This window comes from Janthinobacterium sp. PSPC3-1 (assembly GCF_049896105.1).
Classification (GTDB): domain Bacteria; phylum Pseudomonadota; class Gammaproteobacteria; order Burkholderiales; family Burkholderiaceae_D; genus Janthinobacterium.
This window is the reverse complement of record NZ_JAFCTQ010000020.1, coordinates 1-56,244: the sequence shown is the minus strand read 5'-3', so window position 1 is coordinate 56,244 and position 56,244 is coordinate 1. Positions and strand designations below refer to the sequence as shown.

Sequence of the window (56,244 nt, the reverse complement as noted above, 5' to 3'; positions counted from 1 at the left end):
ACCAGGATGGCTTTCAGGCCTGGGTTTTTCAGCATGATCTTGAACGCTTCGGTCACTTTTTCCGCCGTGGCGCCGCCGCCGACGTCGAGGAAGTTGGCTGGCTCGCCGCCGAACAGTTTGATGGTGTCCATGGTGGCCATGGCCAGGCCGGCGCCGTTTACCAGGCAGCCGATGTTGCCGTCGAGCGAGATGTAGGCCAGGTCGAATTTCGACGCTTCGATTTCAGCTGGATCTTCTTCGTCCAGGTCGCGCAGGGCGATGATTTCCGGATGACGGAACAGGGCGTTCGGGTCGAAGTTGAACTTGGCGTCCAGGGCGATGACCTTGCCGCTGCCGGTGACGATCAGCGGGTTGATCTCGGCCAGCGAGCAGTCGGTTTCCCAGTAGGCTTTGTACAGGCCTTGCAGGTTGACGCGGGCGTCGGCGATCGAACCGGCAGGCACGCCGATTTTGGTCGCGATGTCGTCTGCCTGGGCATCGGTCAGGCCAACGCTCGGCTCGATGGTGACGTGATGGATCTTCTCAGGGTGGCTCTCGGCCACTTCTTCGATGTCCATGCCGCCTTCGGACGATGCCATCAGGACGATTTTCTGGGTCACGCGGTCGGTGACCAGCGAAACGTACAGTTCCTGTTTGATGTCGGCGCCTTCTTCCACCAGCAGGCGGTTGACTTTCTGGCCTTCGGCGCTGGTCTGGTGCGTGATCAGCTGCATGCCCATGATCTGGTCGGCGTATTCCTTGACCTGTTCGATCGATTTCGCCACTTTCACGCCGCCGCCCTTGCCGCGGCCACCTGCGTGGATCTGTGCCTTGACGACCCATACCGGGCCGCCCAGGGTTTCCGCAGCCTTGACTGCCTCGTCGACGGACATGCACGGAATACCGCGTGGTACCGTCACTCCGAATTGCCGGAGGATTTCTTTGGCTTGATACTCATGGATTTTCATGCTGGCTTCCCTTCTGATACTGATTTGTAAAAATACGGTTAGTGGTGCAAAAAAAACAGGAAAAACAGCGCCGGGATCACGCTTTGGCTACCCAGCGCGGGTAATACTGTGCAACCGCCCCGCCATCGGTGCGCAGGGCATGGCATTTGTCGAGTTGAAACGGCTTTTCATGCGGCAAATCAGCATTCGCACCGTCACGGGTCGACCAGACATCACCGGCAAATGCCTGAACCGCCGCAGTCGGCAAGACTTGCGCCAGTTCGGTCAAATGGGTACAGCCGGCGATTCCCGCCAGGCGCTCTTTCAAGTCGCGGCGGAAATTCTTCAATAGATTCAGACCGATCAGCGCCTGGTAAGCGGGGCCGATGGTATCGCAAAAGCCGGGATAGGGAACGGAATCGGAGGCAGCTTCGGCCTCGACGATGGTCAGTTCGCGATCGACGGTAATGCGCAAATGGAGGTCATGCAGGGGGGCGCCGGCGGGACGGGGGCCGGAGGCCAGGGTCGCGTCGAACGATTTGATGTCGGTGATGCGCGCGTCGATATCCCACAGGCCGTCGTCGCGCAGATACGCTTGGACGTCGATAACGCGGGAGTGCCGTAAGGCGCGCCGGGATACGGGAGTTGACAGGGGCATGGACCGATGCCGCTTGCGCGGCCTAATTTAGTAAGCAGCCATGTGCATAAAGCACGCCGTTCGCAGCTTCTACGAACAGCAACCGCACCTGCGGCGCCGCAAAAACCCTAAAAGTGTAGCACATTGCGCGCCGGTTGCGCCGCAACATAATTTTTCAGTGCTTAGTTAAAAACATTTCAAATTATAAATGGAAAACAGCGATTTTCATAAAGTCATTCAATTTGTGAATGATGGCTATCATAAAAATCACTGTCATCGCCGCGACGCGCCTGGCTGGCGCGATAGTGTCAGTCAGCCACGCCCAGTGCCTGCAGGATCGGCAGCACGTTGACGAGGAAGCTTTCCGCATGCACGGCCAGTTCGGCCAGGTTTTCCTCGTCGGTCGTCAGCACCGTGCCATTGCGCACCACGGTTTGCTGCAGTGCGCGGAAAGCCTGCCAGGCAAATGCCGCCCAGGCGTCGCTGCCCTGATGACCTTCCAGCCTGGCCAGCAGGAACAACTGTTGCAAATGCAACACACCGATCCCCCCGCCGGTCACCGGACTGGCCAGCGCGGCCAGGTCGGTACGCCCCAGCGCCTTTTCCAGCAAGTGCCGGTTCAGCCTGGCCGTGGCCGGCCGCGCCAGCGCGATCGCGGCGTCATCCTGCACCGTTGAAATGCAGGCTTTATGCGCCAGCACCAGCACCATCTGCAGCAAATTGCCCAGTTCGGCCACGCTGGCAGGCAAACGCTGTTGCAGTTCACCGATGGTATGGATCTGGTAATCGGCCAGCAGTTCCAGCAGCGGACCATAGATGGCCTGCTCCATGTCGGCCTCGCCCAGGGCGCCCACCACCCTCATGGTGATGTGCTCGATCGGCGCCACCAGCAGGATGCGCACGGCGCGCAGTGCGGTGCTCTGTTCATGGGCGGTCAGCCTGCGGCTGCCCTTGATCCAGTAATCCTGGCGGAACTGGCGGTTGACCAGGAAATCGGCGGTGTTCTCGCGGAAAGTGGCATCCGGAATCTGCGCCAGGAAGGCCAGGTGTTCGGGCGACAGATTGAGGGGCGCAACATGATCGGGATAGGCGGCCGAGCCGGCAAACTCGAGCTTGACGGCAGCGAGCACCGGCTTGATGGCCGAAAACGACACCGGCTGCCAGTAGTGATTGAAATATTCGTGCGACAGGTAATTGCGATCCTGCTCGCCGATCTGCTGCAGGCGCACGGCGATGGTGGGGTTGGCCTGCAGGTAGCGCGGCTTGGTCTCCATCATGCGGTTGACGAAGGACAGGGCGCTGCCCACGCGCGTCAGGGAATCCTGCCCCGGCGCGCTCATGACGCGGCTGTGCTGCTCCATCAGGTCGCGGATCGGTGCCATTGCCGCCCAGCCCGCCTGCGTGTTGTAGCTGATGTACAGCACGCCGCCCGGCTTGAGCTTGCGCGCCAGGAAATCGGCGATATGCGCCTGGTTTTCCGGCGAGATCCAGCTCCAGATGCCGTGCAGGGCGATGAAATCGAAGTCGGGCAGGTCGCTGCGGGTGCAAAAGTCCTGAAACGATTGTTCCGACAGCACGGCGCCATTGCCCGAGACCTCGGCCAGTTCCTGCGCAAAAGCGGTCTGGGCCGGATTGAAATCGGTGCCATACCAGCGCACGCCAGACGCCGCGGCATGGATATTGACGGTCATGCCCTGGCCAAACCCCAGTTCACATGCGGTGCTGACCTTGGGCGGCTGTACGCCCCAGCTCAGCAGCAGCAACTGCGTGCGCAGCGGGTTCAATTCCGTGTAATAGCCGTAGGTGTATGCGGTTTCGGCCGTGTAGCCGGCATGCCAGTTGCTCATCAGGTGTCCTGTATCCCATGGTAGAAAGTGCCGGCGCGCACCATGCGCCACCGTCTGTGGGCAGAATAACTGATCCTTGCCTGCAAGTTAACAATTATTGATCATCATCGGGATCGAGTCCCTTGATTGCCACCTGCACGGCGCGCTGCGAAAAGCCGCGCTGCATCAGGAAACGCATCTGCTTGTTGCGCTGTTCGGCGTCCTGCGCCACTTCGCCGAACTTGCGGCGCCACACCTCGCAGGCGCGTTCGGTTTCGCCTTCGGCCAGGCCGGCCTTGAGCTCCTGCAGCGCTTCGCCCTGTATGCCATGGCTTTGCAGTTCGGCCATGATGCGGCTGTTACCGAAGCGGGCGGAGCGGCGGTGGATCAGCGATTCGGAAAAACGCTCCTGCGACAGCCAGTTGGCCTGCTCCAGGCTGTCGAGCAAGGCTTCCACATCATCGCCTTCCTCGGCATGGCGCTGCAGCTTGCGGCGCAATTCCATGCGGCTGTGTTCGCGCATCGACAGAAAGCGCAAGGCCCTGCCCTTCAGGCTTAATTGCACTCTGGCCATATCCCCACCTTGTTTCTGATGACTGTGATCCAAACACAATCGCCGCCCGGCGCAACAGCGCGGGACGGCGATCATGATCCTACCTTGCGGCAAGCCGCTTTGCTATTTACCAGGGCGCTTTATTCGGCAGCCTTGGCTTCCGCGGCGGCCTTGGCGGCCTTGTCGGCGGCTTTATCGGCTTTTTCAGGCTTTTCAGCGGCCAGCGGCGGCAGTTCGCGCACGCCCAGCGAGGCGCGTACCTTGTTTTCGATTTCACGCGCCAGCGCCGGGCGCTCTTGCAGGAAGGCGCGGGCGTTGTCCTTGCCCTGGCCGATGCGTTCGCCGTTGTAGCTGTACCAGGAACCGGATTTCTCGACGATCTTCGCGTCCGAACCGAGATCGAGGATCTCGCCTTCGCGCGAGGTGCCTGCGCCGTACAGGATGTCGAAGTGCGCTTCCTTGAACGGTGGCGCGATCTTGTTCTTGACAACCTTGACCTTGGTTTCGTTGCCGATCACTTCGTCGCCCGACTTGATCGAGCCGGTGCGGCGGATGTCCAGGCGCACGGAAGCGTAGAATTTCAGCGCATTGCCGCCGGTGGTGGTTTCCGGGCTGCCGAACATCACGCCGATCTTCATGCGGATCTGGTTGATGAAGATGACCAGGGTATTGGTGCGGTTGATCGAGCCGGTCAGCTTGCGCAGCGCCTGCGACATCAGACGCGCCTGCAGGCCTGGCAACGAGTCGCCCATGTCGCCTTCGATCTCGGCGCGTGGCGTCAGCGCCGCCACCGAGTCGATCACCACCAGGTCGACGCTGCCCGAACGCACGAGGGCGTCGCAAATTTCCAGCGCCTGCTCGCCCGTGTCCGGTTGCGAGATCAGCAGTTCGTGCAGGTTCACGCCCAGCTTTTGGGCGTAGCCGACGTCCAGTGCGTGCTCGGCGTCGATAAAGGCGCAGGTGCCGCCCAGTTTTTGCATTTCGGCGATGGTTTGCAAGGTCAGCGTGGTTTTACCCGACGACTCGGGACCGTAGATTTCCACCACGCGGCCGCGCGGCAAGCCGCCCACGCCCAGCGCGATATCGAGGCCGAGCGAACCGGTCGACACGACTTGCACTTCTTCGATCGGTGCGCTGGCATCCATGCGCATGACCGAACCTTTGCCAAACTGCTTCTCGATCTGTGCCAGCGCGGCGGCCAGCGCCTTGGCTTTTTCCGATGCGGGTACTACAGCTCTTTTATCGTCCATTTTGTTCTTTCAGCCCGAACTGGCGCGTGGGGTAGGTTAAATTCATCACAGACACTACTGTATAAAAAAACAGTGCTTAATGCAAGCGGAACGTGCATTTGATTTGAAACAGATCATTACAAGGCGGGTTTTTCATAAATATTCGCCACCTTGCGCAAAATGAAACACAATACACACTTCTGATGTCGCAAGCTTAGGAATCTGCCATGCGTATTTTACTTGCCGAAGATGACAGCGTGCTGGCCGACGGGCTGACCCGTTCGCTGCGCCAGTCCGGCTATGCCATCGACTGCGTCAAGAATGGCCAGGAAGCCGATACGGCCCTGTCCACCCAGGAATTCGATCTGCTGATCCTCGACCTGGGCTTGCCGAAATTGAGCGGCCTGGAAGTGCTGCGCCGCCTGCGCGCGCGCGCCTCGCTGCTGCCGGTGCTGATCCTGACGGCCGCCGATTCCATCGAGCAAAGAGTCAACGGCCTCGATCTCGGTGCCGATGATTATATGGCCAAGCCCTTCGCCTTGTCCGAACTGGAGGCAAGAGTGCGCGCCCTGACCCGCCGCGGCGCCGGCGGCGGCGCCACCGTGATCAGGCACGGCCCGCTCAGCTATGACCAGGTCGGGCGCAGCGCCTATATCAACGAGCAGATGATCGACCTGTCGGCGCGCGAACTGGGCTTGCTGGAAATCCTGCTGGGCCGCACTGGCCGCCTGGTGTCGAAGGAACAGCTGGTCGACCACCTGTGCGAATGGGGTGAGGAAGTGTCGAACAACGCCATCGAAGTGTATGTGCACCGGCTGCGCAAGAAGATCGAGGTGGGCGGCGTGCGCATCGCCACCGTGCGCGGCCTGGGTTACTGCCTGGAAAAATACACGGAAGCGCGCGTGCCGCTGGACGGCGGCGACGCCAGCAAGTGAAGCCAGGTGGAGCGCCAGCCGACGAGCTGGACGAAGACGACTGGTACGAGCCGCCCACCAGCGAGCAGGATGAAACCATCCAGCATTCGCTGTTCGGCGAGATCCTCGACTGGATGCTGGCGCCGCTGCTGCTGCTGTGGCCGATGAGCATCGCCATCACCTACCTGGTGGCCAAGGGCATCGCCAACCAGCCCTTCGACCATGCGCTGGAAGACAATGTCACCATGCTGGTGCAGCAGTTCAAGCTGGCCGACGGCACCCAAGCGGCAGGCCAGCTGCCCGGCCGCGCCGGCGGCAATGCGCGCGAGGCGCTGCGCGGCGACGATGTCGACGCCGTGTATTACCTGATGCTCGACCAGCAGGGCCGCTACCTGGCCGGCGACCGCGACCTGCCGCCGCCGCAGGATGCCGAGCGCTACCGTAGCGGCACGGTGCTGTTCCGCAATGACGCCGTGCACGGCACGCCCGTGCGCGTGGCCTTCTCGTATATCGACACGCCCGACGGCGGTGGCGACGATGGCGAGCGCGCGCTGGTGCAGGTGGCCGAAACGCTGGAAAAACGGGCCCAGCTGGCCAATGAAATCATCAAGGGCGTGATTTTGCCGCAGTTCATCATCTTGCCCGTCATCCTGGCGCTGGTCTGGTTTGCGCTGTCGCGCGGCCTATCGCCGCTGGCGCAGTTGCAGGAACGCATACGGGCCCGCCCGCCCGACGACCTGTCGCCGATCGACTCGGGCCAGGTGCCCGAGGAAATCACGCCGCTGGTCGGCTCGCTCAACGACATGCTGTCGCGCCTGTCGCTGTCGATCGAGATGCAGAAACGCTTTATCGCCGACGCCGCCCACCAGATGAAGACGCCGCTGGCCGGCATGCGCATGCAGTCCGAACTGGCTCTGCGCCAGACCGACCAGGACGAGATCCACCGCTCGCTGCAGCAGCTGGCGAAAAGCTCGGAAGCGGCCACGCGCCTGGTGAACCAGCTGCTGGCCCTGGCCCGCGCGGAAAACCAGCCGCAGGCGGGCACGGCCTTCGAACCGCTGGAACTGAGCGAGCTGGCGCGCACCGTGGTGCAGGACTGGGTGCAAGCCTCGTTTGCCCAGCAGATCGACCTGGGCTTCGAACAGGCGGCAGAACCGGTGATGATTTCCGGCAATCCCATGATGTTGCGGGAACTGCTGGGCAACCTGATCGACAACGCGCTGCGCTATACGCCGCTTGGGGGCAGCGTGACGGTGCGCGTGCGCAGTACGCCGGAGCTGGCCATCCTGGAAGTGGAGGATACCGGCCCCGGCATTCCCCAGGCCGAACGCAGCCATGTGTTCGAACGCTTTTATCGCATTCTCGGCAGCAATGTCGATGGCAGCGGCCTGGGCCTGGCCATCGTGCGCGAAATTGCCCAGCAACATGGCGCCGAGGTCGACATCTTCCACAATCCGCGCGCGCAGACGCCAAAGTTGCCGGGCACCCTGCTGCGCCTGTCGATCGCCCTGCTGCCGCCGGCAACCCCGCCCGAGGACGACATCACGTATGGATAAGCTCAAGCCAGCGCCCAGCCCCACTCTGCTGGCGCGCCGCGCCGCGCACTGGCAAGCCACGCAGCGCCTGACGGCGGTGCTGCTGCTGGTCTGGCTGCTGACGGGATTTTTGACCGTGTTTTACGCGCGCGAACTGCTGCATTTGCAGCTGTTCGGCTGGCCGCTGCCGTTTTACATGGCGGCCCAGGGCGCCTCGCTGGTGTATCTGGCCATCATCGGCTGCTATGCCTGGCGCATGCGCCGGCTCGACCAGCGGTGCCAGGCGGAAGAGTCGCCATGAGCGCGCCACGCAGTTTCTTCAGGCGCCTGTCGCGCTATTACCTGCTGTTTTCGGCCGGCTTTGCCGCTTTCCTGCTGGCCCTGACGGTGCTGGAACAGGAAGGCATGTCGCGCGTGTGGATCGGCTATCTGTTCATGTTCGCCACCATCACCCTGTACGCCACCATCGGCGTCATCAGCCGCACCTCGAACGTCACCGAATACTATGTGGCGGGGCGGCGCGTGCCGGCCCTGTTCAACGGCATGGCCACCGCCGCCGACTGGATCTCGGCGGCCAGCTTCATCAGCCTGGCCGGCGGGCTGTACCTGAACGGTTTCGACGGCCTGGCTTTCATCATGGGCTGGACCGGCGGCTATTGCCTGGTGTCGCTGCTGATCGCCCCGTATCTGCGCAAATTCGGCCAGTACACGATTCCCGATTTCCTGGCGGCGCGCTATGCGGGCGGGCCGGGCGGGCGTGGCGCGCCGGTGCGCGTGCTGGCCGTGGCCGCCACCATCGTGGTCTCGTTCACCTATGTGGTGGCGCAGATTTACGCGGTCGGCCTGATCGCCTCGCGCTTTACGGGCGTCGATTTTTCGGTCGGCATTTTCCTCGGCCTGGCCAGCATCCTGGTCTGTTCTTTTCTTGGCGGCATGCGCGCCATTACCTGGACCCAGGTGGCGCAGTACATCATCATCGTCGTGGCCTTCCTGATTCCCGCCATGTGGCTGTCCGTAAAACATGCCGACAATCCGGTGCCGCAGATCGCCTACGGCAAGGTGCTGACGCAGCTGAGCGCGCGCGAGCACGTGCTGGACCAGGACCCGAAAGAGCGGGAGGTGCGCGACATCTACGCCCAGCGCGCGCGCAACTACCAGGCTGACCTCGACGGCTTGCCGGCCTCGTGGGAGGCGGGCCGGCTGGCGGCCCAGCGCCAGCTCGATATCCTGCGCAAGCGCAATGCCTCGCTGTTCGACATCCGCAGCGCCGAGCGCGCCCTGATCGCCTATCCGAAAAGCCCGGAAGAGGCGCGCGGCGTGTGGCAGTCGGCGCTGGCCCTGAATTTGAAGCGGGCCGAGCCGATCACGCCGCATGCCCAGCCGTTTCCCGCGCCCGACCGCGCGCAATCCGATATCAAACGCAACAATTTCCTGGCCCTGGTGTTCTGCATGATGCTGGGCACGGCCGCGCTGCCGCATATCCTGATGCGCTCGTACACCACGCCGTCCGTGCATGAAACCCGGGTCTCGGTGTTCTGGACCCTGTTCTTCATCCTGCTGATTTATCTCACCATTCCGGCGCTGGCGGTGCTGGTCAAATACGATATCTATTCGGCCCTGGTCGGCACCCAATATGCGCACTTGCCGACGTGGGTCTCGTACTGGGCCAATGTCGACAAGCTCAGCCCCTTGATCAGCATCGTCGACGTCAACCGCGACGGTGTGGTGCAACTGGCGGAAATTGCCATCGATGCCGACGTGCTGGTGCTGGCCACGCCCGAGATCGCCGGCCTGCCGTATGTGATCTCGGGCCTGGTGGCGGCCGGCGGCCTGGCCGCCGCCCTGTCGACGGCGGACGGCTTGCTGCTGGCCATTTCCAACGGCCTGTCGCACGACATCTATTACAAGGTGGTCGACCCGACCGCCTCGACCCAGAAGCGCGTGACGATCTCGAAACTGCTGCTGCTGGCCGTCGCCTTTATCGCCGCCTATGCGGCCTCGCAAAAGCCGGCCGATATTTTATCGCTGGTCGGCATCGCCTTTTCGCTGGCCGCCTCGACCCTGTTCCCGGCGCTGGTATTGGGCGTGTTCTGGAAACGCGCCAACCACCACGGCGCCGTGGCCGGCATGCTGGCCGGCTTTGGCGTCTGCCTGTACTACATGCTGCAGACCAGCCCGATGCTGGGCGGCGGGCCGGCCGGCCAGTGGTTCCATATCGCGCCGATCGCCGCCGGCATTTTCGGCATGCCGGCCGGCATGCTGACCGCCGTGCTGGTCAGCCTGCTGACGCCGGCGCCGGGCCGGCGCAGCACCGGGCTGGTCGACCATATCCGCGCGCCGGAATAACCCCCTTGGCCGGGCTGGTCAAATGCACACCGAAATGTTATCCTGAGAGAAATAATATCAAAATAAATACCATATTTGGCATTCTCGACAGGAGTATTCATGCAGTCCAGCCTGGCCCGTTTCACCGCAGCACTCAGCACCCTGGCACTCGGTCCCCTTTTCATGCTCTCCTGCGCCAGCCTGCCGGCCCATGCCGGCACCGCCGCCAGGACCGCCAGCAACGCCCCCATTCCGATCGGCGATTTTTTCAACAACAGCACCTTCAGCGGCGCCGTGATGTCGCCCGACGGGCGCCACCTGGCCGTGCTGGTCAGCGCCAAGGGCGGACGGGTGCAGCTGTACACGGTGGAACTGGCCGGCATGAAAGTGAGCGGCCTGACCTCGTTCGAGGACGCCGATATCGCCCAGATCGCCTGGGTCAACGACCAGCGCATCGTCTACAGCGTGGCCGACCACAATATCGCCGAGGGAGACGTGCGCCACGGTCCCGGCCTGTATGCGATCAATCTCGATGGCAGCAACTACCGCCAGCTGGCCAGCAATACGTCCACCAACCGGACCGCCACCGGCTCGCATATCGGCCGCGCCTTGCGCGACGCCGTCAGCAAGACCAACCGCGATGTCGAGTGGGTGGTCTACCAGGAAGAGGGACATGGCTGGGCGTTGCCGAAAAACAATATCGACTTCTGGACGCGCGCCGAGAAGCTCTTGCAACGCTGCATAGGTAGACAAGCCGCGCAATGACGCATGCGATGTCAAGGTCCATCATGCGCGCGGCCCTGCTGGCGGCGCTGGCCCTGTGCGCCATCCGTCCTGCCGCCGCACAGGCGCCAGCCCCGCCCACGGTGCACGTCACTGCCCTGATGACGGTCGAACAGTTTTTCGAACCAGCCTCGCTGAGTGGCGCCACGCTGTCTCCCGACGGGCGCCAGCTGGCCATGCGCGTCACGCCGGCCGAAGGCCATGAACGCCTGGCGGTGCTGGACCTGGCCAGCATGCGCAGCACCACAGTGGCGGCCTTCCGTGACGCCGATATTGGCGACTTCCTGTGGGTCAATGACACGCGCCTGGCGTTTCGGCTGACCGACCGCGCGCTGGGAGGCGCACCGACGCGGTATGGCTCCGGCCTGTACGCGGTCGACAGCGATGGCGGCGCCCTGCGCCAGCTGGCCACCCGCATGCAGGCGCCGCAACGACTGGCGGCAGGCAGGGGCGGCGAATCGCAGATCCTCGACCTCAAGCCCATGCAAGGTGAAACGCACGCAAAAGCAGGCCGTGCACTGCTACCCTACAACACCGTGCTGATGGACAGCATCGGCGACCAGCGCGGCAACGGCATGTTTGCGCTGCAGGTCGGGCGCGGCGAATTCGGCGCCGTGCACACGGCCTCGCTGTGGCGGGTCGACAGCGTCAGTGGCAGCTACGCGCTGGTCGACGCGCCCGCGCATGTGCGCTACTGGCTGTACGACCACGGCGGCCAGGCGCGCATCGCCACCGCGCAGCAAGGCGGCCAGAACCTGGTGTACTGGCGCATGCCCGGCACGGAACAGTGGCAATTGCTGGCGCAATTCGATCCGCGCAGCGACGATCCCGATGTCTTCGAGCCGGCCTTTCTGGCGCCGGACGGCAGCCTGTATGTCACCGCCAGGAACGGCGGCGACAAGGCGGCGCTGTACCGCTATGACCTGCACACCCGGCAGCGCGACGCGCAGCCGCTCGTCTCCTCGCCCGACCATGATATCGACGCCAGCATGCTGCGCAGCGATACCGCCCTGCTGGGAATACGCTACACCACCGACACCGAGGTGACTCTGTGGCTGGACGCGGACATGCAAGCCGTGCAGCGCCACGTGGACGCCCTGCTGCCGGCCACCACCAATACCGTGAGCGTGGGCACGCGCAGCAGCACCCCGTTCGTGCTGGTGGCCAGCTGGTCCGATACGCAACCGGCCATCTACCGCATCTTTCACCGCGACACCGGCCAGCTGACGCCATTGGCCAGGTCGCGCCCGGCCGTCAATGCCGAGCGCATGGCCGGCAGGCAGTTGCGCCATTACCGCGCCCGCGACGCCCTGCGCATTCCCGCCTGGCTGACCCTGCCCCGCACCGGGCCGCGCAGTGCGCTGCCATTGATCCTGTTCGTGCATGACGGCCCGTGGCAGCGCAGCACGCCAGGCTGGCAGGGCGCCAGCCAGTTCCTCGCCTCGCGCGGCTACGCCGTGCTGGAACCCGATTACCGCGGCAGCACGGGCCTGGGCGCCGCGCACTTCCGGGCCGGCTGGCAACAATGGGGCCTGGCCATGCAGGACGACCTGGCCGACGGCGTGCGCTGGGCTGTCGCCGAGGGCATAGCCGACCCGCAACGGGTGTGCATCATCGGCGCCGGCTACGGCGGCTATGCGGCGCTGATGGGACTGGCGAAAGATGGCGACCTGTACCGCTGTGGCGTGGCCTGGTCCGCCGCCACCGACCTGGCCGCCATCGCCGATGGCCGCTGGCGCGTCGGCGCCACGCTCTACGAAGGCTACGACCGCTATCCGGCCGCCAGCCAGATTGGCGACGCGCGCCGTGACGCCGCCCGCCTGCGCGCCACCTCGCCACGCTACCTGGCGCAGCACATCACCCAGCCGCTGCTGCTGGCGCATGGCTATCGCGACCATGTGGTGCCCTTGTCCGACGCCTATGCGCTGTACCAGGCTATCCGCCAGGGCAACCCGGACGCGCAATGGCTGCGCCATGACGACGAAGGCCAGGACTGGCGCCTGACGAAAAACCGCATCGACTTCTGGCAGCGCGTGGAACAGTTCCTGGCGCGCCACAATGCCCCCGCCCACCCCTGACCTTGTCCCCGATGAATCTATCCCGTTTTTTATTCTCCGCCATGGCGGCCGTTTTTTTCGCCGCCACGCACGCCGGCGCGCACTCCGCGCCGCCGATTGCCGATTTCTTTGCCAACCCCGAATTCAGCGACGTGCAGTTGTCGCCCGACGCGCGCCACCTGGCCGTGCTGGTGCTGGGGCCGAACGGGCGCGAGCGCCTGGCCGTGGTCAACCTGGCCAATAACAGCATCAAGGTGGTGGCGCAGTTTGACGACGTCGACGTGGGCGATGTGGAATGGGTCAATCCCGAGCGCCTGGTATTGTCCACGCGCGACTACCAGACGGCGCCCGGCGAGCGGCGCTACGCCCCCGGCCTGTACGCCGTCAACCGCGACGGCAGCGATTTTCGCCAGCTGGCCGAGCGCAGCTTCGCGCCCAACCTCTCGACCTCGGTCTACAAGCCGCTGCCCTGGCATACCTGGCTGACGGGCCAGCGCGGCGCGCAAGATTCCAGCGTCATCTATGTGACCAGCACCGTCTACACGGCCACGCGCGAAGTCGACTACACGGCCCTGCTGCGGCTCGATACCGTCACCGGCCGCAGCACGGCCGTGGCGCCGCCCGGCAAGGTACGCCGCTGGCTGCTGGACCAGGACGGCGAACCGCGCATCGCCGTCACCAAAGTGCGCAATATCGAGACCATCCTGTACCGCGAGCCAGCCAGCGGCGCCTGGCGCCAGCTGGCGCAATTCGATGCCTACCTGAAGGGTAAAGAGGCGTTTACGCCGCTCGCCTTCGGTCCCGACGGCACCCTGTATGTGAGCGCCCGCGTCGGTGGCGACACGCTGAATCTGTACCCCTGGGATTTGGCCGCCAACCGCATCGACGCCACGCCCGTGATGGCGCTCGATGGCTACGATTTCAGCGGCAGCCTGCTGGTCGGCAAGGGCAAACTGCTGGGCCTGCGCTACCTGGCCGAGCGGCGCGGCACGCGCTGGTTCGACCAAGCCATGGCCGCCACCCAGGCCGGCATCGACGCCGCGCTGCCGCAGACCGTCAACCTGATCTCGGTCGCGCCCAGGGCGGCGACGCCCTTCATGGTGGTGGCCTCGTATGCCGACGTGCAGCCGGTCAGCTTTTCCCTGCTCAACAGCGAAACCGGGCAGCTGACCGCCATCGGCGCCTCCCTGCCACGCATCAAGGCGGCGCAGATGAGCCAGCAAAAGCTGGTGCATTACCCGGCGCGCGACGGCTTGACGATCCCGGCCTGGCTGACGCTGCCCGTCAACAGCGACGGCAAGAACTTGCCGCTGGTGGTGCTGGTGCATGGCGGACCGTATGTGCGCGGCACGTCCTGGCAGTGGGACAGCGAAGTGCAGTTCCTGGCCTCGCGTGGCTACGCCGTGCTGGAACCCGAATACCGCGGCAGCACCGGCTTTGGCAGCAAGCATTTCCATGCCGGCTGGAAGCAATGGGGCCTGAAAATGCAGGATGATATCGCCGACGGCGCGCGCTGGGCCATCAAACGGGGCGTGGCCGATGGCCAGCGCATCTGCATCGCCGGCGGCAGCTATGGCGGCTATGCCACCCTGATGGGCCTGGTCAACGATCCTGATTTGTACCGCTGCGGCATCGACCTGGTGGGCGTGACCGATATCGGCCTGCTGTATACCGGCCACTGGAGTTTCGCCTCCGACATGAGCGACGACTGGAAACAGTACGGCATGCCCGAACTGATCGGCGACCCGGTCAAGGACGCGGCCCAGTTCAAGGCCACCTCGCCGATCGCCCAGGCCGCGCGCATCACCCAGCCGCTGCTGCTGGCCTATGGCGCGCTTGACAAGCGCGTGCCGCTGTACCACGGCAAGCAGTTCCACGCAGCCGTGAAGCAACATAACCCGCAGGTGGAATGGGTGGTGTACGAGGAAGAAGGGCACGGCTGGTCGCTGCCGAAGAACCGCATCGATTTCTGGACCAGGGCCGAACGATTCCTCGACCGGCATATCGGAAAACAGGGCGCGGCGGCCAAAAAGGAGTAGGCTGGAGGACCGTGTGACTTGCCAGGAGATCCTATGCCGTCCGGAAAAATTCTTGTTGCGCAAGGTGGCGGCCCCACCGCCGTCATCAACCAGTCGCTGGTGGGCGTGGTGCTCGAATCGCGGCGCTTCCAGCACGTCACGCGCGTGTATGGCGCGCTGCACGGCGTGCGCGGCATCATCAATGAAGACTTCGTCGACCTGACGCAGGAAACCAGCCACAACCTGGAACTGGTGGCCGCCACGCCGTCGTCGGCGCTCGGCTCCACGCGCGACAAGCCCGACATCGCCTACTGCCAGCAGATCTTCCAGGTGCTGCGCGCGCACGAGATCGAACACTTCTTTTATATCGGCGGCAATGACTCGTCCGACACGGTGCGCATCGTCAGCGAAGAGGCGCACAAGGCCGGCTATCCGCTGCGCTGCATCCATATCCCGAAGACCATCGACAACGACCTGGTTGGCAGCGACCATACGCCGGGCTTTCCGTCGGCCGCCCGTTTCGTGGCGCAGGCGTTTGCCGGCGCCAACCTCGACAACGCCGCCCTGCCCGGCGTGTATGTCGGCGTGGTGATGGGCCGCCATGCCGGCTTCCTGACGGCCGCCTCGGCCCTGGGCAAGAAGTTCCCGGACGACGGGCCGCACCTGATCTATGTTCCGGAGCGCACCTTCGTGCTGGAGCAGTTCCTGGCCGACGTCAAGGCGATGTACGAAAAGCATGGCCGCTGCGTGATCGCCGTCTCGGAAGGCATCCACGATGCCTCGGGCGAGCCGATCGCCAGCCTGCTGGCCAAAAAGACAGGCAGCGAAGTCGAACGCGACGCCCACGGCAATGTGCAACTGTCGGGCACCGGCGCGCTGGCCGACCTGTTGTGCGACGAGATCAAGGCCAGGCTGGGCATCAAGCGCGTGCGCGGCGATACCTTCGGTTATCTGCAGCGCTCGTTCATCGGCTGCGTGTCGGACGTCGACCAGCGCGAAGCGCGCGAGGTGGGAGAGAAGGCGGTGCAATACGCGATGTGGGGCGACCGCGACGGGTCGGTTGCCATCAAGCGCACCGGCTATTACTCGGTCGACTACGAACTGCTGCCCTTGACGGAGGTGGCGGGCAAGACGCGCACCATGGAAGACGAATTCATCAGTGAAAGCGGCACCGATGTGACGGACGCTTTTCGCCTGTACCTGCGCCCGCTGCTGGGCTCAAAGATGCCGGACGCGTTCCGGCTGCGCTGCGCCAGGGTGGCGAAGATCCTCCAGCCCTGAGCGGCGCGGTGTCACTGCTGCTGCAAGGCCGGCAGCAGGGGCGTGATCTCGCCATCGGACGGCAGCGGCGCCAACTCCAGCAAACGCATCAGCAATGGATAGACGTCGACGTTGTCAAATGCCGGCAGCACCACGCCCGGCTTGAACGCGGGGCCGCTGGCGATGAACATGGCGCGCATTTCCGGCGCCATATTGTCATAGCCATGGCCGCCGCCTTTCACGCGCGCCGCGCCGCGCTCGTTGAATACCAGCGCCCAGCCCGGCTCGCCCAGGCCCAGATACTGCGGCACGCGCGGGTTGCTGCCATACACGAAACGCGCCGGAATATCGGCCTTGTGCCAGCACTGCATATGCTCGTGCGCCCGCAGCAGGGCCGCATCGAGCGCCGCTTCCTGTCCCGGCACGGCATCGAACGATGCGTACGGACCGCTGGCCGTAACGCGATAACTGTTCTCCGGCGCCAGCGCATCCATGCGTATCACGCGCGCGCGGCTCAAGGGCGCCATGCCATGATCGGACACGATCACCAGGTTCGGGTTCAGGTGGCGGCTGGCCAGCCCTTGCATCAGGCGGGCCAGCGCCTGGTCCACGTGCGCCACCGCCTGCGTCGTGTGCTCGTCATCCGGGCCATGGGTATGCCCGGCATGGTCGACATCGTCCAGGTACAAGGTCATAAAGCCCGGCAAGGCGTCAGGCGGACCGTCGAGCCAGGACAGCAACCGGTCGACGCGGTCATTGGCCGGCAGCTTGCCATCGAAGCGCGGCGCGACGCTGGGACGCACGCCGTGGATGGCCGCTTCCGAGCCGGGCCAGAACATGGTGGCGCTGCGGAGGCCGTTGCGTTCGGCCGTTACCCAGACAGGCTCGGCCTGGTCCCACCAGCGGCGGTCAGCGACGGCTGCGTTATTGCTCAAGGTAAATCGCTCGCCCGGTATGGCCGGGTCCAGCATCGTGTTGTCCACCAGGCCGTGATGATCGGGACGCAAACCTGTCACCAGCGTGTAGTGGTTCGGAAAAGTGACCGAGGGGAAAGACGGGCGCATGGCCTCGGCGCGCACGCCACCGGCGGCCAGCTGGTTCAGCGTGGGCGAGACGCCGCGCTCGAGGTAATCGGCGCGAAAGCCATCGATCGACACCAGGATGACAGGGTTGCGGGCCACGGCATGGCCGGCGGCAGCGAGCAGGCACAATGGCAGCAGCGCGCTGGCGAGTTGTTTGATGAGCATGCGGATACCTGCAAAAATACGTGAGCCGATATTGTAGAAAATAAATATGACGCAGCCATGAAAAAAGCGGACCACGCCAGGGCGCGATCCGCTTTTTTTCATGCTGCCAGTCCAGGTATCAGGCTGGAACTCAAATAACGATGGTCTGGTGCTCGTCGCCCACTTGCGCGCGGATGGTGCCGATGGTGTAGACGGTCTCGCCGGCCGCTTGCAGCTGCGCGATGGCGGCGGCGGCGTTGTCGGCCGACACGATCACCGTCATGCCGATGCCGCAGTTGAACACGCGGTGCATTTCAGCGTCGGCCACGCCGCCGTGCTGTTGCAGCCAGGTGAACAGCGGTGGCATGGTCCACGCTTTCGAATCGAGCTCGGCAACCAGGCCAGGCTGCAGCACGCGTGGAATGTTTTCCACCAGGCCGCCACCGGTGATGTGCACCATGCCCTTCACTTCCATCGAGGCCATCAGCGCCAGCAGCGGCTTGACGTAGATGCGCGTCGGCTGCATCAGCACGTCGGCGAGTTTACGGCCGTGGAAGTCGCCTTCCAGGTCCGGCTTGGCCACTTCGATGATCTTGCGCACCAGCGAGTAACCGTTCGAGTGCACGCCCGACGAGGCCAGGCCCAGTACCACGTCGCCCGGGGCGATCTTGGTGCCGTCGATGATATTGGCTTTTTCCACCGCGCCGACGGCAAAACCGGCCAGATCGTATTCGCCGGCCGGGTACATGCTCGGCATTTCCGCCGTTTCGCCGCCGATCAGCGCGCAACCGGCTTGTTCGCAACCCTGGGCGATGCCCTTGATGACGTCGGTGGCGATGGCCACGTCGAGCTTGCCGCAAGCGAAGTAGTCGAGGAAGAACAGCGGCTCGGCGCCTTGCACCAGGATGTCGTTGACGCTCATGGCGACCAGGTCGATGCCGACCGTGTCATGGCGGTTCAGTTCGAACGCCAGACGCAACTTGGTGCCCACGCCGTCGGTGCCCGAGACCAGCACCGGCTCCTTGTACTTCTTGCTGATTTCAAACATGGCGCCAAAACCGCCCAGGCCGCCCATCACACCTTCGCGCATGGTGCGCTTGGCGTAAGGCTTGATTGCTTCGACTAGAGCGTCGCCTGCGTCGATATCGACGCCAGCGTCACGGTAGGAAAGGGAAACATTAGAAGTCTGGTTCATGGTGTGGTGGCAGCGGAGGCGGTAAAATGGAAGGCGGAATAGAACACGGATACCGGCTGGCGCGCACGCGCATCAAGGGCATCAACCCTTTGCGGGCGGCGCGCCAGCCGGTCAATTCGGTCGATCAAGCCGCTATTTTATCAAACTGACCCCTGAGTTTGTAATTAACTGCCTTTTTTTAACGCAAAACCAAAAAACTTCATGCCCTTTGCCATCACCGCCGAACAGAAGCAAACAGCATTTTGGATCGCGGTCTGGCTGGCATTGCTGCTGTTGCTGGCCACCCTGGGCCCCATCCTCACGCCTTTCCTGGCCGCCGCCGTGCTGGCCTATGTGCTCAATCCGGGCGTGGACCGTTTGCAACGCTTGCATTACCGGCGCTTCCACTTGCCGCGCCCGCTGGCCGTGCTGCTGGTGGTCATGCTGTTTTTCCTGGCGCTGACAGCCCTGGTGCTGATCGTGGTGCCGGTGCTGCAAAAAGAAATCCCGCTGCTGCAGGCGCAGATCCCGCAATTTCTCACCAAGGCAAACGAACTGATCGCGCCCAAGCTGCGCGACCTGGGCATCCGCGTGCGCCTCGACGGCACCGGCATCAAACGCATGCTGAGCCAGCAGATGGCCACCAGCGGCGACGAGATCTGGAGCACGGTGCTGGCCTCGGCGCGCATCGGCGGCACGGCCGTGCTGGGCTGGCTGGCCACGGTGGTGCTGATTCCGGTGGTGCTGTTCTACCTGCTGCTGGACTGGCACCCGATGCTGGCGCGCATCGCCGGCGCCGTGCCGCGCCGCTGGGTCGGCCGCACGGTGGCCATGGCGCAGGAAGTCGATACCCTGCTGGCGCAATACCTGCGCGGCCAGTTGCTGGTGATGCTGGTGCTGGCCGCCTATTACTCGATCGCCCTGATGATCGCCGACTTTGAAGTGGCGCTGCCGGTGGGCATCATCACCGGCTTGCTGGTGTTTATCCCCTACCTGGGTTTCGGCCTGGGCCTGGTGCTGGCGCTGATCGCCGCCCTGCTGCAGTTCGCCGACTGGAGCGGCGTGGTGGCGGTGGCTGTGATCTATGGCTGCGGCCAGGTCATCGAAGGCTTTTTCCTGACGCCGCGCCTGGTGGGCGAGCGCATTGGCTTGAATCCCCTGGCCGTGATCTTCGCCTTGCTGGCTTTCGGACAACTGTTCGGTTTCGTCGGCGTACTGCTCGCTTTGCCCGCTTCCGCCGTGTTAATGGTCGCTTTCAAGCATGTAAGACGCCATTACTTGGCCAGCAGCTTCTATAATACTTAAATATAAGCTTTTACAATATAAAATTAACAACAACGCATACGCAGTAATGAAAAACAGGACAAGGCGTACGCCATGAAACAACTGGTGCTCGATCTAGGCACAGACCAGGCGCACAGCCTCGATACCTTCGAGGTGGGACAGAATGCCGAAGTGGCGCAGCTGATGCGCCAGTTCGCCGCGCGCACGTCGCGCGAACATTTTGCCTACCTGTGGGGCGAGCTGGCCGCCGGCAAGAGCCATCTGCTCAAGGCCCTGGCCAGCACCGAGCGCGCGCGTTATATTTCGCCGTTTTCGATCGAGTCCGAATTCGTGTATTCGCCCGAGGTCGACCTGTATCTGCTCGACGACTGCGAGAAACTGTCGCCGCTGGCGCAGATCGACGCATTTGCCCTGTTCAATGAAATCCGCGCCAACAAGGCTTATATGGTGTGCAGCGGCGCCGTGCCGCCGGCCGTGCTGCCGGTGCGCGAAGACTTGCGCACGCGCATGGGCTGGGGCCTGATCTACCAGATCCACGGCCTGACCGACGATGAAAAAATCGCCGCCCTGACCCAGGCGGCCACCACCCGCGGCTTGACCTTGTCGCCGGGCGTGTTACCCTATCTGCTGTCCCATTTCCGGCGCGACATGCGTTCGCTGTCGACGATGCTGGACTCACTCGACCTCTACTCCCTTGAAACCCAACGCCCGATCACCTTGCCCTTGTTGCGCGAGTTGTTGCAGGCGGAAGCGAAAGAATGATGAATCTGGCCCTGTTTGACCTCGACCATACCCTGCTGCCCATCGACTCCGATCACGAGTGGGGCGAATTTCTGGTACGCAGCGGCGTAGTGGACGCCACCGAATTCACCCGCCGCAACAACGGCTTTTTTGCCCAGTACCAGGCCGGCACCCTGGACGCGGTGGAATACCTGGAGTTCGCGCTCGGTAACCTGGCGCAGTTCCCCCGCGCCCGCCTGGATGAATTGCACGCGCAATTCATGCTGGAGGTGGTGCTGCCGGCGATCCGTCCCGAAGTCGTGGCGCTGCTGAAACAGCACCAGGATGCGGGCGACCTGATCGCCATCGTCACGGCCACCAACCAGTTCGTCACCAAGCCGATCGCCGCCGCCCTCGGTGTCGAGCACCTGATCGCCGCCATGCCCGAATACGATGCCGAAGGCAATGTCACGGGCAAGCTCATCGGCACGCCGACCCTGGGCGCCGGCAAGCTGACCCATACCCATGCCTGGCTGGAAAAGCTGGGCAAGGAACTGGGCCAGTTCGAACGCAGCTATTTCTACAGCGATTCCCATAACGACATCCCCCTGTTGTCGGTCGTCACCCACCCGGTCGCGACCAACCCCAACGCCGCTTTGACCGCACACGCATCCCTCCACGGCTGGCCATCACTCCACTTATTCAATGATTAAAAAACTCATCCGCAAGATCCTCGGCGTTAAAAAAGAGGCAGCGCGCGACACCACGGTAGCCACCGTGCTCGGTCCCGCGCAACACGGAATCGATCCGAAACTGGTGACCTCGAACGCCATCCGCGTCACCAGCAGCCTGCAGGAAGCGGGCTACGAAGCGTTCGTGGTGGGCGGCGCCGTGCGCGACTTGCTGCTGGGCGTCAAACCGAAAGACTTCGACATCGCCACCAACGCGACGCCGGAACAGGTCAAGCGTTTGTTCCGCCGCGCCTTCATCATCGGCAAGCGCTTCCAGATCGTGCACGTGATGTTCGGCCAGGACTTGCTGGAAGTGACCACCTTCCGCGGCGCCGGCGCCGATTCGGCGCCGAAGGATGAACACGGCCGCGTGCTGCGCGACAACACCTTCGGCCTGCAGCACGAAGACGCGCTGCGCCGCGACTTCACCATCAACGCCATGTACTACAACCCGGCCACGCAGGAAGTGCTGGACTACCACGGCGGCGTGGAAGATATCCGCGCGCAGACCCTGCGCATGATCGGCAAGCCGGAAGAGCGCTACCGCGAAGACCCGGTGCGCATGCTGCGCGTGGTGCGTTTCGCCGCCAAGCTGAAATTCACCATCGAGCCGCACACGGCCGAACCGATCGCCATCATGGCGCCGCTGATCAACAATGTGCCGGCGCCGCGCGTGTTCGACGAAATGCTCAAATTGCTGATGAGCGGCCACGCGCTGGCCTGTCTGCAGCAGCTGCGCAAGGAAGGCCTGCATCACGGCCTGCTGCCGCTGCTCGACGTGGTGCTGGAACAGCCGCTGGGCGCGAAATTCGTCACCCTGGCGCTGGACGCCACCGACGCCCGCATCGCCGCCGGCAAGACGGTGTCGCCGGGCTTCTTGTTCGCCTCGCTGCTGTGGCACCAGGTGCTGGAAAAATGGACCGCCTACCGCGCCGCCGGCGAATCGACGATCCCCGCGCTGCACCTGGCGGCCGACGACGTGCTCGATTCGCAGACGGAAAAACTGGCCCTGCAGCGCAAGATCGGTTCGGACATGCGCGACATCTGGTCGATGCAGCCCAGGTTTGAGCGCCGGGTCGGCAAGGCGCCGCACAAGCTGCTCGAGCACCTGCGCTTCCGCGCCGGCTACGACTTCCTGCTGCTGCGCTGCGCCTCGGGCGAGATCGACACCGAGATCGGCGAGTGGTGGACCGCGTTCTACGAAGGCGACGAAGAGACGCGCGAAGCGCTGCTGGCCAGCGCCAACGCCGCCCCCGGCGCCGTCAAGAAAAAACGCCCGCCGCGCCGCAGCACCCGCAGCAAGAGCGGTGGCACGGTCACCGGCAGCACTGGCGAGCAGTAACACCATGGCGCAGGTCACCGCTTATATCGGCATCGGCGCCAACCTGGGCGACGCACGCGCCAACGTCGCCGATGCCATCGCGCGCCTGGCGCGCCTGCCCGGTGCACAGCTGGTCGACGCCTCGCCCAGCTACCGCACCGCGCCGATCGATTCCAGCGGCGACGACTATATCAACGCCGTGGCGCGCATTGCCACCACCTTGGCCGCCGGGGAACTGCTGCAGGCGCTGCATGGCATCGAAGCTGCCCACGGCCGCGAGCGGCCCTACCGCAACGCGCCGCGCACCCTGGACCTGGACCTGCTGCTGTACGGCGAGGAACAGATCGCCAGCGCCACCTTGACGGTGCCGCATCCGCGCATTACCGAACGCGCTTTCGTGCTGGTGCCGCTGCTGGCGCTGGCGCCCGCGCTCACCGTGCCGGGCAAGGGCGCGGCCAGCGATTACCTGGCCAGCGTTGCGGACCAGGCCATCAGCCAGCTCTGACACTATCGTCAACCTTCCACTACAATGCCGCTCCTGCGCACTGCCGCATAAAGGTCTACACTAGCGGCGCTGCATCCCTTTTACTCTAGAGAATACCTATGTCCGCTTATTTGCAAGGAACCGATCTGGCCGCCAAAGAGAAGGCCGGTGCACCCGCGCCCGCCCCTGCGCCATCCAAGCCCGTCGCCAACAAGGCCGTGACCATCCATGCGCTCGCTACCCTGCGCGCCGCCGGCGAAAAGATCGCCATGCTGACCTGCTACGACGCCAGCTTCGCGTCGCTGATGGACCGCTGCGGCGTGGAGATCTTGCTGATCGGCGATTCGCTGGGCATGGTCTGCAACGGCCACAACTCGACGCTCCCCGTGACGGTGGCCGAACTGGCCTACCACACGGCGTCGGTGGCGCGCGGCAGCAAGAGCGCGATGGTGATGGCCGACCTGCCGTTCGGCGCCTACGGCACGCCGGAGACCGCCTACGCCAACGCCGTGATCCTGATGCAGGCCGGCGCGCACATGATCAAGATCGAAGGCGGCGCCTGGCTGGCCGACACGGTAAGATTCCTGACCGAACGCGGCATTCCCGTCTGCGCCCATATCGGCCTGACGCCGCAATCGGTGCACCAGCTGGGCGGCTATAAAGTCCAGGGCAAGAGCACCGAAAGCGCCGACCAGCTGAAGAACGACGCGCTGGCGCTGCAAAACGCGGGCGCGGCCATCGTGCTGATGGAAGCGATGCCGGCCCAGCTGGGCAAGGAAGTGACCGAGATGCTGACGATCCCGACCATCGGCATCGGCGCCGGCCCCGACTGCTCGGGCCAGGTACTGGTCATGCACGACATGCTGGGCGTGTTCCCGGGCCGCAAGGCACGCTTCGTGCGCAACTTCATGGAAGGCGCGGCCAGCATCGACGACGCCGTCACCGGCTATGTGAAAGCCGTCAAGGATGGCAGTTTTCCGGCGATGGAACACTGTTTCTGATGTAGCCTATTGAGGCGATATCGCCCCGGCACTCTGCGGGGCGATTTTTTTTTCACGCAGCGTTTCTGTCCGTACAAAGGCCACCTCCAAGCCAAAGAACTGTCCGATACGGTTCAGCGTCTGGATGGTCGGATTGCCCTTGCCGCTCTCGATCTCCTTGATGACCTTCGTGCTCACGCCCCGGTGCGTCGCAAACTCTGCCTGCGTCATGCGCGAGATGGCGCGCATTTCCTTGACCGCGTGCTGTAGTGTGACGGCTCCTGCTTCAATGGCTTCGTAAAGCACTGCCCTGCGCTGCCGCAACTCTTCTTTGTCAACGGTCTTTTTCGTACGCGCCATGTCAGTGCTCTCCCAATGCCTTGAGCTGTTCGATCTGCCCGGCGATATGTGGACGGAGGAAAGCAATGATGTCATCATCCACGCCTGCCTCTTGCATATGCTGTTCCAGCGCAGCCAGTTGCCGGGCAAATCCGTATAACGCGAGGCGGATCTGCTGGCGCTCCACGTCCAGCATGCCGATCGTCGCCAGTATCGTCGTCCAGTCATGCAGCTCCTTTTTGGTGTCCGGGTGATACCAGCGCGCCGCACGTGGTATGCCATCCGGGTCCAGGTACATCGGCGCAAAATCGAACAGAGGTGTGAGGCGCACCTCGGCACCAACTTGCTGTACCGCCGTATTGCGTGCGTGATTATCGGTATTGCGCATAGCCAGGTTCAAGATATCGCGTTTGAGAAATTCGATGGTTTCCGCAGTCTTGTCGCTGACGACAGCGCGCAGTGCCTGCAATAGCACGAATTGGCTAGGCGTGGCTTCAAAGCCAACGATACCTGCCAGCGAAGCGGCGCTTTCCTGATGGAATCGCAGCACTTTTCCATCCTGGATACGGCGGTCAAAGCGGGGAATGAACAAAGTATCGTCCTGGTAGCGCAGTTGGCCTTCGGTGCGCAGGCCCACAGCGCGCGCCACAGTCATATATGCGGCTTCATTTTTCAATACCTTAGCGTCGCTGGCGGTCTTTCCGCGCGGACGCTTGACGATAAAGTGGGCAGCTGCGTACTGATCCGCCAGAGCCCCATCGGCATGCCAGAGACCAGCATGGTCGGTGGTCAACAGATATTTCGGCGCCGCCCCTTGCACCCCCAGACTGCCGGCGGCCAGCATGCTATGCATCAGCATGCGCTCATTGAAGGCATCGCCACGGCCTATGATCTCGTCCAGTGAAAAGCCGGACAGCGGCTTGCCCTTGTCGTGGCGATTCATATGTTGTGCGTAGTACTGCACGGCCTCGACGATGCGCACGCGCCCGATGGGATTGAATGCGCCGCAACACGCCAGCGGAAAATCGGCAGCCGGGCCATCTGCCAGTTGAAGCTGCCCAAGCAGATATGTCCGTCCACTTCCCTGGGGAATCAGGTCAAAGATAAAGGCTGGCCATTGCGCCAGCTTCTGCATCTCTGCCGTGACGGGAAAACGCAGCGACACAGGTCCATTCTCAAGCTTGAAGAAGGCATAATCGAGGTCATACTCGAACAGGGCAGCTGTACGTGGATTACCACCTGCTGGCTCAAGCAAAGTCAGCGATGCACAATCGTGCCACGCATCATCATGAAAAATTTGAAAATGGCACTGCATGGCGGCTCCAATTGGATCTTATAGTAGCTAATTGTGTTCAGTTTATCCTTGAATTAGCACTTATACGATCCAAAATTTTAACAAGTACACAGCCATGAAAAATATAATGGCCCCTAAAAGAACTATTTTAAGCTATCAACACCATTAATTAGCCCTTTTAAGTACCCTTATAAAAATTATCCCACCTGTATCCAGGTCGTCTTCAACTCCGTGTACTTGTCCAGCGCGTGCAATGACTTGTCGCGCCCGTTGCCCGACTGCTTGTAGCCGCCGAACGGCACGGTGATATCGTCGCCGTCGTACTGGTTCACATGCACGGTGCCGGCACGCAGGGCACGCGAGGTCTGGATGGCCTTGCTGATATCGGACGTCCACACCGCCGCCTGCAAGCCATAGGGCGTGGCGTTGGCCTGTTTGATGGCTTCCTGGATATCGGTAAAACCCAGCACCGACAGCACCGGCCCGAAGATCTCTTCGCGCGCGATCGTCATGCTGGCGTCCACGCCATCGAACAGGGTCGGCTGCACGTAGTAGCCACCCGTGTCCAGGCGCGCCGCCTCGCCGCCGCCCAGCAGGACCGCGCCCTCCTTCTTGCCGGCCGCGATATAGCCCATCACCGTCTGCATCTGCGTGGCGTCGACGATCGCCCCCATCACGGTGGCTTCGTCGAGCGGATCGCCGGGCTGGAACTGCGGCAGCATGGCCTGGGCCTTGGCCAGGAATTGCGCCTTGATCGACTCCTCCACGAACAGGCGCGACGGCGCATTGCAGCTTTCGCCCTGGTTGAAAAAGATGGAACCGATGGCGGCCGCCACCGCCTTGTCGAGGTCGGGACAGTCGGCGCAGACGATATTGGCGGATTTTCCGCCCAGCTCGGTCCAGGCCCGTTTCAAATTCGACTGGCCCGCCATCTGCACGATCAGCTTGCCGGTGCGGGTCGAGCCCGTAAAGCCGATGCAGTCGATATCCATATGCAGCGCCAGCGCGGCGCCCGCCTCCTGGCCATAGCCGGGCAGCACATTGAACACGCCGGGCGGCAAACCCGCTTCCAGGCCCAGTTCGGCCAGGCGCAAGGCCGTCAACGGCGATTTTTCGGACGGCTTCAGTATCACGCTGTTGCCGGCCGCCAGCGCCGGCGCGATCTTCCAGGCGGCCATGATCATCGGGTAATTCCACGGCACGATGGCGGCCACCACGCCCACCGGTTCGCGCGTGATCAGCGCCAGGCTGCTGGATGGCGTGGGGGCGATCTCATCGTAGACCTTGTCGATCGCCTCGCCATACCAGCGCAGGCAGTTGGCGGTGGCGCCCACATCCACGCTCTGGCTGTATTTGATCGGCTTGCCCATGTCCAGCGTTTCGAGCAGGGCCAGCTCGGGGCCGTTCTGCTGCACCAGGTCGGCGAACTTGATCAGCACGCGCTTGCGCTGTGCCGGAGATTTTCCGGCCCAGCGGCGGTCCTCGAAGGCCGCGCGCGCGGCGATCACCGCCGCATCGACATCCAGACTGTCGCAGCGCGCCACCTGCCCCAGCAATCGCCCGTCGATCGGCGACCGATTGTCGAACTGCCGGCCGGAGATGGCCCAGACCCGCTCGCCGTTGATAAAAGCCCGTCCATCGATCGTCAGTTCCGCCGCGCGCGTGTGCCAGTTCATGGTGATCTCCTGTGTGAGTATGGCAGCAGCTTACAACGCCTGACAAAACCGTAGCGAGCGGAAGGTTGTTGTGGCTAAGAAGCGCAACCGTACGAAGGTACGGTGAGCATCGCAGGCCGCAAATACCGACGCGCAGCAGGTTTTGACAGGCGTTCTACTCCTGGTCGAGCGTGTATGCGGCGGACAGTTGCTTGCGCCGGCGCCGGTCGCTGCGCGCCAGCATCACGGCATACGCGATCACGGCAATCGTCACCACCAGGATGGTCAATGCGGCAATCGCATTCACCCTAGGATCGAGCCCCAGCCGCGCGCGTGAAAAGATCACCAGCGGCATGGTGGTCGAACCGGGGCCGGACAGGAAGGCCGACAGCACCACGTCGTCCAACGACAGGGTAAATGTCAGCAGCCAGGCGGACGCCAGCGCTTGCGTGATATTCGGCAGGGTCACCAGGAAGAACACCTGATGCGCGCGGCAGCCCAGGTCCATCGCCGCCTCGGAGAGCGACTTGCTCATCTCCTGCAGGCGCGACTGCACCACCACGGCCGCATACGCCATGCCCAGCAGGGTGTGGCCCAGCCAGATGGTGGCCACGCCCCGTTCGGGAAAGCCGAACACCTTTTGCATGGACACCAGCATCAGCAGCAGGGACAGGCCGATAATCACCTCGGGCATCACCAGCGGCGCGCTGACCATGGACGAGAACAGCGTGCGGCCCCTGAAACGCTGGTAGTTGACCAAGGCAAAGGCGGCAAAGGTGCCGAGCACCACCGACGACGTGGCCGACATGAAAGCAATTTTCAGGGACAGGCCGAAGCCCGAGATGATCTCGGTGTCGCTCAGCAGCTCTTGGTACCAGCGCAGCGAAAAGCCGGTCCACACCATGTCCTGGCGCGAGCTGTTGAACGAGAAGACGATCAGCACGATGATGGGCAGGTAGAGGAACAGATAGCCGAGCGACAGCCAGCCACGGCCGAACCAGCGCTGCAGGAAAGTACGACCGTTCATGCGCGCTCTCCCGCGTGTTGATCCGTCTTGTATCTGTTAAAGATCGCCATCGGCACCAGGATCAGCAGGATCACCAGCACCGTCACCGACGAGGCCATGGCCCAGTCGTTATTGGTGAAATACTCGTCCCACAGCACGCGGCCGATCATCAGGGTTTCCGGGCCGCCCAGCAGCTCGGGGATCACGTATTCGCCCACCGACGGAATAAAGACCAGCATGGCGCCGGCGATAATGCCCGACTTCGACAGCGGCACGGTGATGCGCCAGAAGGCCTGCAAAGGAGTAGCGCCCAGGTCGGCCGCCGCTTCCAGGAAGCGCAGGTCCATTTTGACCAGATTCGCATACAGCGGCAGGATCATGAACGGCAAATACGCATAGACCATGCCGACCACCAGCGAGAACGAGGTGTTCATCATCTGGATGGGTTCCGTCACCACGCCGAGCGCGATCAAGAGGTCGTTCAGCAGGCCATGGTTGGCCAGGATGCCCTTCCACGCATACACGCGCAGCAGGAAAGAAGTCCAGAACGGCAGCATCACCAGCATCATCAGGATCGGCCGCGTGGACGGCCTGGCGCGCGCCATGAAGTAGGCGAACGGATAGCCGATAAACAGGCAAATCGCGGTGGTGATCGCCGCATACTTGATGGAGCTGAGATAGGTCAGCAGGTACAGCTCGTCGGCGGCGATAAACAGGTAGTTGGCAATTTTCACCTTCAGCACGACGATGCCGTCGACATACGACAGCAGGCCGCCGAACGGGCTGCCGGCCGTGTCCATGTCGGACAGGCTGATGCGCAGCACGATCAGGAAGGGGATCAGAAAGGCGGCGGTCAGGAACAGCGCCGGCACGGCGATCACGGCGTTGCGGCCGGTGAGCCAGCGCAAGGTGACCAGGCTGCGCAGCGATTGCAAGATAAGCTTCATGCAGGCCTCAGCTGGTCAGCACGACGATGTCGGCGCCATCCCACCAGACCCACACGCGCTGCTCGCGTTCGAGGCGCGACACGTCGTGGCGGGCCGCATTGGTGCGCGACACTTTCACGATGGCGCCGCTGTCGAGGCGCACATGGTAGCTGGTCTCGTTGCCGAAATACGCCAGCGCGACGATCACGCCCTGGGCGCAGTTGTAGCCGTGTTCCGCCGGCGAGGCGCGCTCCTCCAGGCTGGGTGCGTCCAGCTGAATACCGATCTTTTCCGGGCGCACGGCCACCGACACTTCCATGCCCAGGTTGCCCGTGATGCCGTGGGCGACGTAGTGGCGGCCCTCGGGCGTATCGACCACCACGTGATCGGGTTCGTCTTGCGTGATGCGGCCATCGAACAGGTTCACGCTGCCGATAAAGTCGGCCACGAAGCGGCAGTTCGGCGTTTCATAGATTTCGCCGGGCGCGCCCACCTGCAGGATGCGCCCTTCGCTCATCACGGCGATGCGCGTGGCCATGCTCATCGCCTCGTCCTGGTCGTGGGTGACCATCACGCAGGTGACGCCCACCTGTTCGATGATATTGACCAGCTCCATCTGCGTGCGTTCGCGCAGTTTCTTGTCGAGCGCGCCCAGCGGCTCGTCGAGCAGCAGCAACTGCGGCCGCTTGGCCAGGCTGCGCGCCAGCGCCACGCGCTGCTGCTGGCCACCGGACAATTGATGCGGCTTGCGTTTCGCATACTGCGCCAGCTGCACCAGCGCCAGCATCTGTTCGACCCGGGCCGCCACTTCGTCCTTCGGCAGGCCGTCGCGACGCAGGCCGAAGGCGATATTGTCCCAGACCGACAAATGCGGAAACAGCGCATACGACTGGAACATCATGTTGATCGGCCGCTGGTGCGGCGGCACCTCGACGATGCTGCTGCCGGCCAGCTCGATGCGGCCCGAGGTCGGCGTTTCGAAGCCGGCCAGCATGCGCAGCAGGGTCGACTTGCCGCAGCCCGAACTGCCCAGCAGCGCGAAGATCTCGCCCTGGTTGATGGTCACGGAAATATCGTTCACGGCGCGCACGCCGTCGAATTCCTTGACCAGCTGGTCTATCAGCAGGAATGGCGCTCGGGCGTCGCTGGCCGACGCGGCAGGGGTTGCTATCGTCATGGGTGGGTAGCTTGGAATGAAGTGATCAATGAAAAACTGGCCGCTACAAAGAGCGGCCAGGATGGAAGTTTAGCGGAACTGTCGCCAAAGCGGTCCAAAAATTGCAGGAGCCGCCCTGATTTTGGTGTAAATCCTACACCCAACCCTTGGCCTGTACATCGGCGTAGGTCTTGTCCAGGCAAACCCGTATCAGGTCCGTCATCTCGTCGATCTGCGCGCGCGTCATCACCAGCGGCGGGGCGACGATCATGCGCTCGCCCACGGCGCGCATGATCACGCCGTTGTCGAACATATGGCCACGGCAGATCATGCCCACGCCCTGGTCCTCGTCGAACAGCACATTGTCATGCACGGTGGCGCCCTTCCTGCGCACCAGGTTCAATCCCGCCACCAGGCCGCAGCTGTCGGCATAACCCACCAGCGGATGTTCGCCAAGCGCGGCGAAGCGTTCCTTGAGATACGGCCCCGTATCCTCGGCCACCTTCTGCACCAGCTGCTCTTCCTCGATAATGCGGATATTTTCCAGCGCCGCCGCGCACGCCACCGGGTGGCCCGAATACGTGTAGCCGTGCGTGAATTCGCCGCCCTTCTCGATCAGCACCTTGGCCACGCGTTCGCCCACCAGCACGCCACCGAGCGGCACGTAACCGGACGTGACGCCCTTGGCAAACGTCATCAGGTCGGGCCTGATGCCGAACAGCTCGGAGCCGAACCAGCGGCCCAGGCGGCCGAAGCCGCAGATCACTTCATCGGCGATCAGCAGGATGCCGTACTTGTCGCAGATGCGCTGGACTTCGGGCCAGTAGGTCGATGGCGGAATGATCACGCCGCCAGCACCCTGCACCGGTTCGCCGATAAAGGCCGCCACCTTGTCGGCGCCCACCTCCAGGATTTTTTCTTCCAGCCAGCCGGCCGCCTTCAGGCCGAATTCCTCGGGCGTGAGGCCCTGGCCCGCTTCCAGGTAGTTGGGCTGGCCGATATGCACGATGCCGGGGATCGGCAAGCCGCCCTGCGCGTGCATGCCGTCCATGCCGCCCAGCGAGGCGCCCGCCACCGTGCTGCCGTGGTAGGCGTTGTGGCGGCTGATGATCGTATGGCGCTCCTTGTAGCCCAGCAGGTCCCAGTAGCGGCGCACCATGCGCAGGTTGGTGTCGTTCGCTTCCGAGCCGGAACTGGTAAAGAACACATGCTGGAACTGCGGCGGAGATATTTGCGCCAGCTTGGCCGCCAGCTGCGCGGCCGGCAGGTTGGTGGTGCCAAAAAAACTGTTATAGAAGGGCAGCGTTTCCATCTGCTGGTAGACGGCTTGCGAGATCGACGTGCGGCCATAGCCGACGTTGACGCACCACAGGCCCGACATGCCGTCGACGATCTTCTTGCCCTGGCTGTCCCACAGATAGACGCCCTCGCCGCGCACCATCACGCGCGCGCCCTTGCTGGCCAGGTCCTGGAAGTCGGTAAACGGATGCAGGTAGTGGGCCGAGTCCATCTTCTGGATGGCGGCCGTGTCGTACACCTGCGGCGTGGCGTTTTTCTGCGCCACCGAGGCGACCAGCGCGGCGCTCGGCGCCAGCGGATTGTTGTTTGTACTCATGGTGATCCTTTCTTAAACGTGGAGCAGCAGATGCTCGCGCTCCCACGGACTGATGACGGTCATGAACTCCTGGTGTTCCAGGTCCTTGATGGCCGCATACACGTCGATGAAACGGTCGCCCAGCACCGTGCGCAGCTTGTCTTCGCCGCGCAGCAGTTGCAGCGCTTCGGGCAGGCCCTGCGGCAGCTCGAACTTCATGTCGTAGGCGCTGCCGACCATCATCGGCGTCGCTTCCAGCTGCTCCGTCATGCCCAGGTAGCCGCAGGCCAGGGTGACGGCCAATGCGAGATACGGGTTGGCGTCGGCGCCGATAATGCGGTTTTCCACGCGCCTGTCCTGCACGCCCGACTCGGGCACGCGAAAACCCACGGTGCGGTTATCGAGGCCCCATTGAATGTTGATGGGCGCCGCCGTATGGCGCACGATGCGGCGGTAGGAATTCACGTACGGCGCGACGATCGCCATCGCCGACGGCATATAGCGCTGCAGGCCGGCGATATAGTGCTTGAAGATGGGCGCGGCCGAGCCGTCCTCGTTGCTGAAGATGTTCAGGCCCGTTTTCGCATCGACCACGCTCTGGTGCACATGCATGGCGGACCCCGGCTCGCCGGCCATCGGCTTGGCCATGAAGGTGGCGTACATATCGTGCTTCAGCGCCGCCTCGCGCAGGGTGCGCTTGAAGAAGAACACCTTGTCGGCCAGGCCCAGCGGATCACCGTGCAGGAAGTTGATTTCCATCTGGCCGGCACCGATCTCGTGGATCAGGGTATCGACGTCGAGGTTCATCAGTTCGCAGTAATCGTAGATGTCCTCGAACAGCGGATCGAACTCGTTGACCGCGTCGATACTATAGACCTGCCGGCTGGTTTCGGCGCGGCCGCTGCGGCCGATCGGCGGCTTCAAGGGCAGGTCGGGATCGGTGTTTTTCGCCGTCAGGTAGAACTCCAGTTCGGGCGCCACCACCGGTTTCCAGCCCTTGTCGGCATACAGTTTCAGCACGCGCCGCAGCACCGAACGCGGCGCAAAATCGACCAGCGCGCCGTCGGCAAAATAGCAGTCGTGGATCACCTGGGCGGTCGGGTCGGTGGCCCACGGCACCATGGTGATGGTGGTCGGGTCGGCCTTTAAAATCATGTCGCGGTCGGTGCTGGAAATGGCGCGGTCATAGCCACCATCGTCAACCGGGTAATTGCCCGTCACCGTCATGCCCAGCACCGCTTCCGGGATACGCATGCCGCGCTCCTGGGTGAATTTACCGCGTGGCAGGATCTTGCCGCGCGCAACGCCCGTCAGATCGGGCACCAGGCATTCGATTTCCGTGACCCGCTTTTCATTGAGCCACAGGTCCATGTCGGTATAAGTGAAGTTCTCGCGTATCGCCATATCGTTCTCTCTTATCCTCTTGCCGGTCTTGATCAAACGCCGCCCATCACCGCTGCGGCGCGCTATTTATTGGTCGCTTTATTTGTCACCTGATACTCGCGGCAGGCCTGGCCGAAGGCCTCGAACATCCGCATCGATTGCGGGTTGTCTTCCACCTGCCACTCGGGATGCCACTGCACGCCCAGCGCAAAGCCGGGCACCGCCGCCACCGCATAGGCTTCCACCAGGCCGTCGTCGGCCAGCGCTTCGACCAGCAGGCCGTCGGCCAGGCGGGCTATCCCTTGGCCATGCAGGGAATTGACCATCATCTCGCTTTCGCCACCGAGGATGCGCGACAGCAGCGCGCCCGGCGTCAGCCGGATGCGGTGCGCGGGGCCGTACTGGCGCGCCAACGGGTCGCTGATGTTTTCACGGTGATCGAGCATGCCGGGCACCGCATGCACGGCCTGGTGCAAGCTGCCGCCCAGCGCCACATTGACTTCCTGGAAGCCGCGGCAGATCGCGAACAAAGGCAGCTGGCGCGCCAGCGCGGCGCGGATCAGGGGCAAGGTGGTGGCGTCGCGCGCCGTATCCTGCGGCAATTCGGGGAACGCAATCTCCTGGCCATACAGGCGCGCATCGACATTCGAGGCCGAGCCGGTCAGCAGCACGCCATCGGCGATGCGCAGCGCCGCCTCCAGGTCGGCGTCCTGGCCCAGCGCCGGCAACAGCAGCGGCATGCAGCCGGCCGCCACGACCACGGCGTGCAGGTATTTATCCTGCGCCGTATGGTAGGCGTGGCTGCCCAGCTGGCGGTGGCAGGCGGGAACGAGGACGATGGGACGGGGCATAGGTTTTGCTCTCGATAGCGTGACGATCCTGTTGCTTGGCTGCACGATGCAGCGCCTTCAGCCCTACTCTACAGGATAGAGTTGCCAAACAGCCACACCAATGGCCGGGAGCATGGGCATGATCAAGCGCGTGATCAAAGGCGCGGCAGCGGCTACACTACCGCCTTTATTATTGCTACAAGTGAATTAATCATATGCCCGTCTCGCGAGAAACGCCATGAAAAGCATGCCTTGGCGTGACTTCTTTGCCCTGGTGGTCAGCATCGGCGTAGTGGGCCTGGGCTTGGGCGCCACCATGCCGCTGACCGCCCTGACGCTGGACCGGCGCGGCGTGGGCACCGACGTGATCGGCATGATCACGGCCGTCAGCGCGCTGGGCATCCTGGCCGCCTCGCCGTTCGTGTCGCGGTGGGTGGGCCGCTTTGGCGCGCGCGCCACCATGGTGGGCGCCGTATGGGCGGCGTCCCTGGCCACCATCGCCATGCAGTGCACCGACAGCCTGCTGGCGTGGAGCGTGCTGCGCTTCGTGTTCGGCGGCGCCATGGGCGTGCTGTTTACCATCGGCGAAGCCTGGGTCAACCGCCTGGCGCCCGCCAATGCACGCGGCAAGGTGGTGGCCATGTACACCACCAGCTTTACCTTTTTTCAGCTGATCGGCCCGGCGCTGGTGGCCGCCTTCAACGATAAAATCAGCTGGAGCTTTGCCGCCTGCGGCCTGCTGTTTTTGCTGGCGCTGCCGGGACTGATGCTGATCTCGAACAGCGGCCCGGAACAAGACGCCGAGGAAGCGAACGAGCCGGGCGTGAAATGGACCTTGATCCTGCCGCGCATGCCGATGATCGTGCTGGGCGCCGCCTTTTTTGCGCTGTTCGACACCCTGGCCTTGAGCCTGCTGCCGCTGTATGCGATGCGGCACGGCATGAGTACCGAACTGGCGCTGCTCTCGGCCACGGTGGTGCTGGTGGGCGACACGGGTCTGCAGTTCGCGCTGGGCTGGATGGCCGACCGCTATGGGCGTGCAAAAGTTCACACCGGCTGCGGCGTGGCCGTCTGCCTGCTGCTGCCGCTGCTACCCTTCGCGGTCGGCACGCCATGGCTGTGGTGGACGGTATTGCTGCTGCTGGGCGCCGCCGCCGGCGGCATCTACATGCTGGCGCTGGTGGCCTGCGGCGAGCGCTTTACGGGCCTGCCGCTGACCAGCGCCAGCGCCATCGTCAACGCCACCTGGGGAGCGGCCAGCGGCGGCGGCCCGCTGCTGACGGGCGTGCTGATGCAGTCGGCGGGCGTCAATGCCCTGCCGGCCGTGATGTGGGTGTGCGCCGCCATTTTCGTGGGCAGCGCGGTGTGGGAAAAGAAAAAGGGGTTATAAGCCCTATTTTTGCTCAAGCCGCTGCTGCAACTGCTGTTCGACCGGATACGCGGGATACGCCTGCCGGAACGCGGCCCACTCCTGCTGCGCCGCCGGGCGCTGGCCCGCCTTGAGCAAGCCGTCGATCTTAACCAGCCAGACGGCCGCGTCGAGTTTCGGCGGCGCCGGCATCGGCTCGGCAGCTGACGGTGCGGGCGGTGGCGGCGCCATCGCGCGCCGTGCCGATGGCGCCGGACGCACCGTGCCGGAGGGCTCGGCCTGTGATTGCATCTGGTCGGCCGAGGGCGAAACGGAGGCGGCGACCGGCGGATCGAGCGGCTCGCCGACCACCGGGAACTGCGCCGTCTTGTGGCCAAAGAAATCGCCGCCAACCAAGTTGAAAGTCAGCAGCACGGCGGCGGCCAGTCCCAGCGGAATGCGCCAGCGCGCCAGGTAGTCGGTCGACTTCTTTGCCGGCAGGGTCCGTACCACGCCATTGGCGCTGTCGTTCGCGGCCAGCGGCTTGGCCAAAGGGGTCGCCAGCGCTTGTTCGGCGTCCGCCAGGATGGCCGCATCGAGTTCGGCCGACGGCGACGGCTGCGGCAAGGCTGCCAGCAGCGCGTTCAATTCTTCATCGTGATGCTCAATATTCATGCTCGTGCTCCTTTGCCGCTGGCCGCGTCGAGCTGCGCGCGCAATTTCTGCATCGCGTAGCGCAGCCGGCTTTTCACGGTCTCCGCTTCGGCGCCCGTCACCACGGCAATCTCGGCAATGCTCATGGCGCTGAACTGCTGCAGCACCAGCGCTTCCTTCTGTTCCGCCGGCAGCAGCGCGATGGCCGCGTGCAGCAGCGCATGCTGCTGTTTCTGTTCGAACGACTGCTGCGGCGAGGCGGCCTCGCTGGGCACCTCGGCGGCCACTTCGGCGCCCAGCCACAGCGCTTCTTTCTGGCGCAGGATGTCGATCAGGCGGTTGCGCGCCAGCTGGTACAGCCAGGTGCGAAACGCCGCCTGCGGCTGGTAGCCGGCACGCGCCGCGTGCAGGCTGGCCCAGGCATCCTGCACGATCTCGTCGACCCAGGCGCGGCGCGGCGAGCGCCAGGCCACGAAACGGTACAGGCCCTCGCGATGGCGCCGGTACAGTTCGCGAAATGCCGGCAGGTCGCCGCCGCCGTAGCGCAGCATCAGCTCTTCATCGGTGTCGTTGGGTAAGGTGTCGGCCATGCGGACCAGTGTAGCCGAAGCGGGCGGCCGCCACAATCGCCGCACGTCACCGTGCACGCGCCACGGCCGGCGCATAGCTGATGCGGCGCGTTTCGCGTATCTTCCCTTCCGTCACCGCCCCTTCCACCAGCTCATAACCGAGCAAGGCGAATACCCGGCCCTGCAGGAACAGCGGACGCGCATTGCCATACCAGTCGACGCACGAGGCGCGGCAGCCGTCGTCCGGCGGCGCACCTGGCTTCGCCGCCAGTGCACCGAGCTCCGTCAGGGCCAGCCTGTCGTTGCGCAGGTAGAGCACCGAGGCCGATTCCGTACGCGGGCCGGCGCGCTCCGTGGCGCCCAGGATAGGCAGGCCGATCACGCCTGCGCTGCCGGTGTCCGGCTTGTAGAAAAAGCCGTGGCTGCGCGTTTCTCCCTGGGCCGCGTTGGCGCGCACATAGCTGCCAGCGATATCCGCCTGGCCTCCCAGGCGAATGCTGGTGAAATGCAGATCCTGGCCCTTGGCGCCGACCGCCACCGCGTCATTGCCCAGCGCTTCGATGCGCTCGACGCCATGCGGCAGCGCCAAGGCTTGCGGCGCATCCTTGCCGGCCCAGCGCAGCGCATGCAGCGGCTGCAAAGGCCAGTTCGGATCGACCTGGCGCCGCGCCGAGTTACCGGATTGGCCATACAGCAGGTACGGCCCCACATAGCGGTTCTGCAAACCGTAGTCGCCATTGCCCGGCAAGGCCCGGTAGCTGGCGGCCGGCGCGCTGTCGCGGCCATCGGAAAAGCTGTTCAGCGGCACCCGCAGCAATGCCAGCTCGCCTTGCCCTTTGTCGCTATCCCACATGGCGTCGCCACGCCCCTGCGAGCGCAGCAGCACATTCAGATGGCCGTCCGCGCTTTCCAGGAACGAAAACTGGTCGACCGGCGCGCCGGCCGTCTTCAGCGCGCTGGGCGCCGTGCCGTCCAGCGGCAGGCGGAACACGCTTGAACCGCCGCCACGACGCGTGGTCCACACATACACGGATTCACCGGAGACATAGAACACGCGGCCGGCCGGCCCCATCACGGCACTCGCCTCGCAGCGCAGTTCGCGGCTGGCCAGGTCGCAGCTGGTGACGGTATGCAGGGTGATGCCGGCGCCAGATTCCGGCTCCTCATCGGTGCGGAAAATGCGCGTGGCCGGCGCGATGCGCTGGAAGTCCTGTGGCACGGCGTCACTGCGCCAGCGGCGCAGCGCGGGAAAGCCGCCGAACGGGTCGCCGCGGCGCGGATTGAGCGACAGCGGCGAGTAAAACACCAGCTTGGTGCCGACCAGGCGGCTGGCGTAATTGCGCGCCGAATAATAGTCGTTCGAACGCAGGTGATAGGTGGCGCGGTAGGCCAGGCGGCCGGCAGCATCGATATCGAACAGGCCCACCTCGGTGCCGCCACGGCTGTAGCTGTAGCCGATCACCACCACCGTGTCGCCCGACACCAGCAGCTCGTCATACCAGCTGTCGGACGGATCGCTGTCCGGCGCAAACGCATCGAGCGAGGCCACCGGCCGCAAGGCCTGCTGGCCGACGTTGACCGTGAACAGCTTGCCGCGCCTTAGCATCACCAGGTGCTTGCCATGCACCTTGACGATGCCGCCTTCATCGATGCCGGCCGTCTGCGTGTTGGTAACCGCGTCCGCGACCGAGTCCGCGACCGCCCCCGACACCTCGGCCGATTTGGACGCCGACGAGGCCATCGGCGCCGGCATCGGCATGGCTTTCATCTGCAGCTCGGTGCGCCGTTGCAGGGCCAGCTGCTGCGCGGCCAGCTTGTCGAGCCAGGCCTTCAACGCCTGTTCGCTGGCAAACGCCGTCAGCGTTTTCCTGGGGGTGGTGTCAACGGCGGTGGCGGCATGGGCGGCGCACGACAGCAACAGGGGCAGCAGCAAGCTCGTTTTCAAGGCGGTGGACATGGCGGTTTCTCCGGTAGGCATGAAGGTATGGATCATGAAACGCGGCGCGGAACAAAACGGGGTTAAAGCCACGCAAAAATAATTCCAGGGTGAGCCAGCTCACATGCGGCGCCCCCGCGCCCAATCGTGCGCCGTCAAAAAGGGCTACCATGAAAGACCTCGTCACCACTTGCAGAAAGAGCGCCATGCCGACCACCACGCTGACCTTGAACGATCCCGCGCTGCTGCGCCAGCAATGCTATATCAACGGCCAATGGCGCGATGCCGAGAGTGGCAAGACGATGGACGTCGGCAACCCCGCCACCGGCGAGGTGATCGGCAATGTCCCCACCATGGGCACGCAGGAAACGGCGCAGGCCATCACCGCCGCGAATGAGGCCTGGCCCGCCTGGCGCAAGAAAAGCGCGGCCGAACGGGCCGGCTATCTGCGCCGCTGGAATGACCTGATGCTGGAACACGCCGACGACTTGGCGCTGCTGATGACGGCGGAACAGGGCAAGCCGCTGGCCGAATCCAAAGGCGAAGTGAAATATGCCGCCTCGTTCATCGAATGGTTTGCCGAGGAGGGCAAGCGCGTCTCGGGCGAGACCCTGGCCTCGCCGTGGCCGGACCGCCGCATCGTGGTGACGAAAGAGCCGATCGGCGTGTGCGCCGCCATCACGCCATGGAATTTTCCGGCCGCGATGATCACGCGCAAGGTAGGCCCGGCGCTGGCGGCCGGCTGCCCGATTATCGTGAAACCGGCCGGCCTGACGCCGTTCTCCGCGCTGGCGCTGGCCGTGCTGGCCGAGCGAGCCGGTATTCCTCCCGGCGTGTTCAATGTGATCACGGGCTCGTCGCAGGAGATCGGCGACGAACTGACGGCCAACCCGCTGGTGAGGAAACTCAGTTTCACCGGGTCGACCGAAGTGGGCCGCAAGCTGATGGCGCAGTGCGCGCCGACCATTAAAAAACTGTCGCTGGAACTGGGCGGCAACGCACCGTTCATCGTGTTCGACGATGCCGATCTCGATGCGGCCGTGGAAGGCGCGATCGCCTCGAAATACCGCAACGCGGGCCAGACCTGCGTCTGCGCCAACCGCCTGTATGTGCAGGACGGCGTGTATGACGCGTTTGCCGAAAAGCTCGTGGCGGCGGTGGCCAGGCTGAAAGTCGGCAATGGCGTCGACGACGGCGTCACGCAAGGGCCGCTGATCGAAGAAAAAGCCGTGAAAAAAGTCGAGCAACATGTGGCCGACGCGCTGGCCAAGGGCGGCCGCCTGCTGGCAGGGGGCGAGCGCCATGCACTGGGCCACAGCTTCTTCCAGCCGACCGTGATCGCCGATGTGACGGCCGACATGCTGGTGGCCAAGGAAGAAACCTTCGGCCCGCTGGCGCCCCTGTTCCGCTTCCACACCGACGACGAAGTCGTGGCGCTGGCCAACGACACCGAATTCGGCCTGGCCGCCTATTTCTATTCGCGCGATATCGGTCGCATCTGGAAGGTGGCGGAAGGACTGGAATCGGGCATGGTGGGCGTCAATACGGGCCTGATCTCGACCGAAGTGGCGCCGTTCGGCGGCGTCAAGCAGTCAGGCCTGGGACGCGAAGGCTCGTCGTACGGGATCGATGATTACCTGGTGATCAAATATATCTGCATGGGCGGGATCTGACGATAACTTTCCTAAGTCGCGTAGGTCAGGTTAGCGCTGCGCGCGTAACCCGACACCACCACGCACGTCACTCAAACCCGCGAACCTGGTCACCATTAAAATTCGGCAAGCGCCACGAAAACCGCAGCGCCAGGAAACGGAACAGCAGGCCGGCGCCGATCGACGCCAGCTGCGCCACCGCGCTGTCGACCTTGAAATGCAGCAGCGCCACGTACAAGGCCCCCGTAAACACCGCCACGGTGGCATACACTTCGCGCTGCAGCACCAGCGGGATCTGGTTGCACAGAATATCGCGCAGCAGGCCGCCGAACACGCCGGTGATCATGCCTGCCAGCACCACGATGGCCGGGTGCATGCCGGCCGACATGGCGATATCGCAGCCGATCACGCAAAACGCCACCAGTCCCAGTCCGTCGACGATCAAAAATACCGAGCGCAAATGGTGCAGATAGCGCGCCACGAAGGCCGTGACGACGGCCGCGCCGCCCGTAAACAGCAGGTATTCGGGATGGGCGATCCAGCCCAGCGGATAGTGGCCCAGCAACACGTCGCGGATGGTGCCGCCGCCCAGCGCGGTGACGGTGCCGATCATCACGATGCCGAACAGGTCCATGCCGCGGCGCATGCCCATGATGGCGCCGGACATGGCTTCGGCGGTAATCGCCACCAGGTAGATCGTATAGAGCAGCATGATTTATTCTTCCAGAGTACGGCAAGACGCAAAACGCCATTGTGCACCGCAACACGCCTTTCCTTATAAAAAGTAAGTATTATTTGGGAATGATAAATTTTCCTAATGATGGGCGGCGCTGATGGAACTCAATCCCAAGCATACGGAAGCGTTTCGTGCCGTCGTCGAGACCGGCAGTTTCGAGCAGGCGGCCCTGCAACTGCACCTGACTTCGCCCGCCATCTCGCAGCGCGTGCGCGCGCTGGAAAGCCAGCTGGGCAATGCCCTGATCGTGCGCAGCCGCCCTGCCCGCGCCACGCGCACGGGCCAGCGCCTGATGCAATATCTGAAGCGCGCCAGGCTGCTGGAGGCGGACCTGGAGGCGGAACTGGCGGTGCAGCAGGACGCGCCGCTGACCCTGGTGCTGGCGCTGAACGCCGACTCGATGGGCACCTGGTTTTTCCCGGCCCTGGCCGACATCCTGAACCGTGAACGAGTGCTGCTGGACCTGGCGGTGGAGGACCAGGACCACACTTATACCTTGCTGGAAACGGGGATGGCGATCGGCTGCATCAGCACCGAACCGAAGCCGATGCGCGGCTGCACGGCCGAACCGCTGGGCGTGATGCGCTACTGGCTGGTGGCCACGCCGGCGTTTCGCCGGCAATGGTTCGCCCAGGGCCTCACGCGCGCGGCGGCGCGCGCGGCGCCGGTGGTGGCCTACACGCGCAAGGACACCTTGCAGTCAAACTACCTGCAGCAGGCGCTGGGCCTGCCGGACGGCGCCTATCCCTGCCACTACGTGCCGGGCGCCACCTCGCACTTCAACGCCATCCGTTACGGCCTCGGCTACGGCATGGTGCCGGAACTGCTGCTGCAGGCCAATCCCGATGGCAAGCTGGTGGAGATGCTGACGCCGAAGCAGCCGGCCGACGTGGCACTGTACTGGCATACCTGGAAAGTGCAGTCGCCGCGCATGGAGCAGCTGTCGCGGCAGATCGTGGCGGCGGCGCGCACGGTGTTGAAGTAAACGAGCACAATGAAAATGTCCATCTTTGTCAAAGATGGACATCGGCGTATGATCAGCATATTCAGGTACAGGAGTTCACGCCATGGGAATGAATATTAATCTGACACCACAACTGGAGGAACTGGTGCGCCAGAAAGTCGAATCCGGCCGCTATACCTCAGCCAGTGAAGTGGTGCGCGAGGCTTTGCGCCTGATGGAAGAGAAAGACCAGTTCAGGGAAGCCAGGCTGGGCCAGCTTCGCCAGGATATACAGGATGGGCTCGATAGCGGGACATCTGTTGCATGGAGCGCTGCAGATATCAAGGCTGCCGGCCGGGCAAGACATGTGACAAAGGTTGCCGGAGACGCATAATGCCAACGGTCACCATGCGGCCGAAGGCGCGTATCGACATGGCGGACATATGGGCTTATATCGCTCGGGATAGCGAAAGACAGGCCGATAAGTTCATCGACCGGATTGACAGGCAATTGGCAAGACTGGCACTTCAGCCCGCCATCGGACGCTTGCGCAATGAGTTGCTGGAAAACCTGCGCAGTTTTCCATTTGAACACTACCTGCTCTTCTATCAAATCACCAGGGAAGGAATTGATGTCGTGCGGGTATTGCATGCCGCCCGCGATATCAATGCGCACTTCACTGCATGAGTGGCAATGGCCACTTCACCAGATGCTGCTGAAGCGCGGCTCATCATCAAAGATTAGCCGCGCCAGCCATTACTGCACTTCTTCGTAACGGGCCAAACGGGCCGCCATGCGCGGCGCCAGTTCGTGGCCGGCCGTAATCGTCACGTTCAGGTCGTTCAGCACGCCGTCTTTCAGGCCGTAGACCCAGCCGTGCACGCTGACTTCCTGGCCGCGTTCCCAGGCGTCCTGCACGATGGTGGTCTGGCACACGTTGAGCACCTGCTCGGCCACGTTCAGCTCGCACAGGCGGTCGCTGCGCTGGCGGCTGGTCAGCACGTCGCCCAGGTAGCGCTCGTGTTTCTGGCTCACGTCCTGCACATGGCGCAGCCAGTTGTCGACCAGGCCGATGCGCGTGCCCGTCATGGCCGCATGCACGCCCTTGCAGCCATAATGGCCGACGATGATGACATGCTTGACCTTCAACACGTCGACGGCGAACTGCAACACGGACAGGCAATTGAGGTCGGAATGCACGACCACGTTGGCGATATTCCGGTGCACGAACACGTCGCCTGGCGGCATGCCCAGCAGTTCGTTGGCCGGCACGCGGCTGTCGGAACAGCCGATCCACAGGTATTCGGGCGAAGTCTGCGCTTCCAGGTTCTTGAAGTAGTCGGGATTCTTTTCCACCATCGAATCGGCCCAGCGCTTGTTGCGCTGTAGCAGTTCTGACAGGGCCGGGCCGTTTTTTACTTCGGTCATGATGTTTTCCTTAAAAAAACGCCGGGATGTGGTTGGCATCCCGGCGATATTGATTAATGCTTATTCAAAAAAATCCTTGACCTTGTCTTTCCAGGTCTTGCTTTGCGGACTGTGCTTGGCACCGCCCTCGGTGGTGGATTTTTCAAAGTCGCGTAGCAGTTCTTTTTGTTTGTCGGTCAGCTTGACCGGCGTTTCGATGGCCACGTGGCAGAACAGATCGCCAGCGTAGCCGGAGCGCACGCCCTTGATGCCCTTGCCTTTCAGGCGGAAGGTCTTGCCGGACTGGGTGCCTTCAGGAATCGTGAACGACACCTTGCCGTTCAGGGTCGGCACTTCGATATCGCCGCCCAGGGCCGCCTTGGTGAACGAGATCGGCATTTCGCAATGCAGGTCGTCGCCTTCGCGCTGGAACACGGCGTGCGGCTTGATGTGGATTTCCACATACAGGTCACCCGCCGGGCCGCCATTCGTGCCCGGTTCGCCGTTGCCGGACGAGCGGATGCGCATGCCATTGTCGATGCCGACAGGAATTTTGACTTCCAGCGTCTTGTTGCGCTTGATGCGTCCGGCGCCGGCACAGGTGGTGCACGGCTCGGGGATCACCTTGCCGCTGCCATGGCATTTCGGGCAAGTTTGCTGGATGCTGAAGAAACCTTGCTGCATGCGCACCTGGCCGTGGCCCGCGCAGGTACCGCAGGTGACGGGCTGCGTGCCCGGCTTGGCGCCGCTGCCGTGGCAGGTTTCGCACTTGTCCCAGCTCGGCACGCGGATGGTCGTGTCGAAGCCGTGCGCAGCTTGCTCAAGTGTAATTTCCAGGTTGTAGCGCAAATCGGCGCCACGATACACCTGCGGGCCCGCATTACGGCTGCGTCCGCCGCCACCGCCAAAGATGTCGCCGAAGATATCGCCGAAGCTGTCGGCAAAGCCGCCAGCACCGCCGCCGAAGCCGCCACCGCCGCCCATGTTCGGGTCCACGCCGGCGTGACCATAGCGGTCGTACGCTTCGCGCTTTTCCGGATTGGTCAGCATTTCGTAGGCTTCTTTGACTTCCTTAAACTTTTCTTCCGACTCTTTACTATCCGGATTGCGGTCCGGATGGTATTTCATCGCCAGTTTACGGTAAGACTTTTTGATCTCTTCTTCCGAAGCATTTTTTGCGACACCGAGTGTCTCGTAAAAATCACGCTTTGCCATGTTGTCGGCACCTTGCAGTCTATCTACTGATGTAAAAATTACACGAAAAAGCCGAGTCGAGTGCCGCACTGGGGCGGCGACTCGGCTCGGCCGGTCTTCGTGGCTAATGCCGCGATGTAGCGTTCAACCCGGCTGCCCCCAAGCGACGGGAGCGCAAGAGATTACTTGCTGTCCTTGACTTCCTTGAAGTCAGCGTCAACCACGTCATCTTGCTTGGCGCCGGCATCGGACGCGCCGCCAGGAGCTTGCTGTGCACCTTCCGCACCGCCGGCTGCTTGCTGCGCTTGCATGTCGGCGTACATTTTTTCGCCCAGTTTCTGCGATGCGGTCGACAGTGCTTCCACCTTGGCGTCGATCTCGGCCTTGTCGCCAGCCTTGATGCTCGCTTCCAGGTCGGTGATGGCCGCTTCGATCTTTTCTTTCTCGCCGGCGTCGAGCTTGTCGCCGTATTCCGTCAGCGATTTGCGGGTCGAGTGTACCAGAGCATCGGCCTGGTTGCGCGACTCGGCCAACTCTTTCACCTTCTTGTCTTCTTCTGCGTTCAACTCGGCGTCTTTGACCATCTTCTGGATTTCAGCCTCGGTCAAACCGGAGTTCGCCTTGATGGTGATCTTGTTTTCCTTGCCGGTGGCCTTGTCTTTCGCGCCGACATGCAAAATGCCGTTGGCGTCGATGTCGAAGGTCACTTCGATCTGTGGCGTGCCGCGCGATGCTGGCGGGATGCCTTCCAGATTGAATTCGCCCAGGCCCTTGTTGCCGGCCGCGATTTCGCGCTCACCCTGGTAGACCTTGATGGTCACGGCAGGCTGGTTGTCGTCGGCGGTCGAGAACACTTGCGAGAACTTGGTCGGAATCGTGGTGTTTTTGTGGATCATCTTGGTCATCACGCCGCCCAGGGTTTCAATACCCAGAGACAATGGCGTCACGTCCAGCAGCAGCAAGTCCTTGCGTTCGCCCGACAGGACCGAACCTTGAATCGCTGCGCCAACGGCCACGGCTTCGTCCGGGTTCACGTCCTTGCGTGGATCCTTGCCGAAGAATTCCTTCACTTTTTCCTGCACCTTCGGCATACGGGTCATGCCGCCGACCAGGATGATGTCGTCGATGTCCGAAACCTTGACGCCGGCATCCTTGATGGCCATGCGGCAAGGCTCGATGGTGGCGGCGATCAGCTCTTCAACCAGCGACTCCAGCTTGGCGCGGGTCATCTTCAGGTTCAGGTGGACCGGTGCGCCATTGGCCATGGCGATGTAGGGCTCGTTGATTTCGGTCTGTTGCGACGACGACAGCTCGATCTTCGCGCGCTCGGCCGAAGCCTTGATGCGCTGCAGGGCGATCGGATCTTTTTTCAGGTCGATGCCGTTGATCTTCTTGAACTCGTCAATGATGTAATCGATGACGCGCTGGTCGAAGTCTTCGCCGCCCAGGAAGGTGTCGCCGTTGGTGGCCAGTACTTCAAATTGTTTTTCGCCATCGACATCGGCGATTTCGATGATCGAGACGTCGAACGTGCCGCCGCCCAGGTCATACACGGCGATCTTGCGGTCGCCCTTTTCGTTCTTGTCCAGGCCGAAGGCCAGCGCGGCCGCGGTCGGCTCGTTGATGATGCGCTTGACGTCCAGGCCAGCGATACGGCCGGCATCCTTGGTTGCCTGGCGCTGCGAGTCGTTGAAGTAGGCCGGTACCGTGATGACGGCTTCGGTCACTTCTTCGCCGAGGTAGTCTTCGGCGGTTTTCTTCATCTTGCGCAGCACTTCAGCCGAAATTTGCTGTGGCGCCAGTTTTTTGTCGCGCACGCCGATCCACGCATCGCCGTTGTCGGCTTTGGTGATCTGGTAAGGCATCAGCGCGATGTCTTTCTGTACTTCTTTCTCGTCGAACTTGCGACCGATCAGACGCTTGACTGCGTACAGCGTGTTTTTCGGATTGGTCACGGCCTGGCGTTTTGCCGGCGCGCCGACGAGAATCTCGCCATCTTCCTGGTAAGCGATAATCGACGGCGTCGTGCGTGCGCCTTCAGCGTTTTCGATTACCTTTGGTTGACCATTTTCCATGATGGAAACGCAGGAATTTGTGGTTCCCAGATCGATACCGATAATTCTACCCATGATTTATTTCCTTTTATTCGCTAGATTTCAGATGGTTCTTATATGTGGCAAAGCGGCATGGTTTCAAGGCTTGCTTGATGCCGCACTCTGATTATTTTGCTTGCGCGGTGGTCACGATGGCCGGACGCAACAGACGGTCCGCAATCATATAGCCCTTTTGCAATACCGACACGACCGTATTGGCTTCCTGCTCGGCCGGCACCACGGCCACGGCCTGATGCTTCATCGGGTCCAGCTTCTCGCCTTGCACCGGCAGGATCTCGACCAGGCGGTTGCGCTCAAAAGCCGAGCTCAACTGCTTCAAGGTCATTTCCACGCCTTCCTTCAGCGATTCGATGGTCGGTGCTTCCACCGTCAATGCCATTTCCAGGCTGTCTTTCACGGGCACCAGGGCTTCGGCAAAGCTTTCAACTGCAAATTTATGTGCTTTAGCAACATCTTCCTGGGCGCGGCGACGGATGTTTTCACCGTCGGCCTTGGCGCGCATGAAGGCATCGTGCATCTCTGCAAGACGCGCTTCGGTACTGGCCAGCTGCTCTTCCAAAGTAGGCTCTGCGGGAGTCGATGGTGCAGCCGCCGCAGCGTCCGCTGGCTGATTAGGTACAGCTTGGTTTTCCTGATCTTGCATCTGAAAAGCTCCTACAATCAATGACTTAATATTAGTTAGGCTACATCGCTCTACAACACTGAGCGGCAGATGGGGCTATATCCCTCTCTTTCAAGGGGTATTAACAACATCACCAGAAAACCCCGTTCAATGTTACAGCGAATCGCATATCGCTTCCTGTTTCCTGCAAGCGATGCGCGCGCCATCGGTGAAGCCCGGCATTCTACCAGTCCGGCGCGATGGCCCGCCATTTCGATGTTGTCATTTAGCAAATCCGCTCATGCCACACAAGACAAAGCCGCGCAAGCGCGGCCCTCGTCTGCTGGAAGCATCAGCTATCGCTAGTTGGCCGCGCCCAGCGCCAGCGCCGCCGCACGCGCCTGTTCGCCGTCCTGCCGCTCGGCCGTGCGTTCCAGCGCCGTGCGCATGGTGGGCCAGCCGATCATATGCTGCTCGGCGATTTCCGCCATGCCCGTGATCCAGGCCGGTGTTTCGTTCAGGCAAGGAATATAATGAAACTGCTGGCCGCCCGCCGTTTCGAAATCATGCTTCGCTTCCATGGCGATCTCTTCCAGGGTTTCCAGGCAATCGCTGGTAAAGCCCGGGCACAGCAGATCCACCCGCTTGACGCCCTGCTGCGCCAGCGCAATCAGGGTCGGCGCCGTGTAGGGCTGCAGCCACTCGGCCTTGCCGAAGCGCGACTGGAAGGTGACGATATACTGATCTTTACTCAGTTTTAACTGTTCCGCCAGCAAGCGCGCCGTTTTCAGGCACTGGCAGTGGTACGGGTCGCCCAGCAGCAGGGTGCGCTTGGGCACGCCGTGAAAACTCATCACCAGTTTTTCCGGACGGCCATTGGTTTCCCAGTGCGCCAGTACCGAGTCGCGCAAGGCGGCGATATAGGTGTCGTGCTCGTGGTATTGCTTGATGAAACGCAGTTCCGGCACATTGCGCACCGTGGCGTAATGGCTGAACACGGCGTCATAGATGGAACCGGTGGTGGTGCCCGAATACTGCGGATAGGCGGGCAGGATCGCGATGCGCTCGCAGCCTTCGCTTTTCAGCCGCGCCAGTACTTCGGGCAAGGACGGCGAACCATAGCGCATGGCCATGGCCACCGTCAGGCCACCGTGGCCTCGCCCGGCCAGCGCGCCGGCCAGCAGGGTGGCCTGCCGCTGCGTATGGATTTTCAAAGGCGAACCCTCTTTGGTCCAGATCGACGCGTATTTCTTGGCCGACTGGCCGGAGCGGAACGGCAGGATGATCAGGTTCAGGATGAACCACCACACCAGGCGCGGGATTTCCACCACGCGCGGGTCGGACAGGAACTGTTTCAGGTAGCGCCGCACGGCCGAGGCGGTCGGTGCATCGGGCGTGCCCAGGTTGACCAGCACCACGGCGCTGCGCGCGACGGTGCCATGGGTGTACGGCGGTTCGGGTTGGAAGGGCATGGGCTCTTTGATAACGTTGGACGGGTAGCCAGTTATTATAGTGGCATTGGACGGGGTCAGCCCCCCGTCACTGTTGGCAATGAACTTTGTGTTAGTGGTATTGAGGGTCGGACCCCAGCTTTTACCGTTGGGGGTACGCATGCAAAACCCGCAAACCCTGAAAATGCTGGGGTCAGACCCTCAAGGCCGCCAACTGAGAGGCTTGCGCTAGCGGGCGCGGGGGTCTGACCCCGGCTTCGATTACGTTGCGAGTAATTCCCGCGCATGCTTGCGCGTGGTGGCCGTGATTTCCAGGCCGCCCAGCATGCGCGCCACTTCCTCCACGCGCCCTTTGGCGTCGAGCATGTCGATGCGCGAGGCGGTCTTGCCGTTGTCCAAGGTGCCTTTTGCTACTTGGAAATGCTGATTGGCCTGGCTCGCCACCTGCGGCAAGTGGGTCACGCACAGCACTTGCCGGCCCTGTCCCAGGCGTTTCAACAGCCGGCCCACCACTTCGGCCACGGCGCCGCCGATGCCGCTGTCGACTTCGTCGAAGATCAAGGTTGGCGTGGTGGTGGCGTGCGAGGTGATGACGGAAATGGCCAGCGCGATCCGCGCCAGCTCGCCACCGGAGGCCACCTTCGCCAGCGACTTGGGCGCCGTACCCGCATGGCCGGCCACCAGGAATTCCACTTGTTCCAGGCCATGCGCGGCCGGTTCGCAGGGGTTCAGGGCGATTTCAAAGCTGCCGCCCGTCATGCTCAGTTCCTGCATCGCGCGCGTCACGGCCTGGCCCAGTTCCAGTGCGGCCGCCTTGCGGGTGCCGGACAAACGCCCGGCGACCTCGCGGTATTCGGTTTCGATCTTTTCTTCCTGGCGGCGCAGCCCCTCGATATCGCTGGCGTCGGCCAGGTGCTGCAGTTTTTCGGACAGCTTCGCGTGTTCTTCCGGCAGTTCTTCGGGCGTGACGCGGAACTTGCGCGCCGTGCTGTGCATCGCCTCCATGCGCGCGTCGAGCTGGTGCAGGCGTTCCGGGTCCAGTTCCACGCGGTCCAGGTAATTGTTCAGCGCATACACGGATTCCTGCAGCTGGATGCGCGACGATTCGATCAGGTCGACGATGGGCTGCAGTTCGGCATCGACCGAGACCAGCTTGCCCAGCTTCTGGTTCAAGGTGGCCAACTGGGAAATCACCGGGTGTTCTTCCGCTTCGGAAATGATGGACAGCGCTTCCTGCGCCCCTTCGAGCAGGCTGGCCGCGTGCGACAGTCGGCTGTGCTCGTTGGTGATCTCGGTCCATTCGCCGGGCTTGGCGGCCAGCTTTTCCAGTTCACCCACCTGCCATTCCAGGCGTTCGCGCTCGTACAGCACGTTGGCGGCATTGGTTTCGAATTCTTCGCGCTGGCGCACCAGGGCGCGCCAGCGCTTGTGGAGAAGCCCCACCTGGCGCGCGTCCTGTTCCGCGCCCGCCTCGCGCGCCGTCGCCTGGCCGTCGAGCAGGGCGCGCTGGGCTTCGCTTTTCAGCAGGGACTGGTGCGCGTGCTGGCCGTGGATGTCGACCAGCAGGTCGCCCAGCTCGCGCAGCTGCGCGGCGGTGGCGGCGATGCCGTTGATATAGGCTTTCGAGCGGCCCGCATTGTCGATCACGCGGCGCATCAGGGCGCCGCCGTCTTCGTTGGCAAATTCATTGGCCACCAACCAGGCCTGCGCCACCTCGCTGACGGAAAAATCGGCCGTGATGTCGGCCTTGGCCGCGCCTTCGCGCACCACGCTGGCGTCGCCGCGCCCGCCCAGCGCCAGGGTCAGCGCATCGATCAGGATGGACTTTCCGGCGCCCGTTTCGCCCGTGAGCACGCTGAAGCCGGCGGAAAATTCCAGCTCAATGGTATCGACAATGACAAAATCGCGGATGGACAGTGTATGGAGCATGGCTTCAATGGTTGGGCGGCAATCAGGCTGGGCGCCGCGGGGTTGGCGTAAAAAACCGCGCTTAAACGAGCTTGCCCTCGCCGGACGGATACTCGTTCCAGTGCAGCTTCTCGCGCAGGGTGTTGTAATAGCTCCAGCCTTCCGGATGGAGGAAAGTGATCGTGTGCGGCGAACGGCGAATCAAAATGCGGTCTTGCTGCAGCAGGCTGGCGAAGGTCTGCATGTCGAAGTTCACGCTGATATCGCGTCCGCGCACGATTTCCACCACGATCTGGCTCGAATCGGGCAACACGATGGGACGGTTCGACAGCGCGTGCGGCGCGATCGGCACCAGCACGATGCCGCCCAGGGTGGGGTGCAGCAGCGGGCCGCCGGCCGACAGCGCATAGGCGGTCGATCCCGTCGGGGTGGAAATGATCAGTCCGTCCGAACGCTGGTTGTACATGAAATGGCCGTCGACTTCGACCCGTAATTCAGCCATGCCGGCGCCGGCGCCGCGCGAGACCACCACGTCGTTGACGGCCATGCCGACATGAATCGCCTTGCCGTCGCGCAGCACGCTGCCTTCGAGCAAGGTGCGGCGCTCGGCTTCGAAATTGCCGCCCAGAATGTCCGCCAGCACCGGCAACATGCGCTCCAACGGAATATCGGTCATGAAACCCAGCCGGCCCTGATTGATGCCGATCAAGGGCACGTCATACGGCGCCAGCTGGCGCGCAATGCCCAGCATGGTGCCGTCGCCGCCCATGACGATGGCGCAGTCGGCGCAGGCGCCGATGTCGGCGGCCGACAGGGCGGGCACGCCGGCCACGTCCAGGTGGGCGGCGGTTTCCGCCTCGAACACCACCGTGTGGCCCAGGCCGCGCAGGAAGTCGATGATGCTGTTGACGGGCTCGGCGATGCCATCGGTATTCTGGCGAACGACCAGCGCGATGGTCTTGGGCCCCATGTTGAAGCTGGAACCCGGGGCTGGCGGCGGTGCTGGCGGAAGATCGGCGTGGTTATCGACGGGCATAAAAATCTCGGCAAATGAATTCGGTGGCAAGTCGCCCCAAGGCTGTCGCGATCAGCACGCCACTACCGCGAAATACTGTATATATGCACAGTATAGTGCGGTAGCGGGCCGGCTGCAAGGGGCGTTCGGTAAGTCGTGCATGCAGTGTAATCGGGATGGACGGTACGGGGGCGAAGAAAAGATGCGCCCCTGCGTGCGCCAGCGCGCCCTCGGCCGGGAAATCCGCTTGCGCGGCGCGGCCCGCGCGGGGACACTGGTCCATATCATTCTTACACTCAGGAGGTCATATGGCTACCGAACACAGCGAGCGCAAGATCAATACCGATGAGAAAGTACAAAACGATGGCGTGGACCGCCTGCCGCACGAGCGCGACGAGTCGCCCGACGCGCAGAACGTCCAGCCGCGCGACATCATGAAGCAGGCCGCCAGCGACCTTGAACAAGGCCTGGTCGATACCGACCTGCGCGCCCAGCCGGGCGTGGAAAAGGTCAAGCCGGCCCCCCCTGGCCAGGCCAAGCCCGATCCGGACCTGACGTCCAAAAAACCCCATCAAACCTGATCCCGGAGCCTGCCATGCCCTTCCTCGCCCCGCGCTTGCGCGTTTCCCTGCTTGCCCTGGCTGCCGTGACGGCCCTCGCCGGTGCCGGTAGTGCCCTGGCGCAAGCCATGCCGCCCGGCTTCGGCCCGAATCCGGACCTGCCCAAGCCATCGAAGCAATTGATCCCGACGGTGCAGGTGGCGCCGGTGGAACGCTGGGCCGGCGATGCCAAGCCGACGGTACCGGCCGGTTTTGCCATCCACGCGCTGGCGCGCGACCTCGACCATCCGCGCTGGATTCATGTCCTGCCGAATGGCGACGTGCTGGTGGCCGAAACCAATGCCCCGCCAAAACCGGAAGACGGCAAGGGCATCAAGGGCAAGATCATGAAGATGACCATGAAAAAAGCCGGCGCGGGCACGCCGACCGCCAACCGCATCACGCTGCTGCGCGGCGTCGATGCGGACGGCGTGGCGCAGACGCGCACGGTGTTTATGCAAGGCCTCAATTCGCCGTTCGGCATGGCGCTGGTCGGCAAGGACCTGTATATCGCCAATGCCGACGCGCTGGTGCGCGTGCCCTATGAAGAGGGCCAGACCGAGATCACGGCCAAGCCCGTCAAGGTAATGGATTTGCCGGGCGGCCCGATCAATCATCACTGGACCAAGAACGTGGTGGCCAGCCCGGATGGCAAGTTTTTATATGTATCGGTCGGATCGAACAGCAATGTGGCCGAGAACGGCATGGGCGCCGAGGAAGGCCGTGCGGCCATCTGGCAATACGAAATTGCGACCGGCAAGCCGCGCATCTTTGCCAGCGGCCTGCGCAACCCGAACGGCATGGCCTGGCAGCCCACCAGCAAGGCGCTGTGGACAGCCGTCAACGAGCGCGACGAGATCGGTGACGAGCTGGTGCCCGATTACATGACCTCGGTCAAGGATGGCGGATTCTACGGCTGGCCCTACAGTTATTACGGCCAACATGTGGACCAGCGCGTGAAGCCGCCGCGCCCGGAACTGGTGGCCAAGGCCATCTCGCCCGACTATGCGCTGGGCGCCCATACGGCTTCGCTGGGCCTGGCGTTCTATGACGGCAAGCAGTTTCCGGAAAGCTACCAAGGCGGCGCCTTTATCGGCCAGCACGGTTCATGGAACCGCAAGCCCTTCAGCGGCTACAAGGTGATCTTCGTGCCGTTTGCCGATGGCAAGCCTTCCGGTCCGCCGCAGGATTTTGTCAGCGGCTTTCTCGACCGCAAGGGCAATGCCCAGGGCCGTCCGGTCGGCGTGGTGCTCGACAAGGAAGGCGCGCTGCTGGTGGCCGACGATGTGGGCAATGTGATCTGGCGCGTGACGACGGCGCCTTGAGGCTGGACACAGGGGGCGATCATCCCCCTGTGTGACGCACCGAACAGTGGCAGGCTGATCCGGCGCGCATGATGGTTGTTCGAACCACGCAAAGGAGCACATCATGAAGAAATCAGGATCAGCCGTCTGGAGTGGCGGCCTCAAGGATGGCAAGGGTTTTATTTCCACCGAAAGCGGTGCGCTCGACAATATTGCCTATGGCTTTAACACCCGCTTTGAAGATGGTCCGGGCAGCAATCCGGAAGAATTGATCGGCGCCGCCCACGCGGCCTGCTTTACCATGGCGCTGTCGGGCAAGCTGGGCGAAGCGAGCCTGAAAGCGACGGCCCTGAAAACCACGGCGCAAGTCAGTCTGGACAAGGTCGATGGCGAATACGCGATCACCGCCATCCACCTGACCCTGGTGGCCACGATTCCCGGCGCCACCGATGAGGTATTCCAGGATGTGGCGCTGCGCGCCAAGCTGGGCTGCCCTGTGTCGAAATTGCTGGTCGCCAACATCACGCTGGACGCCACGCTGGAATAAGCCGGCTTGACCAAGCCGCTCGCCGTTCCATGCCGCCTGGCAACGGGTGGCGGGAGCGGTTTCTGCAGGAACCCCATAAAACGCCTAGAATCCTGCTATTCCCATATGATTAGCAAGGATTCAGCATGCGTATTTTGCACACCATGTTGCGGGTCGGCGACCTGCAGCGCTCCATCGATTTCTACACCAAGGTGCTGGGCATGAAGCTGCTGCGCACCAGCGACAACCCGGAATACCAGTACACGCTGGCCTTTGTCGGCTACGGCTCGAACCCCGACCACGCGGAACTGGAACTGACCTACAACTACGGCAGCACCAGCTATGACCTGGGCACGGCGTATGGCCATATCGCCATCTCGGCCGACGATATCGTCGCCGCCTGCGATGCGGCGCGCAGCAATGGCGGCAACGTCACGCGCGAGCCGGGCCCCGTCAAGGGCGGCACCACCGTGATCGCCTTTATTACCGATCCGGACGGCTACAAGATCGAACTGATCGAACGCAAGTTCGACGGCCAGGGTGGCGGCTTGTAATCAGCGCACTGTCATCAAGCGGGCTGCACTGCGGCGGCAATCGCCGCGCGCAGCCAGGCAATGCCGGCATCGCCATCGGTACGGTGATGCCGCACCAGCTCGAATCCAAACGCCGCAATCGCAAACGGCGGCGCCTGCAGCATCAAAGCCTGCCCTTCATGTCCCGGCACGGCGCGGCGCGCCACCGTCAGGATCAAATCTGTTCCCTTCAGTAACTCCGGCGCCACCGTCCAGTGTGGCAAGCGCACGGCGACGCGGCGCGTCTTGCCCAGCTTGGCCAGCGCCGCATCGACTTCCCCCGCCATGCCGCCATCGGTGGACGCCACCAGCACATGGGGCCGCGCCAGATAGGCTTCCAGCGTCAACACCTGGCCCGGTGCAAGGCTGGCCGGGTCCATCGCGCAAATAAACGTTTCCTCGAACAAGATATCGCTGTGCAACTGCTGCGGCAGTTGCGCGAACACGCCCAGCGCCAGGTCGATCTCGCCATCCTGCAAGGCAGCCAGCATGGCCGGCCGGCTGGCGTAGCTGATGGAAAGATCAATGCCGGGCGCGTCCGTGCGCAAGCGGCGCAGCAGGGCCGGCAAGACCTGCGCCGCGCCGTAGTCGGACATGGCCAGGCGAAACACGCGCTGCGTGCTGGCGGCGTTGAACACCGCGCCGCCCAGTACCGAGCGCACGTTTTGCAAGGCCTCGGCCAGCGGCCGCGCCAGCGCCAGCGCGCGCGCCGTCGGCTGGAAGCCACCCTTGCCACGCAGCAGCAGCGGGTCGCCGAGCAGATGGCGCAGCCGTGCCAGCGCATGGCTGACCGCCGGCTGGCTCATGTGCAAGCGCTGGGCCGCGCGCGACAGATGGCGCTCGCTCAGCAAGGCTTCCAGGATCACCAGCAGGTTCAGGTCGATCGCGCGCAGACTATTCGTTTGATGCATGTTTTGATGACAAATTGTGAATTGGATTTTATCCCAGCATAATAATACGATGCCATCCATCAACTCAACAGATGGAGTCTCACATGCAAGGATGGATTACCTTGTTTGCCCCGCTGGCCATGCTGGCCGGCGCCGTCGTGCCGTTCCAGGCCGGCGCCAATGCGGCGCTGGGCCGCAACCTGGGCCACCCGCTGTGGGCCACCGTGGCCTCGCTGGGCGTCAGCGCCGTGCTCGCATCACTCGTCATGCTGGCGATGCGCGTGCCGGCGCCCGAGGTGGCGCTGTCGCTGCGCGCGCCGGGTTGGACCTGGCTCGGCGGCGCGGCCGGCGTGTTTTACATCACGGCCGCGCTGATGCTGGCACCGCGCATGGGCTCCGGCCCCTTCATGGCGGCCGTGATCGGCGGCCAGGTGCTGGCCGCGCTGGCCATCGACCGCTACGGCTTGCTGGGCTTTGCCGTAAAACACATTACGCCGCTGCACTGGCTGGGGGCGGCGCTGGTGGTGGCCGGCGTGATCGTCACGCAATTGGCCAACGGACGCGCCGGCTGACGAAAAAAAACTAGGGCGGCACATTCTGCTTACCTCTCCCGCGGGCACTATTGAAGCGCGTTGCTGTCCAAGGTCGCATGGGAATCT

52 protein-coding genes (1 of these 52 only partly in view) are annotated in these 56,244 nt (G+C 63.3%); 24 read left to right on the top strand and 28 right to left on the bottom strand.

Annotated elements, in window-relative coordinates; translation table 11 throughout:
* The 5 genes from sucC to recA all read right to left on the bottom strand — a co-directional run.
* Nucleotides 1–947, bottom strand: the 5' portion of a protein-coding gene (gene sucC, locus ACP7B7_RS19805; protein ID WP_308924205.1) for an ADP-forming succinate--CoA ligase subunit beta. The gene continues 223 nt to the left of window position 1, outside the view; 947 of the gene's 1,170 nt are visible here — the first part of the coding sequence; the start codon lies at nt 945–947; the stop codon falls past the left edge of the window.
* A 76-nt stretch (nt 948–1,023) separates the two neighbouring features.
* Nucleotides 1,024–1,584: a DUF2889 domain-containing protein gene (locus ACP7B7_RS19800; protein ID WP_308924204.1), complete on the bottom strand. Its 561-nt coding sequence runs from the start codon at nt 1,582–1,584 to the stop codon at nt 1,024–1,026.
* Nucleotides 1,585–1,871: 287 nt separating this feature from the next.
* A complete protein-coding gene (locus tag ACP7B7_RS19795; protein ID WP_308924203.1) occupies nt 1,872–3,410 on the bottom strand; it encodes a class I SAM-dependent methyltransferase in 1,539 nt (512 codons plus the stop codon).
* A 94-nt stretch (nt 3,411–3,504) separates the two neighbouring features.
* Nucleotides 3,505–3,963: a recombination regulator RecX gene (recX, locus tag ACP7B7_RS19790; protein ID WP_308924202.1), complete on the bottom strand. Its 459-nt coding sequence runs from the start codon at nt 3,961–3,963 to the stop codon at nt 3,505–3,507.
* Between the two features lie 119 nt (nt 3,964–4,082).
* Nucleotides 4,083–5,192, bottom strand: a complete 1,110-nt coding sequence (gene recA / locus ACP7B7_RS19785; RefSeq protein ID WP_426077804.1) for a recombinase RecA — start codon at nt 5,190–5,192, stop codon at nt 4,083–4,085.
* A 206-nt stretch (nt 5,193–5,398) separates the two neighbouring features.
* On the opposite strand from recA, the gene ACP7B7_RS19780 reads away from it, so the two are divergent.
* From ACP7B7_RS19780 to ACP7B7_RS19745, 8 genes are all read left to right on the top strand, one after another.
* Nucleotides 5,399–6,106: a response regulator transcription factor gene (locus ACP7B7_RS19780; protein WP_308924200.1), complete on the top strand. Its 708-nt coding sequence runs from the start codon at nt 5,399–5,401 to the stop codon at nt 6,104–6,106.
* A complete protein-coding gene (locus ACP7B7_RS19775; RefSeq protein ID WP_426077803.1) occupies nt 6,103–7,641 on the top strand; it encodes a sensor histidine kinase N-terminal domain-containing protein in 1,539 nt (512 codons plus the stop codon). The genes ACP7B7_RS19780 and ACP7B7_RS19775 overlap by 4 nt, the downstream gene beginning before the upstream one ends.
* Entirely contained in the window at nt 7,634–7,921 is a 288-nt protein-coding gene (locus ACP7B7_RS19770) for a DUF4212 domain-containing protein (protein WP_426077802.1), read from the top strand. Before ACP7B7_RS19775 ends, ACP7B7_RS19770 begins: the two co-directional genes overlap by 8 nt.
* The gene (locus tag ACP7B7_RS19765; protein ID WP_308924198.1) at nt 7,918–9,966 is read left to right on the top strand and encodes a sodium:solute symporter family protein; all 2,049 of its coding nucleotides are present in this window, start codon (nt 7,918–7,920) and stop codon (nt 9,964–9,966) included. The genes ACP7B7_RS19770 and ACP7B7_RS19765 overlap by 4 nt, the downstream gene beginning before the upstream one ends.
* Nucleotides 9,967–10,065: 99 nt before the next feature.
* Nucleotides 10,066–10,710, top strand: a complete 645-nt coding sequence (locus ACP7B7_RS19760; protein ID WP_308924197.1) for a TolB family protein — start codon at nt 10,066–10,068, stop codon at nt 10,708–10,710.
* Nucleotides 10,711–10,718: 8 nt separating this feature from the next.
* Entirely contained in the window at nt 10,719–12,806 is a 2,088-nt protein-coding gene (locus tag ACP7B7_RS19755) for an alpha/beta hydrolase family protein (RefSeq protein WP_308924196.1), read from the top strand.
* Nucleotides 12,807–12,847: 41 nt separating this feature from the next.
* Nucleotides 12,848–14,824: an alpha/beta hydrolase family protein gene (locus ACP7B7_RS19750; RefSeq protein ID WP_426077801.1), complete on the top strand. Its 1,977-nt coding sequence runs from the start codon at nt 12,848–12,850 to the stop codon at nt 14,822–14,824.
* A 33-nt stretch (nt 14,825–14,857) separates the two neighbouring features.
* Complete coding sequence (locus ACP7B7_RS19745) at nt 14,858–16,084, top strand: 6-phosphofructokinase (protein ID WP_426077800.1); 1,227 nt, start codon at nt 14,858–14,860, stop codon at nt 16,082–16,084.
* An 11-nt stretch (nt 16,085–16,095) separates the two neighbouring features.
* Here the strand turns inward: ACP7B7_RS19745 and ACP7B7_RS19740 are convergent, their stop codons facing one another.
* Both ACP7B7_RS19740 and purM read right to left on the bottom strand, forming a co-directional pair.
* A complete protein-coding gene (locus ACP7B7_RS19740; protein WP_426077799.1) occupies nt 16,096–17,310 on the bottom strand; it encodes an ectonucleotide pyrophosphatase/phosphodiesterase in 1,215 nt (404 codons plus the stop codon).
* A 130-nt stretch (nt 17,311–17,440) separates the two neighbouring features.
* On the bottom strand, nt 17,441–18,484 hold the full coding sequence (purM, locus tag ACP7B7_RS19735; protein ID WP_426077798.1) for a phosphoribosylformylglycinamidine cyclo-ligase: 1,044 nt from the start codon (nt 18,482–18,484) through the stop codon (nt 17,441–17,443).
* A 201-nt stretch (nt 18,485–18,685) separates the two neighbouring features.
* Between purM and ACP7B7_RS19730 the strand changes: the two genes are divergently transcribed.
* From ACP7B7_RS19730 to panB, 6 genes are all read left to right on the top strand, one after another.
* Complete coding sequence (locus tag ACP7B7_RS19730) at nt 18,686–19,768, top strand: AI-2E family transporter (RefSeq protein ID WP_426077797.1); 1,083 nt, start codon at nt 18,686–18,688, stop codon at nt 19,766–19,768.
* Between the two features lie 72 nt (nt 19,769–19,840).
* A complete protein-coding gene (hda, locus tag ACP7B7_RS19725) occupies nt 19,841–20,509 on the top strand; it encodes a DnaA regulatory inactivator Hda (RefSeq protein WP_071075314.1) in 669 nt (222 codons plus the stop codon).
* Nucleotides 20,509–21,180 (top strand): HAD family hydrolase, encoded by a 672-nt coding sequence (locus tag ACP7B7_RS19720; RefSeq protein WP_426077841.1) that lies wholly within the window; start codon nt 20,509–20,511, stop codon nt 21,178–21,180. Before hda ends, ACP7B7_RS19720 begins: the two co-directional genes overlap by 1 nt.
* Nucleotides 21,173–22,540 carry a polynucleotide adenylyltransferase PcnB gene (gene pcnB / locus ACP7B7_RS19715; RefSeq protein WP_426077796.1) on the top strand — a complete coding sequence of 456 codons (1,368 nt, stop codon included), beginning with the start codon at nt 21,173–21,175 and terminating at the stop codon, nt 22,538–22,540. Before ACP7B7_RS19720 ends, pcnB begins: the two co-directional genes overlap by 8 nt.
* Nucleotides 22,541–22,544: 4 nt before the next feature.
* Nucleotides 22,545–23,024, top strand: a complete 480-nt coding sequence (gene folK / locus ACP7B7_RS19710; protein WP_426077795.1) for a 2-amino-4-hydroxy-6-hydroxymethyldihydropteridine diphosphokinase — start codon at nt 22,545–22,547, stop codon at nt 23,022–23,024.
* A gap of 98 nt (nt 23,025–23,122) precedes the next feature.
* Nucleotides 23,123–24,004, top strand: a complete 882-nt coding sequence (gene panB, locus ACP7B7_RS19705) for a 3-methyl-2-oxobutanoate hydroxymethyltransferase (RefSeq protein WP_308924188.1) — start codon at nt 23,123–23,125, stop codon at nt 24,002–24,004.
* 6 nt (nt 24,005–24,010) lie between these two features.
* Here panB and ACP7B7_RS19700 read toward each other — a convergent pair whose 3' ends face one another.
* The 9 genes from ACP7B7_RS19700 to ACP7B7_RS19660 all read right to left on the bottom strand — a co-directional run bounded on the left by ACP7B7_RS19700 (nt 24,011) and on the right by ACP7B7_RS19660 (nt 34,187).
* Complete coding sequence (locus ACP7B7_RS19700) at nt 24,011–24,343, bottom strand: helix-turn-helix transcriptional regulator (RefSeq protein ID WP_308924187.1); 333 nt, start codon at nt 24,341–24,343, stop codon at nt 24,011–24,013.
* A gap of 1 nt (nt 24,344) precedes the next feature.
* The gene (locus ACP7B7_RS19695) at nt 24,345–25,637 is read right to left on the bottom strand and encodes a type II toxin-antitoxin system HipA family toxin (RefSeq protein WP_426077794.1); all 1,293 of its coding nucleotides are present in this window, start codon (nt 25,635–25,637) and stop codon (nt 24,345–24,347) included.
* A 176-nt stretch (nt 25,638–25,813) separates the two neighbouring features.
* Nucleotides 25,814–27,292 carry an aldehyde dehydrogenase gene (locus tag ACP7B7_RS19690; protein WP_426077793.1) on the bottom strand — a complete coding sequence of 493 codons (1,479 nt, stop codon included), beginning with the start codon at nt 27,290–27,292 and terminating at the stop codon, nt 25,814–25,816.
* Between the two features lie 154 nt (nt 27,293–27,446).
* Complete coding sequence (locus tag ACP7B7_RS19685) at nt 27,447–28,298, bottom strand: ABC transporter permease (RefSeq protein WP_426077792.1); 852 nt, start codon at nt 28,296–28,298, stop codon at nt 27,447–27,449.
* A complete protein-coding gene (locus ACP7B7_RS19680) occupies nt 28,295–29,224 on the bottom strand; it encodes an ABC transporter permease subunit (RefSeq protein WP_426077791.1) in 930 nt (309 codons plus the stop codon). Before ACP7B7_RS19680 ends, ACP7B7_RS19685 begins: the two co-directional genes overlap by 4 nt.
* Before the next feature lie 7 nt (nt 29,225–29,231).
* Nucleotides 29,232–30,380, bottom strand: coding sequence for an ABC transporter ATP-binding protein (locus ACP7B7_RS19675; RefSeq protein WP_426077790.1), 1,149 nt, complete (start codon nt 30,378–30,380; stop codon nt 29,232–29,234).
* Nucleotides 30,381–30,513: 133 nt separating this feature from the next.
* Nucleotides 30,514–31,974: an aspartate aminotransferase family protein gene (locus ACP7B7_RS19670; protein WP_426077789.1), complete on the bottom strand. Its 1,461-nt coding sequence runs from the start codon at nt 31,972–31,974 to the stop codon at nt 30,514–30,516.
* 12 nt (nt 31,975–31,986) lie between these two features.
* Entirely contained in the window at nt 31,987–33,357 is a 1,371-nt protein-coding gene (locus ACP7B7_RS19665) for a glutamine synthetase family protein (protein ID WP_308924180.1), read from the bottom strand.
* Between the two features lie 62 nt (nt 33,358–33,419).
* Complete coding sequence (locus ACP7B7_RS19660) at nt 33,420–34,187, bottom strand: gamma-glutamyl-gamma-aminobutyrate hydrolase family protein (RefSeq protein WP_426077788.1); 768 nt, start codon at nt 34,185–34,187, stop codon at nt 33,420–33,422.
* Between the two features lie 217 nt (nt 34,188–34,404).
* Between ACP7B7_RS19660 and ACP7B7_RS19655 the strand changes: the two genes are divergently transcribed.
* On the top strand, nt 34,405–35,556 hold the full coding sequence (locus ACP7B7_RS19655) for an MFS transporter (RefSeq protein ID WP_308924178.1): 1,152 nt from the start codon (nt 34,405–34,407) through the stop codon (nt 35,554–35,556).
* 3 nt (nt 35,557–35,559) lie between these two features.
* On the opposite strand, the gene ACP7B7_RS19650 is transcribed toward ACP7B7_RS19655, so the two are convergent.
* The 3 genes from ACP7B7_RS19650 to ACP7B7_RS19640 are packed head-to-tail and all read right to left on the bottom strand — an operon-like array spanning nt 35,560 to nt 38,694.
* Nucleotides 35,560–36,189, bottom strand: a complete 630-nt coding sequence (locus ACP7B7_RS19650) for a hypothetical protein (RefSeq protein ID WP_308924177.1) — start codon at nt 36,187–36,189, stop codon at nt 35,560–35,562.
* Nucleotides 36,186–36,758: a sigma-70 family RNA polymerase sigma factor gene (locus tag ACP7B7_RS19645; protein WP_308924176.1), complete on the bottom strand. Its 573-nt coding sequence runs from the start codon at nt 36,756–36,758 to the stop codon at nt 36,186–36,188. The genes ACP7B7_RS19650 and ACP7B7_RS19645 overlap by 4 nt, the downstream gene beginning before the upstream one ends.
* Before the next feature lie 46 nt (nt 36,759–36,804).
* Nucleotides 36,805–38,694, bottom strand: a complete 1,890-nt coding sequence (locus ACP7B7_RS19640) for a beta-propeller domain-containing protein (protein WP_426077787.1) — start codon at nt 38,692–38,694, stop codon at nt 36,805–36,807.
* Nucleotides 38,695–38,843: 149 nt separating this feature from the next.
* Here ACP7B7_RS19640 and gabD point away from each other — a divergent pair, with 149 nt between their 5' ends.
* Nucleotides 38,844–40,346, top strand: coding sequence for an NADP-dependent succinate-semialdehyde dehydrogenase (gene gabD, locus ACP7B7_RS19635; protein ID WP_426077786.1), 1,503 nt, complete (start codon nt 38,844–38,846; stop codon nt 40,344–40,346).
* A gap of 67 nt (nt 40,347–40,413) precedes the next feature.
* On the opposite strand, the gene ACP7B7_RS19630 is transcribed toward gabD, so the two are convergent.
* On the bottom strand, nt 40,414–41,037 hold the full coding sequence (locus tag ACP7B7_RS19630) for a trimeric intracellular cation channel family protein (protein WP_308924173.1): 624 nt from the start codon (nt 41,035–41,037) through the stop codon (nt 40,414–40,416).
* A gap of 121 nt (nt 41,038–41,158) precedes the next feature.
* Between ACP7B7_RS19630 and argP the strand changes: the two genes are divergently transcribed.
* From argP to ACP7B7_RS19615, 3 genes are all read left to right on the top strand, one after another.
* Nucleotides 41,159–42,046: an HTH-type transcriptional regulator ArgP gene (gene argP, locus ACP7B7_RS19625; protein ID WP_426077785.1), complete on the top strand. Its 888-nt coding sequence runs from the start codon at nt 41,159–41,161 to the stop codon at nt 42,044–42,046.
* Between the two features lie 82 nt (nt 42,047–42,128).
* On the top strand, nt 42,129–42,398 hold the full coding sequence (locus tag ACP7B7_RS19620; protein WP_308924171.1) for a type II toxin-antitoxin system ParD family antitoxin: 270 nt from the start codon (nt 42,129–42,131) through the stop codon (nt 42,396–42,398).
* Nucleotides 42,398–42,691 carry a type II toxin-antitoxin system RelE/ParE family toxin gene (locus ACP7B7_RS19615; protein WP_308924170.1) on the top strand — a complete coding sequence of 98 codons (294 nt, stop codon included), beginning with the start codon at nt 42,398–42,400 and terminating at the stop codon, nt 42,689–42,691. The genes ACP7B7_RS19620 and ACP7B7_RS19615 overlap by 1 nt, the downstream gene beginning before the upstream one ends.
* Nucleotides 42,692–42,760: 69 nt before the next feature.
* Here the strand turns inward: ACP7B7_RS19615 and can are convergent, their stop codons facing one another.
* From can to ACP7B7_RS19580, 7 genes are all read right to left on the bottom strand, one after another.
* Nucleotides 42,761–43,432 (bottom strand): carbonate dehydratase, encoded by a 672-nt coding sequence (gene can / locus ACP7B7_RS19610; RefSeq protein WP_426077784.1) that lies wholly within the window; start codon nt 43,430–43,432, stop codon nt 42,761–42,763.
* A 60-nt stretch (nt 43,433–43,492) separates the two neighbouring features.
* Nucleotides 43,493–44,626, bottom strand: a complete 1,134-nt coding sequence (gene dnaJ / locus ACP7B7_RS19605) for a molecular chaperone DnaJ (RefSeq protein WP_308924168.1) — start codon at nt 44,624–44,626, stop codon at nt 43,493–43,495.
* Nucleotides 44,627–44,787: 161 nt separating this feature from the next.
* The gene (gene dnaK / locus ACP7B7_RS19600) at nt 44,788–46,734 is read right to left on the bottom strand and encodes a molecular chaperone DnaK (RefSeq protein ID WP_308924167.1); all 1,947 of its coding nucleotides are present in this window, start codon (nt 46,732–46,734) and stop codon (nt 44,788–44,790) included.
* Between the two features lie 91 nt (nt 46,735–46,825).
* Entirely contained in the window at nt 46,826–47,362 is a 537-nt protein-coding gene (grpE, locus tag ACP7B7_RS19595) for a nucleotide exchange factor GrpE (protein WP_308924166.1), read from the bottom strand.
* Between the two features lie 320 nt (nt 47,363–47,682).
* A complete protein-coding gene (gene hemH / locus ACP7B7_RS19590) occupies nt 47,683–48,792 on the bottom strand; it encodes a ferrochelatase (RefSeq protein WP_308924165.1) in 1,110 nt (369 codons plus the stop codon).
* 240 nt (nt 48,793–49,032) lie between these two features.
* A complete protein-coding gene (recN, locus tag ACP7B7_RS19585) occupies nt 49,033–50,700 on the bottom strand; it encodes a DNA repair protein RecN (RefSeq protein ID WP_426077783.1) in 1,668 nt (555 codons plus the stop codon).
* A 61-nt stretch (nt 50,701–50,761) separates the two neighbouring features.
* Nucleotides 50,762–51,649, bottom strand: coding sequence for an NAD kinase (locus ACP7B7_RS19580; RefSeq protein WP_308925674.1), 888 nt, complete (start codon nt 51,647–51,649; stop codon nt 50,762–50,764).
* 353 nt (nt 51,650–52,002) lie between these two features.
* On the opposite strand from ACP7B7_RS19580, the gene ACP7B7_RS19575 reads away from it, so the two are divergent.
* The 4 genes from ACP7B7_RS19575 to gloA all read left to right on the top strand — a co-directional run bounded on the left by ACP7B7_RS19575 (nt 52,003) and on the right by gloA (nt 54,677).
* Complete coding sequence (locus ACP7B7_RS19575) at nt 52,003–52,275, top strand: hypothetical protein (protein WP_426077782.1); 273 nt, start codon at nt 52,003–52,005, stop codon at nt 52,273–52,275.
* A 14-nt stretch (nt 52,276–52,289) separates the two neighbouring features.
* Nucleotides 52,290–53,618 carry a PQQ-dependent sugar dehydrogenase gene (locus tag ACP7B7_RS19570; RefSeq protein WP_426077781.1) on the top strand — a complete coding sequence of 443 codons (1,329 nt, stop codon included), beginning with the start codon at nt 52,290–52,292 and terminating at the stop codon, nt 53,616–53,618.
* Nucleotides 53,619–53,721: 103 nt separating this feature from the next.
* Nucleotides 53,722–54,144, top strand: a complete 423-nt coding sequence (locus ACP7B7_RS19565; protein WP_426077780.1) for an OsmC family protein — start codon at nt 53,722–53,724, stop codon at nt 54,142–54,144.
* A 125-nt stretch (nt 54,145–54,269) separates the two neighbouring features.
* Nucleotides 54,270–54,677, top strand: coding sequence for a lactoylglutathione lyase (gene gloA / locus ACP7B7_RS19560; RefSeq protein ID WP_308924160.1), 408 nt, complete (start codon nt 54,270–54,272; stop codon nt 54,675–54,677).
* Between the two features lie 14 nt (nt 54,678–54,691).
* On the opposite strand, the gene ACP7B7_RS19555 is transcribed toward gloA, so the two are convergent.
* Nucleotides 54,692–55,606, bottom strand: a complete 915-nt coding sequence (locus ACP7B7_RS19555) for a LysR substrate-binding domain-containing protein (protein WP_426077779.1) — start codon at nt 55,604–55,606, stop codon at nt 54,692–54,694.
* 83 nt (nt 55,607–55,689) lie between these two features.
* On the opposite strand from ACP7B7_RS19555, the gene ACP7B7_RS19550 reads away from it, so the two are divergent.
* Nucleotides 55,690–56,157 carry a DMT family transporter gene (locus tag ACP7B7_RS19550; RefSeq protein ID WP_308924158.1) on the top strand — a complete coding sequence of 156 codons (468 nt, stop codon included), beginning with the start codon at nt 55,690–55,692 and terminating at the stop codon, nt 56,155–56,157.
* Nucleotides 56,158–56,244 lie beyond the last annotated feature (87 nt).

Coding starts and splice junctions, on each gene's coding strand:
- ACP7B7_RS19800 (WP_308924204.1), bottom strand. CDS start 1,584: ATGCCCCTGTCAACTCCCGTATCCCGGCGCGCCTTACGGCACTCCCGC.
- ACP7B7_RS19795 (WP_308924203.1), bottom strand. CDS start 3,410: ATGAGCAACTGGCATGCCGGCTACACGGCCGAAACCGCATACACCTAC.
- recX (WP_308924202.1), bottom strand. CDS start 3,963: ATGGCCAGAGTGCAATTAAGCCTGAAGGGCAGGGCCTTGCGCTTTCTG.
- recA (WP_426077804.1), bottom strand. CDS start 5,192: ATGGACGATAAAAGAGCTGTAGTACCCGCATCGGAAAAAGCCAAGGCG.
- ACP7B7_RS19780 (WP_308924200.1), top strand. CDS start 5,399: ATGCGTATTTTACTTGCCGAAGATGACAGCGTGCTGGCCGACGGGCTG.
- ACP7B7_RS19770 (WP_426077802.1), top strand. CDS start 7,634: ATGGATAAGCTCAAGCCAGCGCCCAGCCCCACTCTGCTGGCGCGCCGC.
- ACP7B7_RS19765 (WP_308924198.1), top strand. CDS start 7,918: ATGAGCGCGCCACGCAGTTTCTTCAGGCGCCTGTCGCGCTATTACCTG.
- ACP7B7_RS19760 (WP_308924197.1), top strand. CDS start 10,066: ATGCAGTCCAGCCTGGCCCGTTTCACCGCAGCACTCAGCACCCTGGCA.
- ACP7B7_RS19755 (WP_308924196.1), top strand. CDS start 10,719: ATGTCAAGGTCCATCATGCGCGCGGCCCTGCTGGCGGCGCTGGCCCTG.
- ACP7B7_RS19750 (WP_426077801.1), top strand. CDS start 12,848: ATGGCGGCCGTTTTTTTCGCCGCCACGCACGCCGGCGCGCACTCCGCG.
- ACP7B7_RS19745 (WP_426077800.1), top strand. CDS start 14,858: ATGCCGTCCGGAAAAATTCTTGTTGCGCAAGGTGGCGGCCCCACCGCC.
- ACP7B7_RS19740 (WP_426077799.1), bottom strand. CDS start 17,310: ATGCTCATCAAACAACTCGCCAGCGCGCTGCTGCCATTGTGCCTGCTC.
- purM (WP_426077798.1), bottom strand. CDS start 18,484: ATGAACCAGACTTCTAATGTTTCCCTTTCCTACCGTGACGCTGGCGTC.
- ACP7B7_RS19730 (WP_426077797.1), top strand. CDS start 18,686: ATGCCCTTTGCCATCACCGCCGAACAGAAGCAAACAGCATTTTGGATC.
- hda (WP_071075314.1), top strand. CDS start 19,841: ATGAAACAACTGGTGCTCGATCTAGGCACAGACCAGGCGCACAGCCTC.
- ACP7B7_RS19720 (WP_426077841.1), top strand. CDS start 20,509: ATGAATCTGGCCCTGTTTGACCTCGACCATACCCTGCTGCCCATCGAC.
- pcnB (WP_426077796.1), top strand. CDS start 21,173: ATGATTAAAAAACTCATCCGCAAGATCCTCGGCGTTAAAAAAGAGGCA.
- folK (WP_426077795.1), top strand. CDS start 22,545: ATGGCGCAGGTCACCGCTTATATCGGCATCGGCGCCAACCTGGGCGAC.
- panB (WP_308924188.1), top strand. CDS start 23,123: ATGTCCGCTTATTTGCAAGGAACCGATCTGGCCGCCAAAGAGAAGGCC.
- ACP7B7_RS19700 (WP_308924187.1), bottom strand. CDS start 24,343: ATGGCGCGTACGAAAAAGACCGTTGACAAAGAAGAGTTGCGGCAGCGC.
- ACP7B7_RS19695 (WP_426077794.1), bottom strand. CDS start 25,637: ATGCAGTGCCATTTTCAAATTTTTCATGATGATGCGTGGCACGATTGT.
- ACP7B7_RS19690 (WP_426077793.1), bottom strand. CDS start 27,292: ATGAACTGGCACACGCGCGCGGCGGAACTGACGATCGATGGACGGGCT.
- ACP7B7_RS19685 (WP_426077792.1), bottom strand. CDS start 28,298: ATGAACGGTCGTACTTTCCTGCAGCGCTGGTTCGGCCGTGGCTGGCTG.
- ACP7B7_RS19680 (WP_426077791.1), bottom strand. CDS start 29,224: ATGAAGCTTATCTTGCAATCGCTGCGCAGCCTGGTCACCTTGCGCTGG.
- ACP7B7_RS19675 (WP_426077790.1), bottom strand. CDS start 30,380: ATGACGATAGCAACCCCTGCCGCGTCGGCCAGCGACGCCCGAGCGCCA.
- ACP7B7_RS19670 (WP_426077789.1), bottom strand. CDS start 31,974: ATGAGTACAAACAACAATCCGCTGGCGCCGAGCGCCGCGCTGGTCGCC.
- ACP7B7_RS19665 (WP_308924180.1), bottom strand. CDS start 33,357: ATGGCGATACGCGAGAACTTCACTTATACCGACATGGACCTGTGGCTC.
- ACP7B7_RS19660 (WP_426077788.1), bottom strand. CDS start 34,187: ATGCCCCGTCCCATCGTCCTCGTTCCCGCCTGCCACCGCCAGCTGGGC.
- ACP7B7_RS19655 (WP_308924178.1), top strand. CDS start 34,405: ATGAAAAGCATGCCTTGGCGTGACTTCTTTGCCCTGGTGGTCAGCATC.
- ACP7B7_RS19650 (WP_308924177.1), bottom strand. CDS start 36,189: ATGAATATTGAGCATCACGATGAAGAATTGAACGCGCTGCTGGCAGCC.
- ACP7B7_RS19645 (WP_308924176.1), bottom strand. CDS start 36,758: ATGGCCGACACCTTACCCAACGACACCGATGAAGAGCTGATGCTGCGC.
- ACP7B7_RS19640 (WP_426077787.1), bottom strand. CDS start 38,694: ATGTCCACCGCCTTGAAAACGAGCTTGCTGCTGCCCCTGTTGCTGTCG.
- gabD (WP_426077786.1), top strand. CDS start 38,844: ATGAAAGACCTCGTCACCACTTGCAGAAAGAGCGCCATGCCGACCACC.
- ACP7B7_RS19630 (WP_308924173.1), bottom strand. CDS start 41,037: ATGCTGCTCTATACGATCTACCTGGTGGCGATTACCGCCGAAGCCATG.
- argP (WP_426077785.1), top strand. CDS start 41,159: ATGGAACTCAATCCCAAGCATACGGAAGCGTTTCGTGCCGTCGTCGAG.
- ACP7B7_RS19620 (WP_308924171.1), top strand. CDS start 42,129: ATGGGAATGAATATTAATCTGACACCACAACTGGAGGAACTGGTGCGC.
- ACP7B7_RS19615 (WP_308924170.1), top strand. CDS start 42,398: ATGCCAACGGTCACCATGCGGCCGAAGGCGCGTATCGACATGGCGGAC.
- can (WP_426077784.1), bottom strand. CDS start 43,432: ATGACCGAAGTAAAAAACGGCCCGGCCCTGTCAGAACTGCTACAGCGC.
- dnaJ (WP_308924168.1), bottom strand. CDS start 44,626: ATGGCAAAGCGTGATTTTTACGAGACACTCGGTGTCGCAAAAAATGCT.
- dnaK (WP_308924167.1), bottom strand. CDS start 46,734: ATGGGTAGAATTATCGGTATCGATCTGGGAACCACAAATTCCTGCGTT.
- grpE (WP_308924166.1), bottom strand. CDS start 47,362: ATGCAAGATCAGGAAAACCAAGCTGTACCTAATCAGCCAGCGGACGCT.
- hemH (WP_308924165.1), bottom strand. CDS start 48,792: ATGCCCTTCCAACCCGAACCGCCGTACACCCATGGCACCGTCGCGCGC.
- recN (WP_426077783.1), bottom strand. CDS start 50,700: ATGCTCCATACACTGTCCATCCGCGATTTTGTCATTGTCGATACCATT.
- ACP7B7_RS19580 (WP_308925674.1), bottom strand. CDS start 51,649: ATGGGGCCCAAGACCATCGCGCTGGTCGTTCGCCAGAATACCGATGGC.
- ACP7B7_RS19575 (WP_426077782.1), top strand. CDS start 52,003: ATGGCTACCGAACACAGCGAGCGCAAGATCAATACCGATGAGAAAGTA.
- ACP7B7_RS19570 (WP_426077781.1), top strand. CDS start 52,290: ATGCCCTTCCTCGCCCCGCGCTTGCGCGTTTCCCTGCTTGCCCTGGCT.
- ACP7B7_RS19565 (WP_426077780.1), top strand. CDS start 53,722: ATGAAGAAATCAGGATCAGCCGTCTGGAGTGGCGGCCTCAAGGATGGC.
- gloA (WP_308924160.1), top strand. CDS start 54,270: ATGCGTATTTTGCACACCATGTTGCGGGTCGGCGACCTGCAGCGCTCC.
- ACP7B7_RS19555 (WP_426077779.1), bottom strand. CDS start 55,606: ATGCATCAAACGAATAGTCTGCGCGCGATCGACCTGAACCTGCTGGTG.
- ACP7B7_RS19550 (WP_308924158.1), top strand. CDS start 55,690: ATGCAAGGATGGATTACCTTGTTTGCCCCGCTGGCCATGCTGGCCGGC.